Genomic DNA, 56,084 nt, shown 5'->3' on the forward strand with positions numbered 1-56,084 from the left:
TGGGGAAGTCATGGCCGGGCGAAACCAGTTGCGGATCATCGGGGGCGACTGGCGTGGACGGCGGCTGAAGGTCGTCGACCAGTCCGGTCTGCGTCCCACGCCCGACCGGGTGCGCGAGACCCTGTTCAACTGGCTGGCCCCGGTCATTGCCGGCAGTCGCTGCCTGGACCTGTTCGCCGGCAGCGGCGCCCTGGGCCTGGAAGCCGCCTCGCGCGGCGCGGCCGGGGTGACCCTGGTGGAGAAGGCCGGCGCCGCGGCCCGCCAGCTGCGCGACAACATTGCGCTGCTCCAGGCCGGGGATCGGCTGGAACTGGTGCAGACCGACGCGCTGCGGTTTCTGGGCCGGGCACCGGCCGAACCCTATGACGTGGTGTTCCTGGACCCGCCCTTCGGCCAGGGTTGGCTGCAGCGCTGCCTGCCCGGGCTGGCCCAGCCGGGCTGGCTGGCGCCCGGGGCATACGTCTATATGGAAGCCGAGCAGGACCTGGACAGCGCTGCACTGCAGGCCCTGCTGCCGGCGGGCTGGCAACTCATACGCAGCAGGAAATCCGGGGAGGTCGGTTATCACCTGGCCCGGGCGGATGGTTTGCAGCCGGCCCCGCAGGCGTCATAATCCGCCCATGAATGTCACAGCGGTCTATCCCGGCACCTTCGATCCCATCACCCACGGCCATACCGATATTGTCGAGCGTGCCGCGCGCCTGTTCGACCGGGTGATCCTGGCCATCGCCGCCAGTCCTGCCAAGCAACCGGCCTTCGATCTGGCCCGGCGCGAGGCGCTGGCCGGCGAGGTGCTGGCGCATCTCCCCAATGTCGAGGTGTGCAGCTTCGACGGCCTGCTGGTGGAATTCGTACGCCGCCGCGGCGCTCAGGTGATTCTGCGCGGCCTGCGCGCGGTGTCGGATTTCGAGTACGAGTTCCAGCTCGCCGGCATGAACCGGCATCTGGCCGGCGAGATCGAGACCCTGTTCCTGACGCCGGCCGAGCAGTATGCCTATGTCTCCTCCAGCCTGGTGCGGGAAGTGGCCGCCCTGGGCGGCGATATCTCGCCTTTTGTCCACGAAAAAGTTGTGGCTGCACTGAAGGCGCGGCTCGGTTAATATCGCTTTCATCTGATATACCCCCGCGCGCCCGGCGCGGCAGTCCTGAATGGAGGCGGTCATGTCCCTGCTGATCACCGATGAATGCATCAACTGCGATGTCTGTGAGCCCGAGTGCCCGAACGGCGCCATCTACCAGGGCGATGAGATCTACGAAATCAACCCCGATCTGTGCACCGAGTGCGTCGGCCACTACGAGGTTTCCCAGTGCGTCGAGGTCTGCCCGGTCGACTGCATCCTGGTCGATCCGGACAACAAGGAGACTCGGGAGCAGCTGCTGGCCAAGTACGAGAAGATCACCAGCGAATCGGCCTGATCCCAGGCCGTTTCCACCCACTTACCGACGAAATCCTTAACACCGGGCCTTCTGCCCGGTGTTTTGTATGCAACCCACTATATTTTTTGAATAATTATTTCCGGCTTATCCGTTCTCCGTCGCACGAACATGTCGGAAAAGTTTGCAAGTCCGGGTAGTGCTATCTCTGACGTAACGCATAACCCACTGTGTTTCAAGATAAAACATTGCCGGGAATAAATATTGCTTGAAAGTCAATGTAAAAATTGCATCCGCAATCAACAACTCGGATGCCAGATGCGCGCAATAATGACAACAGCGCCAACGAACAAGAACAACAGCAGGCTTGCCTGGAGGAGAAAAACCCATGGAGTATCAAAATAGTAGGGATATGCTGTGGTCGTGCAGCGGCTTGTCGGACTGGGCTCGCCGTTTCCTCGGCGGACTTGCGGCGGTAGCTGCATTCGCATTCGCCGGGCCAGTATCGGCGGTCAGCCTGGACTTCATGTGCATCACCGGTAACGACTCGGGCGATTGCGCTATCGGTGAAAGCCAGCTGACCGTGGATGTCACTGATCCGGGTGGAAACCAGGTTAATTTCCGTTTCAATAATTCCGGGTCGGCTGATTCAGCTATCACCGAAGTCTATTTCGATGATGGCGAACTGCTTGGTATAGCCGACGTGAGTCACAGTGCGGGTGATTCATGGACAGCGGGTGATGCAAGTCCTCCGGATTTGCCGGGTGGTGATTCGATTACCCCGAAGTTTGAAGTGACAGGGTATTTCAAGGCTGAGTCTGATCCGCCGCCTCCCAAGAAGGGGGTCAACCCGGGTGAATGGCTGGATGTCGTGTTCGATCTCAAGACCGGCAAAACCTTCAACGACATAATTGCTGATTTGATTTCAGGCGATCTGCGTGTGGGCATGCATGTCATAGCCTTTGACAGCGGCGGCAGTGAGAGTTTTGTCAACGACCCGGATCAGGTGATTCCGCCTTCTGCTATCCCGGTGCCGGCGGCAGTATGGCTGTTCGGTTCCGGCCTGCTGGGCTTGGTCGGGATTGCGCGGCGTCGGTACTAAACGACAGTAACAGTTTATCCTGACACACAGGGCGGCCGAATGGCCGCCTTGTTTTTTTCTGTATTCGCCTTATCGTGACTAATCTCATGTTCGCGACCAGGTAAGATCCCATGTTCCAGCGACTCCGCTACTGCCTGTCTCTATTGCAGTCTCTGCCCGTGCTGGCATTGAGCTTATTGGTGGTGGGCGTCCCCGTGCAGGTGGCCTCCGCTGCCGAGCGTCCCGGCGCCACCGCGATTGCCTCCGCGCATCCGCATGCCACCGAGGCCGGTTTCGAGATCCTGGCCGCGGGCGGGAACGCCTTCGACGCCGCCGTGGCGGTCAGCGCTGCGCTGGCGGTGGTCGAGCCCTACGGTTCCGGCATCGGTGGCGGCGGTTTCTGGCTGCTGCATGTCGCGACTGAGAACCGTGATGTCATGATCGACGGCCGGGAACGGGCGCCGCTGGCCGCGCACCGGGATATGTATCTCGACGACGCAGGTAATCTGATCCCCGGTGCCTCCATGAACGGACCGCTGGCGGCCGGGATCCCGGGCGAGCCGGCGGCGCTGGTGCACCTGGCGGAGCAATACGGTCGCCTGCCGCTGGCCCGGAGTCTGGCGCCGGCGATCCGGCTGGCGCGCGCGGGCTTCGAGGTGGAGGCCCATTACCGCCGCATGGCGGCATTCCGCCGGGATGTTCTGCGGGAGTCCGCCGATGCGGCACGCATCTTTCTGCGCGAGGGCGAGGTGCCCGCCGAGGGTGTGGTGATCCGTCAGCCTGAGTTGGCAGATACGCTGCAGGCTCTGGCCGAACAGGGGCGGGGTGGTTTCTATGCCGGCGCGATCGCGGACCGGCTGGTCACGGGCGTGCGGGCGGCCGGCGGCATCTGGACGCAGCGGGATCTGGATGAATATGAAGTCATCGAGCGCGAGCCTGTGCGCGGCGAGTACCACGGTATGCGCATCACCAGCGCCGCACCGCCGTCCTCGGGCGGCATCGCCCTGGTGACCATGCTCAACATCCTCGAAGGCTACGGGCTGCAGGACCTGTGCGAGGTCGAACGCACGCATCTTATAGTCGAGGCCATGCGCCGCGCCTACCGCGATCGCGCGGTGTATCTGGGCGATACCGATTACGTCGAGGTGCCGGTGGCGATGCTCACCAGCCCGCATTATGCCGCCGGCCTGCGCAACGGCATCCGCCGCGACCAGGCCACGCCGAGTGCCTCGCTGCCGGGACCGGAGGCCTTCGGCGGCGGCAATCACACCACCCACTTCTCCATCCTGGACCGGGAGGGCAACCGGGTCGCGGCCACACTCAGCATCAACTATCCCTTCGGCGCGGGCTTCGTGGTGCCGGGCACCGGCGTGCTGCTCAACGACGAAATGGACGACTTCTCCGCCAAGCCGGGCGTGCCCAACGCCTACGGCCTGGTCGGCACCGAGGCCAATGCCATCGCCCCCGGCAAGCGCATGCTGTCCAGCATGTCGCCGACCTTCGTCGAGACCGATGACCGCGTCGCTATCCTGGGCACGCCCGGCGGGAGCCGCATCATCACCATGGTGCTGCACGGTATTCTGGGTTTTGCCGCGGACAAGCCGGTGCAGGATTGGGTCAGCGAGCCGCGCTTCCATCACCAGTATCTGCCGGATGTGATCCAGTTCGAGCCGGAGGCATTTGGTGCTGAAATGCAGCAGCAGCTGAAGGCCATGGGGCACGAATTGAAGCCGCTGGACAGCAGCTACGGCAACATGCAGGCGATTCAGTGGAATCGTGCTACCGGCGAAGTGCGGGCCGCGAGTGATCCACGGGGAATCGGGGAGGCCCTGATTGAACATGTAGGTCGGGTTAGCCCGTGAGGGCGTAACCCGACCTACCTCTGGCAATGGGGGCAGTAATAGCTGGAGCGCTGGCCGATGCGTTTCAACCGTATCGCCTCGCCGCAGACCGGGCAGGGCCGGCCTGCGCGCTCATAGACCCGCAGTGACTGGCGGAAATAACCGGGCCGGCCGTCGCTGCCGGTGAAATCCCGCAGCGTCGTGCCGCCGACCCGGATGGATTGTTCCAGCACCGCCTTGATGGCAGCTGCCAGTTGTTCATAGCGCTGGCGGCTGATGCGGCCGGCCGCGCGGGCCGGATGGATACCGGCCAGAAACAGCGCCTCGTTGGCGTAGATGTTGCCCACCCCCACCACCACATGGCTGTCCATGATGAAGCTCTTCACCGCCGCCCGGCGGCCGCGTGACAGCGCATGGAGATACTCCCCGTTGAATTCATCGGACAGGGGCTCGGGCCCGAGTTCGCGCAGCAGCTTGTGCGACTCCGGCGCCCGGGTGGTCCAGAGCAGGGCGCCGAAGCGGCGCGGGTCGGTCAGGCGCAGGCACTGGCCGTCGTCCAGTTCCAGATCCAGGTGGTCGTGTTTGTCCGGGGGTGTCGCCGTGGGCAGGATGCGCAGCGCGCCCGACATGCCCAGGTGCAGGATCAGGCTGCCGGTATCGAGTTCGATGAGCAGGTATTTGGCGCGGCGGCGCACGCCGTGGATGCGCTGGCCCGCTACGGTGGTCTCCAGGCCGCGCGGCACCGGCCAGCGCAGGCGGCGTTCGCGGACCGCCAGCCGGACGATGCGCCGGCCGGTCAGGTGCGGTTCGATCCCACGCCGTGTGGTCTCGACTTCGGGTAATTCAGGCATGGGATCGCGGGATTTCGTCAGTATCGGTCGGGAGCGTTAGAATACCAGCCTGACACGACGCGACAATATCAATGCAAGCAGTCACAAGGGCCAAGCCATGACCAGACAAGTAGATGTTGCCATCCTCGGCGCCGGCAGCGCCGGCCTGTACGCCGTCGGCCAGGTGCGCAAGGCCACCGACAACTGGGTGCTGATCGACGGCGGCGAGCTGGGCACGACCTGCGCCCGGGTCGGCTGCATGCCGTCCAAGGTCGCCATCCAGATCGGCGAGGACATGCACCGGCGCAACATCTTCGAGCGCGAGGGCATCGAGGGCGGCGAGCAGCTGATCCTGAATCAGGAGGACGCCATGGAGCATGTCCAGGACCTGCGTGACGTGTTCGTCGACAAGGTGCTCTCCACCAGCACCGACGAGATGAGCGAGGAGGAGTTCATCGAGGGCAATGCCCGTTTCATCGAACCGAATGTGCTGGAGGTCAATGGCCAGCGCATCGAAGCGAACAAGATCATTATCGCCACCGGCTCGACCCCGCTGGTGCCCGGCGCCTGGGAACCCTTCCGCGACCGCATCCTGACCACCGACGAGTTCTTCGAGCAGGAGTCCCTGCCGGCGTCGGTCGCCGTGATCGGCCTGGGCGTGATCGGCCTGGAGTTGGGCCAGGCCCTGCACCGCTTCGGGGTGGATGTCACCGGCATCGATATGGCCGAGACCATCGGCGGGCTGGAGGATCCGGTCGCCCGGGATGCCGCCATCGAGCTGATCGGCAAGGAGTTCCCCCTGTGGTTGGGGCAGGCCGCCGAGGTGAGCGAAGCCGGTGAAGGCAGGCTGAAGGTGACGGCCGGCGACAACGAGGTGGTGGTCGACAAGCTGCTGGTGTGCATGGGCCGGGTGCCGAATGTGAAGACCCTCAACCTCGAGGCGCTGGGGGTCGAACTGGACGCCAAGGGTGTGCCGGCGTTCGACCCGCATACCATGCAGGTCGGCGACCTGCCGGTGTTCATCGCCGGCGACGTGACCGGCGAGCGGCCCATCCTGCACGAGGCCGGCGACGAGGGCCGCATCGCCGGCTTCAACGCGGTGCAGGACACGCCCGTGGCCTTCGAACGCAAGACGCCGCTGTCCATCACCTTCTGCGACCCCAACATCGTCATGGTCGGCCGGGGCTGGGGCGAACTGGATGAGGACGCCATCGCCGTTGGCGAGGTGAAGATGGGGCTGCTGGGCCGGGCCATCATCATGGGCCGCAACCGCGGCGTGCTGCGTGTATACGCCGATAAGAACGATGGCCGCATCCTGGGCGCGACCTTCGTCGCCGCCCTGGCCGAGCACCTGGGGCACCTGCTGTGCTGGGCCATCAGCCAGCACCTGACCGTGTTCGATCTGCTCAGTCTGCCCTTCTATCATCCCACCATGGAGGAGGGGCTGCAGGCGGCGTTGTATGATCTCAAGGGAAAATTCGACGAGGAGCTTGATCACCCGATCGAGCTGAAACCGCTGAAATAGCTGCTCAATCTTATTGCCAGTCGTCAGGCGATCCTGTCATTGCGAGCGCAGCGCGGCAATCTCGTGCTGCAGATGCAACTGTTTCGAGATTGCCGCGGCGCTATGCGCCTCGCAATGACAGGGTATGGTGAAGCTTCCGCTGCAGAACATGTGACGGCAAGCTATGCCGGGCTTTGCCTTGTTCAGGTCGGCCTACGGTTAGGGAGCGGGGTTTGCGTCCTTGCCGGCATCTAGCTCCAGCAACCGTCCCGCCTGCTGCGTGCCCAGATGATAGGCCAGTCCCGGCTTCTCTCTCACCAGCACGAAGTCCGCCTCGCTGCGGCGGATGCCGTAACGTATCCGTTCGCCGTCGGCGAATGTGAGTTCGACTTCGCCCTGCAGCGGTCCGCCCTTGTCCTCGCCCACCCATAACGCCTGCGTGGTGCGCCAGGTGTCGACCAGTCGCTGCAGCCGGTCGGCGGAGATATCCGGGCGGTCGGGCTTGACGGCCCAGCCCCCGGTGTCGGTGCGTGCCAGGGTGAATTCCGGCAGCGCCAGCCGTTGCAGTTCGGTGCCCGCCGGCACCAGCCGGCGACTGACCAGGTCGCTGGCCCCGGCGCCGAGCAGGTTCAGCACCCGGTCCTCGATCAGGTGGACCGTGTCGCCGTACTGCACGTAGCGCAGGTCCTGCAGCGGCTCGGTTCCGCCCAGGCGCAGTTCGGCATCGTCGTAATGCAGCACCAGCCGCGGCGGATCCAGGCCGATGTCGGCGGGATCGATTTCCGCCAGCGGGTACTGGCGCTGCGAGGGCTGGTTCAGCAGATTGAGAAGGATCTTCGCCTGGAATGCATCGGCGGGCAGATCCGGCTCCCGCAGCTGCCAGCCGCCATCATGGCGCACCAGTTCGATCCGGCCGCGGTCATTGTCGATCCGGATGGACTGGACCTGCGCCGGGTCGAGCCGGGTCAGGGACGTGCTGTCCGCCGTCTGCGTGCCGGGGCGCAGGTAGACCAGCGCGGCCAGCGCCGCGACCAGCAGCAGCAATACGACATTGACGAGGGAGCGGGGGCCGGGCATCAGCGTTTGCGCCGGCGCAGCCAGACGATGAGGCCGGCGAGCACCAGCAGTGCCGGTAGCACGAACAGGAAGCCGAAGCCGATCACGGCCTGAGCGGTGCGGCCCAGTTCCAGGCTCTGATCCGGTGCCGCGCGCGGGCGGATGGCGATGAAGCTGTCATCGTGGCTGAGCCAGTCGATCAGGTTCAGGCCCAGGTCCAGGTTGGCGACATTGCCGAGAAAGCTGTTGGACAGGAAATCGCCATCGCCGATGACCGCGACCCGCTGGCCCGTTGTGCGACCCTCGCCGGCCTCGCTGTCGGCGTCCAGGCTGCGGGTGAAGGCGTGCGCCAGGTCCAGCGGGCCGGCGCGCTCGTCGCTGCCCGCATCGAAGCCGATGCGGCCTTCCAGCGTACCGAGTTCAGTCCAGGTGTTTTCCATGCTGGAGAGCAGGGGCTCGACGTCCCAGTCGCCGGTGGTGTTGAGCTGCAGTGCCTGAGCGTGCGGGAACAGGGTCATGGCGCGCAGCTCGCGGGTCACGGGATGCGGGGTGTAGGCGGTGACCAGCACCACGTCGGGGCTCTCGATGCCGAACAGCTGGGTGCTGGCATCGACGATCACGCCGGGCAGGAACTCCACGCCGAGGTATTCGGCCACGCTGGCCATGCCGCCGGTCTCGCCGGGGTCGGCCAGCCACAGCAGGTTGCCGCCGCCCTCCAGGTACTCGCGCACCAGTTTCACCTCGCCCGGCAGCAGGTCCAGCTGCGGGCTGGCGATGACCAGTACGCTGAGGTTGTCCGGCACCGCGCGCGTCTCGGCCAGGTTGAGGCTCTGCACCTTGAGCCCCTTGCGCTCAAGCTCGGCCCCGAAGTGCCCCAGGTCGTGATTGGCCTGGCCGTGCGGGTCGCGTTCGCCGTGGCCGGTGAGAAAGCCGATCCAGCGCTCGCCCTGACGCGCCACCCGCAGGATGGCATTGCTGAGGGCCTGCTCGGTGTGTTCCTGCACCCGTTCGCTGCGGCCCTGATAGGCGATGCGCAGCTCACCCTCCATGCTCACCCCCAGTTCGCGCACCCGTTCCGGGGCGCGGTCAGGATTGACGAACTCGGCCTGGATGTCCGGATTGACCCGTTGATAGCGACCGACGAGTTCGCGTACCTGGTCGCGCAGCGGTCCCTGGTCGCGGACGAAGGCGGTGATGGTGAGCGGGCCCTCGAGTTCCGCGAGCAGGCGCTCGCTGTCGGCCGACAGGCTGTTGCGCGCGCCGTAGGTCCAGTCGGTCTGGATGCGGTATTGGGTGCTGAGCCAGCCCAGCAGCCCGACCGCGGCCAGCAGCAGCAGGGTGAACAGATAGCGCTGCAGGCGCAGGTTGCGTTTGGTCTGGCGCGTCACATCCATGCCGGGGCTCCTAGTGCGGCATCCGCCGGGCATCCAGGCGCTGCACGGTCAGCACCAGGAAGGTGAGAATGAATAACAGGTAGTAGACGACGTCGCTGGAATCGAACAATCCCTTGAGCAGCGATTCATAATGGCGCACCAGCGACAGATAGCGGAACAGTTCGCTGACCCCGGCGCCGGAATTACCGGCCCAGTCGATGATCCACAGCAGCAGCAGCAGGCCGAAGCTGCTCACCGCGGCCACGGTGGGCTGATCGGTGAGGCTTGACATGAACAGCCCGGCGGCGGTGAAGGCCGCCAGCAGCAGGGCCAGGCCGAGCAGACCGCTGGCGAGCTTGCCGGTATCGAGTTCGGTGCCGGCCATGAGCGACAGCGGCATCAGGCTGATCATGGCCAGCAGGATGAGAAAGAAACCCAGCAGCCCGAGGTACTTGCCCAGCACGATCTCGGTCATGGATACCGGCGAGGACATGAGCAGGTTGAGGGTGCGGCTGCGGCTTTCCTCGCTGAGCGCCCGCATGGTGATCAGCGGCGCGATCAGCAGCAGGATGACGCCGGTATTGCCCAGCAGCGGCGTGATCACGATGTCGGTCACGCCGGGGGCATTGGGCCGGCCGGCCAGCTGCGGGGCGTAGGTCATGAACAGATCGATCTGGGACAGGAACAGGTAGGCCAGCAGCAGCTGCACCACGCCCAGGATCGACCAGGCCAGGGGCGAGAGAAACAGGGTCTTCAACTCGCGTGCCGCGATGACGCGGATCATCAGGCGGCCTCCTCGGCGGCGTCGCGGCTGGTCAGTTCGACGAAGATCTGCTCCAGGGTGCGGCGTTCGGGGATCAGTTCCTGCAGGCCCCAGCCGGCATTCACGGCCCGTTCGGTCAGGGCCTCGGCCGGGTTGTCGCCGGTGTAGCGCAGCCGGAAGCGGCCCTGACCCAGTTCGGCCACTTCCTCCACGCCCGCGAGCTGCTGCAGCGTCTCGATGGCGGGCGGTTGGCGGAAGGCGACGATGCAGGCCTGTGCCTGCAGATGCGATTCCAGTCCCTGCATGCTGTCGGCGAACACCAGCCGGCCGCGGTGGATGATCTGCACCCGGTTACAGGTGCCCTGCACCTCGGGCAGGATGTGGGTGGAGAGGATGATGCCGTGCGCCTCGCCCAGTTCGCGGATCAGGCCGCGGATTTCGCGGATCTGGATGGGGTCCAGGCCCACGGTGGGCTCGTCCAGGATCACCGCCGCCGGGTTGTGCAGGATGGCCTGGGCGATGCCGACGCGCTGCTGGTAGCCCTTGGACAGATTGGCGATCAGGCGCCGGCGCACCTCGTTCAGTCCGCAGCGGGCGCGGGCCCGGTCCACCGCAGCGGTGACCTCGCGTCCGGGCACGCCGCGCAGGCGGGCGCAGTAGCGCAGGTACTCGTCGACCGTCAGTTCCCGGTACAGCGGCGGCTGCTCCGGCAGATAGCCGAGTTCGCGCTTGGCGCGCCTGGGATGGTCCAGCAGATCCACGCCCCGGACCCGGATGGTGCCGGCACTGGGCGCAAGGGTGCCGGTCAGCATCTGCATGGTGGTGGACTTGCCGGCCCCGTTGGGGCCGAGAAAGCCCAGCACGTCGCCCTTGGCCAGTTCGAAGCTGACATCGTGCACGGCGCGGATGGGGCCGTAGTCACGCTGCAGGTGTTCGGCCTGGATGAGGATTTCGCGGTCCATTTCTTTTACTATCCCCGGCTTGTTGTCTGACCGCCCGGTGCGGGCAGATCCGCAGTGGGGGCGGGGCGGCGCTCCCTGTGTCAGGCGGATATTCGAGGCGTTAATCATACTCATGTCAATACGGGTAGGCATAGACACCGGCGGCACCTTCACCGATTTCGTCGTTCTGCAGGACGGGCGGGTGCGCGTGCACAAGGTGCTGTCCACCCCGGACGCGCCCGAGCGCGCCATCCTGCAGGGCCTGGATGAGCTGGGTCTGGCCGGCGCCTCGGGCATGAGTCTGGTGCACGGTTCGACCGTCGCCACCAACGCAGTGCTCGAAGCCAAGGGGGTGAAGACGGTCTATATCACCAACCGCGGCCTGGGCGATGTGCTGGCCATCGGCCGCCAGGCCCGGGCCGAGCTGTACAACCTGCAGCCCGAACCGGTCGAACCCCCGCTGCCGCCGGAACACTGCCTGGAGACCGGCGGCCGGCGCGATGCCCGGGGCAAAGTCATCACGCCCCTGACCGATGCGGATCTGGCCGAACTGAAGACAGCGATCGAACGCCTGCAGCCGCGTGCCGTGGCCATCAACCTGCTGTTCGCCTTCCTCGACGGCGAGGACGAGCGGCGCATTGCCGCCGCCCTGCCCGCTGACCTGTTCGTGAGTTGTTCCAGCGAGGTGCTGCCCGAGATCCGGGAATACGAACGCGGCATGGCCACCTTTCTCAATGCCCATGTCGGCCCGCTGGTGGAGGGCTACCTGCAGCGGCTGAAGGCCGGTGTGGCCCCGGCGCCGGTGGCGGTGATGCAGAGCGCCGGCGGTCTGGTGGATGCTGACCAGGCCGCCCGTCACGGCGTGCACCTGCTGCTGTCGGGGCCGGCCGGCGGTCTGAGGGGTGCCGGCTTCGTCGGCCGGCTGGCCGGCTGCGAGCGCCTGCTCAGTTTCGACATGGGCGGGACCTCCACCGACGTGGCCCTGATCGAGGGCGAGCCGCGCCTGACCACCGAGGGCCGCATCGGCCGCTACCCGGTGGCCGTGCCCATGGTGGACATGCACACCATCGGTGCCGGCGGCGGCTCCATTGCCCGGGTCGATGCCGGCGGGATGCTCCTGGTGGGGCCGGAATCGGCCGGGGCCGCCCCCGGGCCGGCCTGCTACGGCCGCGGCGGGACCGAACCCACAGTCACCGACGCCAACCTGGTGCTGGGGCGGCTGCGGCCCGAGGCCTTCCTCGACGGTGGCATGCGGCTGGATGCGCAGGCTGCCCGCATGGCCGTGCTGCGGGTGGCCGAACCGCTCGGCCTGACGCCGGAAGCGGCGGCCGCCGGCATCGTCCGGGTCGCCAATGAGCACATGGCCCGGGCGCTGCGGGTGATCTCGGTGCAGCGCGGCCTGGACCCGCGCGACTATGTGCTGACTTCCTTCGGCGGGGCCGGCGGCCTGCATGTGTGCGCCCTGGCCGAGGCGCTGGGCATGCGCCGGGCGCTGGTGCCGGTGCAGGCCGGGGTGCTGTCGGCGCTGGGCATGCTGAGCGCGGCGCCGGCGCGGCAGCTGTCGCGGGCCTGGCCGGCCCGGCTGGAGGATTGCGCAGCCGCCGAGCTCGAGGCGGCACTCAATGAACTGGCAATCCAGGGGGGCGCGGAGTTGGCGGCCGAGGGTCTGGATGCCGGGCGGCTGCAGCGGCGCGCCTCGCTGGATCTGTGTTACGAAGGCCAGTCCTTCGTGCTCACCCTGCCCTGGGAGGGGATTGCCGCCACCGCTGCGGCCTTTCATGCCGCGCACGAGGCCCGCTACGGTCACCGTCTGGCGCGGCCGGTCGCACTGGTCAATCTGCGGCTGGAGGTCGCGGGGCCGGCCCCGGATCTGGTGCTGCCTGAACGTGCGCCGGATGAGGCCGCGCCCGAAGCCCGGGTTGCGATGCCGGGGCTGGAGGCGGAGGTGCCGGTCCATGCCCGCGACGCGCTCGGCGCCGGTCAGTGTCTGGCGGGGCCGGCCCTGATCAGCGAGACCGTGGCCACCACCTGGCTGGCGCCGGGCTGGCGTTGTGAGGTGGATCGCTGGGGCAACCTGCTGCTGACTTTTTCAGCCGGCGCGTAGGATGGGTGGAGGCGCATGCGCCGTAACCCATCGCCTGGCCCGGGTGGAATGATGGGTTGCGCTGCGCTTCACCCATCCTACGTACCGGCCCTGCGCCCCGCGTGTTACGGCCACCTCAGTTCGTGGTCCCCAGCAGCAGCTCGGTGGTCTCGTCGGCCCAGCGGGCCGCTTCCACATAGGCCTCGGTGATGCCGGCCGGCGCCAGTTCACGGAACTGCGCGCTATCCCACTGGGTGCGCTCGTAGGCCAGGACGCAACTCAGAGCCTCGCCAATGGCGCCCTGATGATGCAGCAGGGCGGCCTTGAGGGTATCCGACAGCGGCAGGGCCTCGAGGATCTGGTCCAGCGGCATTCCCAGCAGTGCCTCCAGGGCCGAGAACAGGCCGGCGGTGAAATAGATCTCCGGTTCGGCTTCGCCGGTCTTTTCCGCCAGCAGCTGGCACATCCGGGCCCGCAGCATGGCGATGGTCATCAGGTCGGTGGGTCGGTCTTCCACGCCGCAGAACACCAGCAATGTGGCCCAGGTCTTGATGGTCCGGTTGCCCAGGTAGACCACCGCCTGGCGGATGGAATCCACTTTGCGGGGCAGGGCAAAGAAGGCGGAGTTGATATAGCGCAGCAGCTTGTAGCTCAGGCCCAGGTCCTGGCTGATCAGCGCCTCCAGTTCCTCGGGCGTGACCTGGGGGTCCTGCAGCTGGGCCAGCAGCCGGACCGTGGCCAGGCCGCTGGCGGGCACGGCCTGGCCGGAGATCACCTGGGGGCGCGAGAGGAAGTAGCCCTGGAAATAGTCGAAGCCCAGGTCACGGCATTGCTCGAACTGCTCCAGCGTCTCGATCTTTTCGGCCAGCAGGTGCACGGGATAGCCGCGCAACTGGTCGAGGTGGGCCACCAGTTCCCCGTCCGGGACGGCCATCAGGTCGATCTTGATGATATCGGCATGTTCGATCAGGGGGCGCAGTTTGTCGTGGTAGAGGAAATCGTCCAGGGCCAGGGTGTGTCCCGAGCGGCGCAGTTCGCGCACGGCGCCGATCACGGCCGCATCGGGTTCGATGTCTTCCAGCACTTCCAGCACGATGCGGTCCTTGGGGAAGGGCAGCTGCCATTCCCCGGTGAGGAAGGCGCGGGTCAGGTTGATGAAGGCGCGGTGGCGGCCGACCAGTTTTTCCAGGCCGAACTCCAGGAAGGCATTGTTGATGACATGAGAGGTCGCCCGGTCGCCGTCGGAGAACATGGCCGCATTTTCCAGCCCGCTGCGAAACAGCAGCTCATAGGCATAGACATTGAGGTTGCGGTCGTAGATCGGCTGGCGGCCGATGTAGATGTCCTGCATGTACGCTGTCCTGGGGCGGCACGCCGGGTGCCTCTCTCGGGATCGGTCCGCCCACGGTTGCCGGGATTTGGGGACTGCCGGCGGGTGAATTTGTTTCGGCAAAGCCCTGACAGCCGTGCTAGAGTAGGGTTTACCCTTCTGTAACGTCTGAAAGAGCCATTGACTCCATGTTTGACCCTATGCTCTCCCTGCTTGCTCAGGGGCTTGCTGATCTGCCCTGGTGGGGCCTCGTGCTGGCCGTCCTCGGCCTGACCCATATTACCATTGTCAGCGTCACTGTCTTCCTGCATCGCCATCAGGCCCATCGGGCCCTGGACCTGCATCCGGCGGTGAGCCACTTTTTCCGCTTCTGGTTGTGGCTGACCACCGGCATGGTCACCGCCGAGTGGGTTGCCATCCACCGCAAGCACCACGCCAGGTGCGAGACCGAGGACGATCCTCACAGCCCGAACACGCGCGGCATCGGCACGGTCCTGTGGCGGGGCGCCGAACTGTACCGGGCCGAGGCCGAAAATCCCGAGACCCTGGCCCGGTTCAGCCAGGGTACGCCCGATGACGCCCTGGAGCGGCACCTGTACCGGCGTTTTCCCATGCTCGGCGTCAGCCTGATGCTGCTGATCGACCTGGCGCTGTTCGGTGTCATCGGTCTGACCGTGTGGGCGGTACAGATGCTGTGGATCCCCATCTGGGCGGCGGGCGTGATCAACGGCCTCGGCCACTGGTGGGGTTATCGCAACTTCGAGAGTGCCGATCTGTCGACCAATATCGTGCCGCTGGGCCTGATCATCGGCGGCGAGGAACTGCACAACAACCATCACGCCTTCCCCGGCTCGGCCAAGCTGTCCTCGCGGCGTTGGGAATTCGACATCGGCTGGTTCTATATCCGACTGCTGGAGATCCTGGGCCTGGCCGCGGTCAACAAGACCGCCCCCATGCCCCGCCTGGATCCGGCCAAGCAGGCGCTGGACGTCGACACCGTGCGCGCCGTGGTGCGCAACCGCCTGCACGTCATGTCGGACTATGCCCGTCAGGTCATGCTGCCGGTGCTGCGCGAGGAGTGGCGCAGCGCCGACCGCTCCTGCCGCCGCCTGCTGCGGCGCGCGCGCAAGGTGCTGGTGCGCAACGAGACCCTGCTGGATGCGCGCAGCGAGAGCCTGCTGCAACGGGCGCTCAACGAGCGCCAGCGGCTGCAGGTGGTGTACGAGTTCAAGCGCCGGCTGACCGCGCTGTGGGCCCAGCGTCCGACCAGTCATGAGCAGATGCTGGTTGCGCTGCAGGACTGGTGCGCCCAGGCCGAGGCCACCGGCATCCAGGCCCTGCAGCAGTTCGCCCGGCGCCTGCGCTGCTACAGTCTGCCGCAGCCGGCCTGACCGATGACCTGAGCCGACGGACTCCGGCGGCTCAGGCAGGCGTGACCAACCCAATAAAAAACCCGGCATGGCCGGGTTTTTTATTGGGTCCGGTGATCGGAAGCCTTACTTGATCTTGGCTTCCTTGTAGGTCACGTGCTGGCGCACCACCGGATCGTACTTCTTGAACTCGAGCTTGTTCGGCGTGTTGCGCTTGTTCTTGGTGGTGGTATAGAAGTGACCGGTGCCGGCGCTGGAGACCAGCTTGATCTTTTCGCGGATTGCCTTGGCCATGCTTGCCTCCTCAGACCTGTTCGCCGCGGGCGCGGATTTCGGACAGGACGGTCTCGATGCCCTTCTTGTCGATGATGCGCATGCCCTTGCCGGAGACACGCAGTTTCACCCAGCGCTGCTCGCTCTCCACCCAGAAGCGGTGGGTGTGCAGATTCGGCAGAAAGCGCCGCTTGGTCTTGTTGTTCGCGTGGGAGACGTTGTTGCCCGTGACCGGACGCTTCCCCGTGACCTGGCATACTCTGGACATGGCTAGAACCCTTCAGAAAATCGTTCCATTCGGCTCACACGCCGAGAAGAGCCGCGCATTATGTCAGAACCCGGGCGACGGGGCAAGCATCCCCGATGCCGGTCGCCGGCGCCGGCATGCGGCGGCAACTCATTGATTCATATGAGTCCCCGCTCGGCCAGGGAAACCGTCTCGCCGGTCCCGATCACCAGGTGGTCCAGCACCCGGATCTCGACCAGGGCCAGCGCCTCCTTCAGGCGCCGGGTCAGCTGCTGATCGGCATGACTGGGCTCGGCCACCCCGGAGGGATGGTTGTGGGCCAGGATCACGGCGGCGGCGTTGTGGCCGAGCGCGGCCTTGACCACTTCGCGGGGATGGACGGCGGCGCTGTTCAGGGTGCCGCGGAACAGTTCCTCGCATTCGATCACGGCATGGCGGTTGTCCAGGAACAGGCAGGCGAAGACCTCATGGGGATAATGGCTGAGGCGGGCGTGCAGGTAGCGGCGGGTGTCGTCGGGATTGCTCAGCACGCTGCCGCGCTTGAGCCGGTCCAGATAGTGGCGCCGCGCCATTTCCAGGGCGGCCTGCAACTGGACGTATTTGGCCGGCCCCAGCCCCGGGGCGGTTTGCAGTTCGCGCGGTCCCAGGCTGAGCAGGCCGCGCAGCCCGTCATGGCTGCGGAGCAGTTCCCGGGCCAGGGCCACGGCGTCCTTGCCGGGTATTCCGGTGCGCAGAAAGATGGCCAGCAGTTCGGCATCCGACAGGGCCGCCGCCCCCTGGGACAGCAGTTTTTCGCGCGGCCGCTCCTGCGCCGGCCAGTCCCGGATCGTCATGGTCAACCTCCGTGTCGACAGTCTCAACGGGCGTATCATAGCCGGGGGCATGGGCCGGGACCAGCGGCCTGGCCCCGGCGCGTGGGTGAATGGCGCAACCTCTGATAAACTTCCCGTCATGCAATCCCTTATCGGAAAACGCATCCTGCTCGGGGTGAGCGGCGGCATCGCCGCCTACAAGAGCGCCGAACTGGTGCGCGGCCTGCGCGCGGCCGGGGCCGAGGTGCGGGTGGTGATGACCGCCGGCGCTCAACGCTTCATCACGCCGCTGACCCTGCAGGCCCTGTCGGGGCAGCCGGTGCGCAGCGAACTGTTCGACGCGCATGCCGAGGCCGGCATGGATCACATCGAGCTGGCGCGCTGGGCCGATGCCGTACTGGTGGCCCCGGCCAGCGCCGACCTGCTGGCCCGGCTGGCCCAGGGGCGGGCCGACGACCTGCTCGCCACCCTGTGCCTGGCCAGCCGGGCGCCGCTGCTGCTGGCGCCGGCCATGAACCAGGCCATGTGGGCGCATCCGGCGACCCGGGCCAATGTCAGTCTGCTCGCCGGGCGCGGTGCCCGGCTGCTGGGGCCGGAGGTCGGTGAACAGGCCTGCGGCGAGACCGGCCCGGGCCGGATGCGGGAGCCGCAGGACCTGATCGCCGACCTGGCCGCCGGTTTCGAGACCGGCCGGCTAGCCGGGCTGCGGGTGCTGGTCACGGCCGGTCCGACCCGCGAAGCCATCGACCCGGTGCGTTACGTCAGCAACCGCAGTTCCGGCCGTATGGGCTATGCCGTGGCCGCCGCGGCGCGCGAGGCGGGTGCACGGGTGACCCTGGTCAGCGGGCCGGTGGCACTGGACGGCCCGCCGGGCATCGAACGGGTGATGGTGGAGACCGCGGAGGAGATGCGCGCAGCGGTACGGGCGCAGCTGCCCGGCTGCGACATCTTCATCGGCGCCGCCGCCGTGGCCGACTACCGTCCGGCGCAGGCGGCGGCGCAGAAACTGAAAAAGCGGGATGCGAACCTGTCGCTGGATCTGGTGCGCAATCCGGATATTCTGGCGGAAGTGGCCCAGGGTGAACCGCGGCCCTTCACCGTCGGCTTTGCTGCCGAGACCGGTGATCTGGATGCCAATGCGCGCACCAAACGGATGCAGAAATCGCTGGATCTGATCGCCGCCAACCTGGTGGGCCCGGGGCTGGGCTTCGACGCCGAGGACAATGCCCTGACCCTGTACTGGGAAGGGGGCTCCGAATCACTGCCGCGCCAGTCCAAGCCGCAGCTGGCACGGGAATTGATTGCAATTGTCGCGCAACGGTTTCACGACGCTTCGTCCGATAACACAACAAAGGCAACTCATGCAGAGAAAGGTTCAGCTCAAGGTTCTGGATGAACGTCTGGGACATGAATTTCCCCTTCCCGATTACGCCACCGACGGCGCGGCCGGCATGGACCTGCGCGCCTGCGTGGACGCGGCCCTCACCGTCGCCCCGGGCGAGACCGTGCTGATCCCGACCGGGATCGCCATCCATATGGAGCAGACCGATCTGGCCGCCGTGCTGCTGCCGCGTTCCGGGCTGGGCCACAAGCACGGCATCGTGCTGGGCAACCTGGTCGGACTGATCGATTCGGACTACCAGGGGCAGGTGTTCGTGTCCTGCTGGAACCGCGGGGAGGGCGCTTTTACCATCGAGCCGGGGGATCGGATCGCGCAGATGGTGTTCGTGCCGGTGGTAAGGGCGGAATTCGAGCGGGTCAGCGAGTTCGACGCAAGCGTGCGCGGAGCCGGCGGTTTCGGGCATACGGGCCGGCAATAACGGCTGCTGTACACAGAAAGCTGATATGAGGTTGGGCCGATAATGGGATTCAAGCTGTCCAGGGCCAAGGGGTCCGACAAGCCGGCAAAGAAACGGGGTGGTGACAAGCAGGCCGGCCGGCGCCGCAGCGGCGGACGGATCGGCCTGATGCGGCTGGGACTGTTTGCCGGCCTGCTCGGTGCCGTCATCATCCTTGGCATCAGTGCTTATGTGCGTCATATGGCCGACCTGGAGATCGCGGCCAGTCGGGACCGGGAAGTGGCCATGATGGCCGACAATGTCGCCGATCGTCTGGCCGCTTTTGTCGGCGGACGCGGGGCCGAAATGGATGCGCTGACGCAGGATCCGGCCCTCAGGCATGCCCTGCAGTCCGGGGATGCGGCCGCGCTGCGGGAGCAGGCGGCGCGCATCCGCCAGCTGTTTCCCGCGGCCAGCGGCGTCAATCTGCTGCCGCCCGGCGTCGAGGCGGTTGACCTGGAGGCCAATCCCCCCATCAGCTATGCCGCGCTCGACCTGCTGCGCCAGGCCGAGACCCGCGACACGCCGCCGCCGGCCGAGGTGCATCTGTTCAACAAGCCGGGGCAGCACCTGAACCTGGTGCGACGGGTGCTGGACGACGACGGGCGCCGCATCGTCGGCCATCTCATGCTCGGCTTCCCGGTCCAGACCCTGCATCAGGCGCTGGAGGGCGCGCACCTGGGTCAGGGCTATGGCGAGGTGCAGCAGCAGGTCAACGGCGGCCAGCCCCTGGTGATCGCCGAACAGGGACGGGAGGCCTTCCGGCAGGGCGCGCCCGCAGTGGAGTTGCCGGTGGCGGGCAGCCGGCTGAAGGTCGCCTACTGGGCGCCCCCCGTGGATCCGGGCGCGAGTTGGAACAACGTACTGATGCTGGGCGGCGCAGGCGCCCTGGTGCTGATCCTGGTGTTCTATCTGCTGCTGCGGCTCTATGCCCGGGCCCTGCAACAGGATCAGGTGACCCTGCTGGGCGCACTGCGTGATGCCCGTGAGGGGCGGCTGCAGAACCATTACGATCTGCATGCCCGTGAGAGCGGTCCCCTGCTCGAGGGGCTGCGCTCGCTCGTCGAGTCAGGTGCCCTGCGCGGCAGTGCCGGCATCGAGCGCATGTCGGCAGCCATGGCCAGCAGCACCCCGACCACGGGCGGGATCGAGTTGGAGGAGGAAACACCGCCCGATCTGACCGTGCTCGATGACAGCGCGCTGGGCGCAGCGCCGCTGAAGGTCAGCCGGGTCAATGCCGACCCGAGCATCTTCCGCGCCTACGATATCCGCGGCATCGTCGGCGAAACGCTCAGTCCCGACGTGGTGCATGAACTCGGCCGCGCCATCGGCTCCCAGGCCCTGACCCAGGACGAGAGCAGCATCGTGGTCGGCCGCGACGGCCGCGACTCCAGCCCGGAACTGGCCGAGGCCCTGATCCGCGGCCTGCGTGCCACCGGCATCGACGTCAAGGATATCGGCCAGGCCATCTCGCCGCTGGTCTACTTCGCCACCCATTACCTGGACAGCAATTCCGGTGTGGTCGTCACCGGCAGTCACAATCCGTCCGAATATAACGGCCTCAAGGTGGTCATCGCCGGCCAGACCCTGTCCGGCGAGGCCATCCAGGCCCTGCGTCGGCGGGTCGAACAGCAGGACTATGCCAGCGGGCGGGGTGGCCTGGAGGCGGTCGATGTCGCCGGCGACTACCTGGAACGCATCCGTTCCGATGTGCAGCTGGCCAAGTCGCTCAAGGTGGTGGTCGACTGCGGCAACGGCGCAGCGGGGGCATTCGCGCCCTCGCTGTTCGAGTCGCTCGGCTGCCAGGTCATACCGCTGTACTGCGAAGTCGACGGCAGCTTCCCCAATCATCACCCCGATCCCAGCCGGCCCGAGAACCTCGAGGCCCTGATCCAGGCGGTGCGCGACAACCAGGCCGATCTGGGGCTGGCCTTCGACGGCGACGGCGACCGCCTGGGCGTGGTCGATTCCGCCGGCAACATCATCTGGCCCGACCGGCTGATGATGCTGCTGGGCATGGACGTGCTCAGCCGCAACCCCGGCGGCGAGATCATCTATGACGTCAAGTGCTCGCGGCACCTGGGCAAGATCATCCGTGATTTCGGCGGCGTACCCGAGATGTGGAAGACCGGCCACTCCCTGATCAAGGCGCGCATGAAGGAGACCGGGGCCCTGCTCGCCGGCGAGATGAGCGGCCACATCTTCTTCCAGGAGCGTTGGTACGGCTTCGATGACGCCCTCTACACCGGCGCCCGCCTGCTGGAGGTGCTGGCCAACGACCATCGCGAGACCAGCGGGGTGTTCGCCGTGCTGCCGCAGAGTGTCAGCACGCCCGAGTTGAACCTGTGCATGGAGGAAGGCCGTCCGGCGGCCTTCATGGAACAGCTGCAGGCCAATGCCGGCTTCCCCGACGGCGAGCTCTACACCATTGACGGCCTGCGGGTGGAATTCGCCGACGGCTGGGGGCTGGTGCGCGCCTCCAATACCACGCCCTGCCTGGTGCTGCGCTTCGAGGCCGATGATGAACTGGCGCTGTCGCGCATCCAGGAGCAGTTCCGCAATGCCATGCTGGCGGTCGAGCCGGGGCTGCAACTGCCGTTCTGATCCGCTTGATTGTTTCTGTCATTGCGAGCACAGCGTGGCAATCTCATAATGTAGCGATGTCCGGTTGGAGGTTGCCGTGGCGCCAGCGCCCAGGGAACCCTCGGGGTTCATTATGGGTACCCTACCCTTCGGGTCTGGGCATCGCGATGACGGTTTAACCGGCATTTACTCCACTTCGATTATCATAAGGTCCTGCAGTCAGTGACACTCACCGCCGACAAAGCCCGCAACGTGGCCCGCGTACTCAGCGAGGCCATGCCCTACATCCAGCGTTTCCGCGGCAAGACCGTGGTGATCAAGTATGGCGGCAACGCCATGACCGAGGAGACGCTCAAACAGGGCTTCGCCCGCGACGTGGTGATGATGAAGCTGGTGGGCATCAATCCGGTGGTGGTGCACGGCGGCGGGCCGCAGATCGGCCGGCTGCTGGAGCGCATCGGTAAGGAGTCGCGCTTCGTCCAGGGCATGCGGGTGACCGATGCCGAGACCATGGACGTGGTGGAGATGGTGCTCGGCGGCCTGGTCAACAAGGACATCGTCAATCTCATCAATCAGCACGGCGGGATGGCGGTGGGTCTGACCGGCAAGGACGGCGACCTGATCCGCGCCCGCAAACTGACCCTGGAGCGTGGCCGGGACGATGTGGACGAACCCGAGATCATCGATCTGGGCCATGTCGGCGAGGTCGCCAGCGTGGACGCCTCGGTGGTGAACATGCTGGTCTCGGGCAACTTCATCCCGGTGATCGCCCCCATCGGCGTGGGCGAGGACGGGCATTCCTACAACATCAACGCCGACCTGGTCGCCGGCAAGGTGGCCGAGGTACTCAAGGCCGAGAAGCTGATCCTGCTGACCAACACCGCCGGCCTGCTGGACAAGCAGGAGCGGCTGCTCACCGGCCTGACGGCGCACCAGGTCGACGAACTGATCGCCGACGGCACCATCCACGGCGGCATGCTGCCCAAGATCCGCTGTGCCCTGGATGCGGTCAAGGGCGGCGTGCGCGCCGCCCATATCATCGACGGGCGGGTCGAGCATGCGGTGCTGGTGGAGATCTTCACCGACGAGGGTGTGGGTACCCTGATCCGGGCGTAATACAATGCGCCACGAAATTCACTGAACCCACGAAAATTCCTGCTTGTTCATTGTCCGGCGCGTAGCGCCTTGGCAATGACAATAATGACACCTTTAGTGGGTTTCGTGGATTCAGTGGCTATATTTCACCGCCGCTTCACCGCCTCCTCGGGTGATTTGTCCTGCATGGCCCTGAGTTCGCGGAAGCGGCGGATGTCGGCCTCGAACTGGCGGCGGATAGCCTCCTGTTCGGCCTGCTTGGATTCGATGAAGTCTTCATAGCGCTGGATGCGCTCGCGGTTGCCTGCAATGCGTTCATCCAGGTCCTTCGGTACGGCCCGGCCGGCGCGCTCCAGGTTGGCCGCCCGGCGGGTGTCCTGCTCGATCTCCTGTTCGAGCTTGTCGATCCGGCCCCGGGTGATGCGGATCACGCTGTCGATGGCGGCGATCTTGCCGTCCCGGGTCATGATCATGTCGTCCTCGGTGGTGAAGGTCGACAGCAGCATGCGGTCGTGAGCGCGCTGCCTGGCGGCCTTGCGCTCCTCCTCGCGGCGGATTTCCTCCAGCCGGCGTTCCTCGGCGATCTGCTCGGGCGTCTTGGCCGCCTCCAGGGTGTCCACCTGCACGCCCTGGTCGTTGAGCACCTTGCGCTCCTGCCTGGAGTACTCCGGCGGCACCTTGTCGCCGTAGTGCACATTGCCCTGCTCATCGACCCACTTGTACAGACGCGCGGATTCGGACTGCAGCGGCAGCAGCGCGAGCATCAGGGCAAGCAGGAGCCATCCCGGGATGGAGCGGCCAGTGAGGGTCGGTGTGAATCGCTGCATGATCGTCGACTACCTTGTATGATAATTTGCGCTGGCGGCCGCACACGGCCGTTGTTCCCACTTCGGGCCGCGATTGGAGCAGACTTCATCCTAGTCGCCCGCGTCGCGGCCCGCAATCAGGTTCAAGAGCGCCCCGGTGGAGTTGGCTGACCAGATCATCCTGTTCGTGATCGCCCTGATCGCGAACCTGTTTTCCGCATTTTCCGGCGGCGGCGCCGGCCTGATCCAGCTGCCCGTGCTGATCTTTCTCGGGCTGCCGTTCGCGATCGCGCTGGCCACGCACAAGGTCGCCAGTGTTGCCCTTGGTATCGGCGCCACGATAAGGCACTTGAGAGAGGGCGGGCTGGAGCCGCGTTTCGCCCTGATCATGCTGCTGGCCGGTCTGCCCGGCGTGCTGGTGGGCGCCAACCTGATCCTGCGGGTGGAGGACCGTCTGGCCGAAATCGCTCTCGGTCTGCTCACCATCGGTCTCGGCCTGTATTCCGTGCTGCGCCCCCAACTGGGCCTGCAGCTGGAAGCACGCCACCGCAGCGGCAGCGGCCCGCTGCTGGGCGGTCTGGGCCTGTTCCTGATCGGGGTGCTCAACGGCTCGCTCACCTCGGGCACCGGACTGTTCGTCACCCTGTGGCTGGTGGGCTGGTTCGGACTGGATTACCGCCGTGCGGTGGCGCTGACCCTGGTGCTGGTCGGGGTGTTCTGGAACGGTGCCGGCGCGCTGACCCTGGGCCTGCTCAGCACCATCCACTGGGCCTGGCTGCCGGCCCTGATCCTGGGCTCGCTCATCGGCGGCTACCTGGGCGCGCATCTGTCCATCGTCAAGGGCAACCGCTGGATCAAGCGGGTCTACGAGGTGATCACCATCCTGGTCGGGCTGCAGCTGATCCTGAAAGGAGGATAAGCGGGGTCCGGGCCGCGAAAGCCGCCTCAGAGCCGAATGGCATTTAGTTAGCCGTCATTGCGAGCAAAGCGTGGCAATCTCGTACTTCAGAATCAATCGGCTGGAGATTATTCGCTGCGCTCACCCCTTCGGGGCCGCCCTGCGTACCCAAAGGGCATAAAGGCGTTCTGCGCTCGCAAGCTCGCTTGTGCCACTTCACTTCGTTCCTGGCAATGACGAGCGTTATTTGGCTTTGGCTTAAGTAAGTGCTGTTCGCCTCAGACCCCGTACTCCGCCCGGTAGGCCTCCACCGCGGGCAGGTGTTCCTGCAGCGCGGGCTGGTCGCGCAGGAAGTCGGTGAGTTGGTCCAGGGCGACGATGCTGACCACGGGGATGCCGTATTCGGCCTCGATCTCCTGGATAGCCGAGCGCTCGCCGCGGCCGCGTTCCTGACGGTCGAGCGAGATCAGAATGCCGGCCGGGGTGGCGCCGGCGGCGGCGATGATGTCGAAGGACTCGCGCACGGCGGTGCCGGCGGTGATGACGTCGTCGACGATCAGCACCCGGCCCGCGAGCGGGGCGCCGACCAGGTTGCCGCCCTCGCCGTGGTCCTTGGCCTCCTTGCGGTTGAAACACCAGGGCAGGTCCTGGCCGTGCTGATCGGCCAGGGCGATGGCGGTGGCCGCGGCCAGCGGGATGCCCTTGTAGGCCGGCCCGAACAGCACGTCGAACTCCACCCCCGCCGTGACCGCGGCCTCGGCGTAGAAACGCCCCAGCCGGGCCAGCAGGGCGCCGGTGTTGAACAGCCCGGCATTGAAGAAATAGGGGCTCCTGCGGCCGGATTTGAGGGTGAATTCGCCGAACCTGAGGACCTGGTTGTCGATGGCGAAGCGCAGAAACTCGTGCTGATAGTCGTGCATGGGGTTATCCGGGGCTGAATTCGGGGACAGGTCCGGTATCATACACGCCACCACCGGCAGCGTGCACAACAGAGGCCAGCCTTGCGAGTCATTTCCCTCAATGCCAACGGCATCCGCGCCGCCGCGCGCAAGGGGCTGTATCCCTGGCTGGCGCGCCAACGGGCCGATTTCGTCTGCCTGCAGGAGACCCGGGCCCAGGAGCACCAGCTCGGCGACCGCTGCTTCCGTCCGCGTCCCTTCCACTGCTTCTACCACGATGCCGAAAAAAAGGGCTACAGCGGCGTGGCCATCTACAGCCGGATCGAACCGGACCGGGTGCAGATCGGTCTGGACTGGCCGGAATTCGACGCCGAGGGCCGCTATCTCGAGGTGCAGGTCGGCCGCCTGAGCGTCATCTCGCTGTACCTGCCGTCCGGGACCTCATCGGAGGCGCGCCAGCAGGTCAAGTTCGAGGTGCTGGACCGGTTGCTGCCCTATCTCAGGAGTCTGCGTCGCCGCCGCCGCGAATACATCATCTGCGGCGACTGGAACATGGCCCACAAGCCGATCGATCTGAAGAACTGGCGCAGCAACCAGAAGAACTCGGGATTTCTGCCGGAGGAACGCGCCTGGCTGGACCGCCTGTTCGGCGAGGCCGGTTTCGTCGACGGCCACCGGGTCGTCGAGCCGCGGCCCGAGGTCTACACCTGGTGGTCCAACCGTGGCCGGGCCTGGGAGAAGAACGTCGGCTGGCGCATCGACTATCAGGTGATCACCCCCGGGCTGAAGGATCGGGTGCAGCGCGCCCGGGTCTACACGGCCAGGCGCTTCTCCGACCATGCCCCCCTGATCATGGACTATGACTGGGCGCTGCCGGGCGGGCAGGGATGCTGAGCGAGGTGAATTTTCTGGCGGCCTTCCTGGTCGGGCTGCTCGGCGGGGTGCACTGTGTCGGCATGTGCGGCGGCATTGTCGGGGCCCTGAGCTTCGGTCTGCCGGAATCCACCCGCCAGCGTCCGCTGGCGCAGCTGCCCTACCTGGTGGCCTACAACGGCGGCCGCATCCTCAGCTATACGGTGGCCGGTGCAGCCATGGGCGGCATCAGCGCCCTGGCCATGCATCTGCTGGATGTGCGTCAGGCGCAGCTCGTGCTGCAGCTGTTCGCCGGCGCTTTCCTGATCCTGATGGGCCTGTATCTGGCCGGCTGGTGGCTGGGGCTGGCCCGGGTCGAGGGCCTGGGCGCGCGCCTGTGGCGGCATATCGAGCCGCTGGGCCGGCGGCTGCTGCCGGTGAGCAGCGCCGGACACGCCTTCGCGCTCGGGCTGATCTGGGGCTGGCTGCCCTGTGGCCTGGTCTACAGCGTGCTGATCTGGAGCCTGTCGGCCGGCAGCGCCGCCCAGGGCGCGTGGCTGATGCTGGGCTTCGGGCTGGGCACCCTGCCCAACCTGCTGCTGATGGGGGTGGTTGCCGCCCGCATGAGCCAGTGGCTGCGCAAGCCATGGGTGCGGCGGCTGGCCGGGGCGGCGGTGATCGTCTTCGGCGTGGTAATGATCGGGCGATCGCTGTGGCAGTTCGCCTGAGGGCCACCTGCCATTGCGTGACGCTATGCGCCGCGCAATGACGGGGCGGGGACAGATGTTCAGTCGGTAAAGAACTGTTTGCGGAAACGCACGTCGAGCGCTTCCTTTTCGCCTTCGGGGGTGACGGTGATATCGAAGGTCAGGCGTTGTTCGTTGCTGACGGCGAATTCCGCGATGTAGTAGATGGCGTTGGTCTCGCGCACCTCGCGGAACTCGATTGTGTTCTGCTTGCCGGTCAGGTCGACAGCGCGGCCGCTGACCTCGGCTGCGGTCGGCTTGCCGCTGGCGCCCAGTACCTTCTTCAGCACCACCACGTTGAGCATGGCCCGGTTCTTGGAGCGGGTGATGTCGTTTTCCCGGGCCACCATGGGCGGGATCATGTCCGTGGTCAGGGCATTGTAGTGCACCACATAATCGCCGAAGTCCTGGATATTCTCTGCCCGCGCAGGTGCGGTCAGCAGCAGGGCGAGGGTGAACAGGACGGTGGTGACACGAAGCATCGGGCGCATGGACTGCCTCCTTGTTGGAATGGGTCTTTTCCCGAGTATAGCGTACATGCGCTGGAAAAAAATCCGGCGCCGGACCGATGGGTCAGGCGCCGTGACTGAAGCGCGGCGGTGCGGGCGGGCTTCAGCCGACCGCAATCCGGGCCTGGTCGGAATTGCCGTCGCCGTCAGGCAGGGGCTGGTGCAGCACCTCGCGCAGCCGTTCCAGGGTCTGCAGGTCCGTCTCCAGCCCGGTCTGCTCGGTTTCCAGTTCCTTGATCCGGGCTTCCAGCGTATCGCGTGATTCGTTGATCCGGCGCAGTGTCTCCAGGCGTTTCTCCATCAGCCGCTTGTGGTCCTTGATCTGCTGTACCAGCGGGTTCATGACTTCCTTCAGCCAGGCGTTGGCTTCCTGGTTGGCGCGGAAGAAGATGCTGCGGGCCTGGCTGACCAGCGAGACGAAGAATTTCTTGATGACGAAGCTCTGCTCGGTCATGGCCATGGACGGACTGTTGCGGAAGGCCTCGGCCTCCTTGAGCAGGTTATGGAAATCCATATTGAACTGGTCGACCGAGAACACCTTGGGCGTCATCGACGGCAGGCCGTGCTCCTCGTGGAACTTGCGGTAGGTCGAACGGATCAGGTTGCGGGTCTGCTCGGCCGAGTGCGCCACCTGGTCCATGGTGTCGCGTGCGCCCTCGAAGAAGGCCTCCATGCCGCGCTTGAGTCCGGACGTGGTCCAGGCCCCGGTCATCTCCTTGCGGGTCTTGTCGATCAGCTTGTCGAAGGATTCCAGGCTGAGCGCGTCCAGCATCTCCCTGGCCTGGCTCTGCAGCACCCGGCGGCTGGACTGGAAGCTCTCGACGTTGCGCATGTAGGCCGACTGCTCCTCGCGTGATTTCTGCATCAGGTGCTGGATGACATCGGCGTTCTTGCCGCGCAGCGAGCCGAGATTCTCCAGTTCCTTGCGGGTCTGCTCCAGACGGCTGCCGAGGATGTCGTGCATCTCGTTCTGCAGTCCGCCGATCTCGTGCAGGATGTGCTCGCGCAGGACGTTGAGTTTGTTGGGCAGCACCTCGTCGGAAAGAAAATGCTCCAGTTCAGGCAGGCGGCTGCGGGTGAGCAGTTCCTCCTCGTCGCGGATCTTGCCGGCCAGACCCTTGAGTGCCGACAGCGGGAAAACCTGCTGCTCGTCCACGTGCAGGAGTTCGGCGGCCTTGCGGCGCTGGGTGGCGATGGTCTGGTCGACGCTGGCATTGTCCTTGAGGTCGTCCCACAGGGTGTCGATCTTGTTCAGCGCCACCACCAGGTGTTTGTTGTGCTGGCTGCCCAGGTTGTGCACATGATGCTCCCACATCTCCAGGTCGGACTTGGTCACGCCGGTATCGGCCGCCAGCACGAACAGCACCGCCTGAGCCGAGGGCAGCATGCTCACGGTCAGTTCCGGTTCGTTGCCCAGGGCGTTCAGGCCCGGGGTGTCGAGGATGACCAGGCCCTGCTTGAGCAGGGGGTGCGGGAAACTGATCAGGGCGTGGCGCCACATCGGGATCTCGACCTGCTCGGGATACTCGCCGGTCTTCTTGAAGCGGCTGTCCTGGGTTTCGTCGTACAGTCCGAGTTCGCGCGCCGTATCCAGCTTGACCGTCTTGGTGCGGATCACCTCGCGGAAGGTCTCGCTCATCTGCTCGGGCGAATCCGTGTCCAGGGGCAGGGTGACCCAGTGCTCGGGCGCATTCTTGTAGTCGGCGATGGCGCGCTCCTCGCGCCGGGTCTCGATGGGCAGCAGTCGCAGATAGGCCGAGTCGGCCCGGTGATCGTAGAACAACTCGCTCGGGCACATGGTGGTGCGCCCGGCGTCGGAGGGCAGCAGCCGGCAGCCGTAGTCGGCGAAGAAGATGGCGTTGATCAGTTCGGTCTTGCCGCGCGAGAATTCGGCCACGAAGGCCAGATTGAGCCGGTCCTGGCGCAGTGCCTCCATGGTCTCGAAGATGCGCAGATCGGTTTCGCCTTCGTCCATTTCGTGTTCATCGAGCCATTTCTGGAAGGCCTGCAGGGTGTCGAGCACCTCGGACTTCCAGTTGGCATAGGCTTCCAGTCGCCCACTGAACGCGTCGTTTTGCATTGTGTGTTTTCCTCCAGACAGAATCCACCGGCCGTGCCGGCGGCGCGACTCCCTATATCCGGGCTTTCGACCGCGGCAGAGGAATCTTGAGACGCTTTACAGGAGCTTAGATGGCGCTGCCCGGCAGTCCGGCCAGGATGTGAACCCCGTCACGGGTCTGAGGCGAATGGCGGTACAGCGCAGGTCGGCTGCTGGAATCAGGGGCGGGTGACCTCCGGCGGCAATCGCGCCGGGCGGGGGATGCGCAGGCGCTTGTCCCGGCCGGTTTCGCCCCGCAACAGTTGGATATCGCGCGGGGCGACGCCGAACAGATCGGCCAGGAACCTGATCAGGCCGCGGTTGGCCTTGCCTTCGATCGGTGCAGCCTTGATCCGTACCTTGAGCCGCCCGCCATGCTCTCCGGCCAGTTCCTCCCGGCGGGCACCGGGCTGGACGTGCAGGTCGAGGATCAGATCCTCGCCGTCCCAGCGGTACCAGGCGGGGGTACTCACCTCAGGCAAACAGGAGGGCGGTGAGCAGCCCCAGCACCAGGCGCCGGGCAACCTCCAGGATGAGAATGGCGAACAGCGGGCTGAGATCGATCCCCGAAATGGGCGGGATCAGACCGCGCAGCGGCCGCAACACCGGTTCGGTGAGGGAATGCAGGATCGCGAGCGCCGGATTGTAGCCGCCCGGGTTGACCCAGCTGAGGATGGCCTGGATCAGGATGGCGAAGATGAATACTGAAAAACCCAGTGAAATCAACTCAATCAGGCTGTGCGCCAGCAGCGGGTAGGGGTGTACCGGCCGGCCGGAGACCAGCATCACCAGCGCCACGCCCAGCATCTGCACGACGAGCATCACCACCACGGTGGCGGTGTCGAGGCGCCCGAGGGGCGGCAGGAGGCGCCGCAGCGGAATCACCGGCGGGTTGGTCACCTTGACGATGAACTGGCTTAAGGGGTTGTAGAAATCCGCCCGCAGCCAGCCCAGCAGCAGGCGCAGCATCAGTACCAGCACGTACAGGCCCACCAGCACCTGGATGACGAAGCCCAGGGTGTCGCCCAGCAGATTGCCGCCGTTCATGCGTCCGCTCCCAGTTGTTCGGCCAGTTCCCGCGAGCGCGCCTGCGCGGCCTGCATGGCCCGCGCGACGAGTGCGCGGAAGCCGCCGTCCTCCAGGGCCGCCAGGGCCCGTTCGGTGGTGCCGCCGGGGGAGGTGACGCGCTCACGCAGCCGCCCCGGCGGGTCCTCGGATTCCAGCGCCATCCTGGCCGCGCCGAAGGCGGTCTGCAGTGCCAGCAGCCGGGCGGTGTCGGCCGGCAGCCCCAGGTCCGTTCCGGCCTGCTGCATGGCCTCGATCATAAGAAAGAAGTAGGCGGGACCGCTGCCGGACAGGGCGGTGACCGCATCCATCTGGGTCTCATCCTCGACCCACAGGGTCAGGCCCACGGCGCGCAGAATGGACTCGGCCAGGTTGCGCTGGGCGTCGTTGACCGCGGCGGTGGCATACAGCGCCGTGGCCCCGCTCTGCACCAGGGCCGGGGTGTTGGGCATGCAGCGCACCAGCGGGCGGTTGCCGCCCAGCCAGCGGTCCAGGTCGGAGGCGCGGATACCCGCGGCCACGGAGATCAGCAGCGGGTTGGTCGCATCCAGCTGCGGCGCCAGTTCCCGGGCCAGTGCAGCCAGCCCCTGGGGTTTGACCGCCAGGATCAGCACATGGGCACCGGCCAGCGCTTCGGCGTTATCGGCGAAGACCTGGACCCCGAAGCGTTGGGCGACCGCCTCGCGCTGCCCGGCATCCGGGTCGCTGGCGCGGATGCGGTCGGCGGGAAAGCCGTCAGCCAGCAGCCCGCCGATCAGGCTGCGAGCCATGTTGCCGGCGCCGATGAAGCAGAGCTGGGATTCGTTCATGTCAGGGCCTGTTGCTCGGATTGTTGATGCCGATTGTCGCCGTTCAGTGCCGGTGTCATCAAGGCGGCACGCCATCAGGGGGTGGACGCTGGCCGAACAGGGCCGTTCCGACCCGCACCAGGGTGCTGCCCTCGGCGATGGCCGCCTCCAGGTCGTTGCTCATGCCCATGGACAGGGTGTCCAGCGCATGGCCGGCCGCGGTCAGGTCCTCGAAGAGTTCCCGCAGCCGGGCGAAGTCCCGGCGCTGTTCGCCGAACTGGATGGTCGGCGCCGGTATGGCCATCAGGCCGCGCAGGCGCAGCCGCGGCAGTTCACTCACGGCGGCGGCCAGTTCCGCTGCGGCGGCGGGCTCCACACCGGACTTGCTGGTCTCACCGCTGATGTTGACCTGCAGGCAGATGTTGAGCGGCGGCAGATCGGCCGGGCGCTGCTCGGCCAGGCGCTGGGCGATCTTCAGCCGGTCCAGGCTCTGCACCCAGGCAAAGCGTTCGGCGATGCGCCGGGTCTTGTTCGACTGCATGGGCCCGATGAAGTGCCACTCCAGATGCAGTCCGGCGAGGGCATCGAGCTTGTCGACCGCCTCCTTGAGGTAGGACTCGCCGAAGGCGAGCTGGCCGCAGCCGGCCAGGGTCTGGATGTCACCGGCGGGGAAGTGCTTGGAGACGGCCAGCAGCCGCACACAGTCACGCGCACGTCCATACTGGTCGCACCACTCGCCGATGCGGTCGAGCAGTTCCTGCCGGCGCTGACACAGTTGCTGGTCGTGTGGGAGCGTCACATCGAGCCTTGCGGGCTGACCCGTTCGGTAAACCGGGGACTACTATACCCCGGGTGGGGGGGCGGGTGCCATGCGCGCGGCCGGATTCCCCTGTATCAAGGCTTGGGGTAAAGTGACGCTATAACAGGGACCGGAAATAATCGTTCAGGGGAAACGAATGGATATCGCAGAACTGCTCGCCTTCGGGGTCAAGAACAACGCCTCCGACCTGCATCTCTCCGCCGGGCTGCCGCCCATGATCCGCGTCGACGGCGACATCCGCCGCATCAATGTGCCGGCGTTGGAGCACAAGGAAGTCCACGCGCTGGTCTACGACATCATGAACGACAAGCAGCGCAAGGACTTCGAGGAATTCCTCGAGACCGACTTCTCGTTCGAGATCCCGAACCTGGCGCGCTTCCGTGTCAACGCCTTCAACCACAATCGCGGCGCCGGCGCGGTGTTCCGTACCATCCCCTCCAAGATACTGAGCCTGGAGGACCTCGGCTGCCCGCCGGTGTTCAAGGATATCGCCGATCAGCCGCGCGGCATCGTGCTGGTCACCGGCCCGACCGGTTCCGGCAAGTCCACCACCCTGGCGGCGATGATGAACCACGTCAACGAGACCCGCTACGAACACATCCTCACCATCGAGGACCCGATCGAGTTCGTACACGAATCCAAGAAATGCCTGGTCAACCAGCGCGAGGTGCACCGCGACACCCTGGGCTTCGCCGAGGCGCTGCGTTCCGCCCTGCGCGAGGATCCGGACATCGTGCTGGTGGGCGAGATGCGCGACCTGGAGACCATCCGCCTGGCGCTGACCGCGGCCGAGACCGGCCACCTGGTGTTCGGCACTCTGCATACCAGTTCCGCGGCCAAGACCATCGACCGCATCATCGACGTCTTCCCCGCGGCGGAGAAATCCATGGTCCGGTCCATGCTCTCCGAGTCGCTGCGCGCGGTCATTTCCCAGACGCTGCTCAAGAAGACCGGCGGCGGGCGTGTCGCCGCGCACGAGATCATGATCGGCACCCCGGCCATCCGCAACCTGATCCGCGAGGACAAGGTGGCCCAGATGTACTCGGCCATCCAGACCGGTCAGGCTGCCGGCATGCAGACCCTGGATCAGAACCTGCAGGAGATCGTGCAGAAAGGACTCGTCAGCCGGCAGGATGCCCGCGCCAAGGCGGCCAACAAGGAGTTGTTCCGTTAGGCGCTGTTGGAATGTTTTCTGGCGGTATATAAACAGCTCCCTCTCCCTCCCGCTTGCGGGGGGAGAGGGTCAGGGTGAGGGGGGGTCAGGCGTTTGCCCCCCCCCTCGCCTCTGCCCCTTTTATGCCCCCTGGGTGCTGCCTCAAGGGAGAGGGGATGATGGAACCGCTGGTGCAACGCAAAGGGAAACGACATGGCACAGGATCTCAAGACACTGCTCATGCTGGTGGTCAGGAAGAAGGCCTCCGATCTGTTCATCACCGCCGGTGTGCCGCCCAGCATCAAGGTCGACGGCAAGATCGTGGCTGCGGCCAGGGAGCCGCTGGCCCCGGCCGAGGCCCGGGACATGGTCATGGCGACGGTGCCCGAGCATCTGCGCGATGAGTTCAACCGTACCCATGAATGCAACTTCGCCCTGAGCGAGACCGGCCTCGGACGCTTCCGTGTCAGCGCCTTCTACCAGCGCAACCACGTCGGCATGGTGCTGCGTCGGATCGAGACCCGGATCCCCGACTTCGAGGGGCTGAACCTGCCGCCCGTGCTCGAGAAGCTGGCCATGACCAAGCGCGGCCTGGTGCTGTTCGTGGGCGCGACCGGCACCGGCAAGTCCACCTCGCTGGCCGCCATGCTCGGCTATCGCAACCATCACGGCAACGGCCACATCGTCACCCTGGAAGACCCCATCGAGTTCATCCACCAGCATGACGGCTGCATTGTCACCCAGCGGGAGGTCGGGCTGGACACCGATTCCTACGAGATCGGCCTGCGCAACACCCTGCGTCAGGCCCCGGATGTGATCCTGATCGGCGAGATCCGCAGCCGCGAGACCATGGACTACGCCATCGCCTTCGCCGAGACCGGCCACCTGTGTCTGTCCACGCTGCACGCCAACAACGCCAACCAGGCCCTGGACCGCATCATCAACTTCTTCCCCGAGGACCGCCGCGACCAGCTGCTGATGGACCTGTCGCTCAACCTCAAGGCCATGATCGCCCAGCAGCTGATTCCCACCGTTGACGGCAAGGGCCGTCGTGCCGCCGTCGAGGTGCTGATCAACAGTCCACTGGCCTCGGAATACATCCGCAATGGCGAGATCCATCGTCTGAAGGACCTGATGAAGCGCTCCCGCGAGCAGGGCATGCAGACCTTTGATCAGGCCCTGTTCGAACTCTACAAGGCCGGCGACATCAGCTATGACAACGCCCTGCACTACGCCGACTCGCCCAACGAGGTGCGGTTGATGATCAAGCTGGACGAAGAGGATGTGGACAAGCTCGGCGATGCCATCGCCGACCTGGAGATCGACAACTCGGATCAGTACGCCCTGTCCGGCCACAAGCGCGGGGAGAAGAAGCGGACTTGATGTTGGCGGGTGCCTTTAATCCTTTTTCTTGTCGGAATGCCCCAGCCCCTTGTCCGGCGCGACCTCGTCGCGCACCCGCTGCTTCAGTTCCGTAATCTCCGGAAAGCGGCCGGCTTCCTTGCGTGACCATACCCGCTTGCCGTTGACGCTGACCTCGAATACGCCGCCCGTGCCCGGACGCAGCGTGAGTTCGGTGATCTCGTCCGCGAACGTCGTCAGCAGTTCCTGTGCCATCCAGGCCGAGCGCAGCAGCCACCGGCATTGATTGCAGTAATGGATTTCGATGTGATTGTCCATGGGAGTCACCATTACGCTCTTTGCTGTTCTCTGCGTCCTGGCGTCTTTGCGTTGAGCTGTTCAGCTCAGGGAAACACCGCCCGCGCATCGAACACCGGCCCGTCCACGCACACGCGTTTCATCGCCGGGCCCTGCTCGGTTTCCACCTGCACGGTGCAGCCGGCGCAGCCGCCGACGGCGCAGGCCATGAATTCCTCCAGCGAGACCTGGCAGGGCAGATCGTACTCGCGTGCCAGTCTGGCGACGGCCTCCAGCATGGGGTGGGGGCCGCAGGCGAAGATCTCCACCTCATGCAGATGCTGCGTATTGAGTGCGGCCAGCCAGTCACGGGCGAGATCCGTGATATAGCCCTGGAAGCAGCCGGGGAAGTCCTGCTGACTGCACAGGCGGCTGGGTACGCCCCAGTCCTCCAGCAGCGGCATGGCGGCGATCACCCCGTCGGGAATGCCGGGCACCAGGATCTGCGACGGCCGGCGGGTGAAGGGGAACGGCACCTCGGAGCCCATCAGCACCAGCGGTTTGTACGCCGGTTGCCGGCGCAGGGCGTCGGCCAGAAACACCATGGGCGGGATGCCGACGCCGCCGCCCAGCAGCAGGGTGCGCGGGCGTTCGGGGCGCGGCCGGAACGGCTGGCCGATGGGACCCAGCACACTCAGCGATTCACCCACCTGGCGGCGACTGAGCAGTCGGGTGCCCGCGCCGACCACCTTGTACAGGAACTCCACCCAGCCGGCCTCCGGATCGGTGCGCATGATCGACAGCGGCCGGCGCATGGGCAGCAGCGGGTCGCAGGTCAGATGGGCGAAGCTGCCCGGTTCGGCGCGGCGGGCGCACTCGGGGCTGCGGACGCGCAGGATGTACTGCTCGCCCGGATGCGCCTCGTGGTCCAGGATCTCGGCGTCTTCCAGCTGGATGGTGCCGCGGTGGGGTTTGGCAGTGGTCATGGGGTCAATTATGAACCACAGGGAACACGAAGAACACTTGGAAAACGGTTATCCACCGCTTTCGGAAGCCGATGATCCGTCATTGCGATGCCCAGACCCGAAGGGTGGGGTGCCCATGATGAAACCCGGAGGGCTTCTATGGGTGCGAAGGGGTGGGCGTAGCGAATAATCCCTACAGGTTGGTGCTGCATTACGAGATTGCCGCGCTGCGCTCGCAATGACGCGTAAAAAAGTGGTCGCTAGCGCTCGAACACCCGCCGTCCGCCCAGCAGGGTGTGCATGACCCGCCCCTTCACTTCCCAGCCCATGAAGGGCGTGTTGTGGCCCTGGCTGAGCAGGCTGGCGGGCGCGATGCGCCAGGTTGCCTCGGGGTCGAACAGGGTGATGTCGGCCGCCGCCCCCGGGTTCAGGGTGCCGGTGCCCTGTTCGAACAGCCCCAGGATACGGGCCGGGCCGGCAGTCAGGCGCTCGATGACCTCGGGCAGGGTCAGCAGCTTGTCCTCGACCAGCCGCAGTGCCAGCGGCAGCAGGGTGTCGAGGCCGGAGATGCCGGGCTCGGTGGCCGGGAAGGGGTTGAGCTTGGCATCGGCCTCGTGCGGCTGGTGGTCGCTGCACAGGGCCGACAGGGTGCCGCGGGCCAGGCCGGCGCGCAGGCCCTCGCGGTCGCGCTGGGTGCGCAGCGGCGGGTAGACATGGAACTGGCTGTCGAAGTCGGCGATGTCCAGCTCGGTGAAATACAGATACGGGATGGCCGCGTCGGCCGTGACCGGCACGCCGTCGTACTGGGCACGGGCGATCATCTGCACCGAGCGGCTGTGGGTCAGGCGACAGAAGTGCGCCCGCACCCCGGTGTGTTCGATCAGGGCCAGGTCCCGGGCCACGGCGGCGGTCTCGGCCGCGGCCGGGATGCCAGGCAGACCCAGGCGGGTGGCGACGGCGCCCTCATGGGCGACGCCGCCGTTGGCCAGCCAGTACTCCTCCGGATGGATGAATACGGTCAGGTCGAAGGTGGCGGCGTATTCGAACGCCCGCCGCACCACGGCGGTATGCAGGATCGGCGACTGGGCGTTGCTCACACCGCGGCAGCCGGCCTCCTTGAGGGCGGCCATCTCGGTCAGATGCTCGCCGGCCAGCCCCTGGGTCAGCGCCCCCAGGGTGACGACGCGGGCATGGCCGGCGCGTTCGGCGCGCTGGCGGATGAGTTCCACCACGGCCGGGGTGTCGATGATGGGGTCGGTGGTCGGCGGACAGCACAGGGTGGTGATGCCGCCGGCGGCCGCCGCGCGGGTCTCCGAGGCGATAGTGGCCTTGTTCTCGTGGCCCGGCTCACGCAGGTGCGCGGCCAGTTCCACCAGACCGGGGCAGACGACCAGGCCGCGGGCGTCGATCTCCAGTTCCGGCTTGAAGTCGTCGGGTACGGCTTCGCCCACGCCGGTGATGCGGCCGGCGGCGACGGCGACGTCGACCTCGGCGTCGAGGTGGTTGGCCGGGTCGATGACGCGGCCGCCGCGGATCAGTATGCGGGGTTTCCTGGCCGCCATCAGTGCCTGTCCCCGGCCTCGGCTTCGCCGTGGGCGCGCATGGTCATGGACATGACCGCCATGCGCACGGCAATGCCGTGGGTGACCTGCTCCAGGATCACCGAACGCGGGCCGTCGGCGACCTGGGAGTCCATCTCCACCCCGCGGTTGATCGGCCCCGGATGCATCACGGTGACGTCCGGATCGGCCACCGCCAGGCGCTGCTCGGTCAGACCGAACAGCCGGAAGTATTCGTGTTCGCTCGGCAGCATCGCGCCTTGCATGCGTTCGCGCTGCAGCCGCAGCATGATGATCACATCCACGTCGCGGATGCCGGCTTCCAGGTCGTGATAGACCTGTACCCCGAGGGCTTCGGCATCCACCGGGATCAGCGTCTTGGGTGCGACGATGCGCACCTCGCCGGTGTTGAGCGTGTTCAGCGCATGGATCTGCGAGCGGGCCACGCGCGAGTGCATGACATCGCCGACGATGGCCACCCGCAGCCGGCCGAAATCCGGACCCTTCACCCGACGGATGGTGAACATGTCCAGCATCGCCTGGGTGGGGTGGGCGTGACGGCCGTCACCGGCGTTGAGCACGCTGATGTGCGGGGCCACATGGCGGGCGAAGAAGTGGGCCGCGCCGCTGTCGGCGTGGCGCACCACGAACATGTCCACGTGCATGGCCTCCAGGTTGCGCAGGGTGTCGAGCAGGGTCTCGCCCTTCACCGCGCTGGAGGCGTCGATGTTGATGTTGAGCACGTCCGCCGACAGGCGCTTGGCCGCCAGTTCGAAGGTGGTGCGGGTGCGGGTGCTGGCCTCGAAGAACAGGTTGACGATGGTCTTACCGCGCAGCAGCGGTACCTTCTTCACCTGTTGGGCGGTCACGCCGGCGAAGGATTCGGCGGTGTCCAGTATCTCGGTGAGAATGGAATGCGAAAGCCCCTCGATGGTGAGGAAGTGGCGCAGCCGGCCCTGATCGTCGACTTGCAGGTTGGTGCCGCTCATGCCGCCTCGTGAATCTCCAGTATCAGGGGCTCGGGCCCGGTGAGCTTGACGTGTTCGCCCAGGTTGAGCTTGAGCCGGGTGCCGACCACGTCGGCCTCGATCGGCAACTCGCGCCCGCCGCGCTCGACCAGCACCGCCAGGATCACCGAGGCCGGGCGGCCGTAGTCGAAGATCTCGTTCATGGCCGCGCGGATGGTGCGCCCCGTGTGCAGCACATCATCGACCAGGATGATGTGGCGGTCGTCGACCTGGAACGGGATGTCCGACGGCTTGACCTGGGGGTGCAGGCCGATGCGGGTGAAATCGTCGCGGTAGAAGGTGATGTCCAGGCTGCCCAGCGGCTGTTCCAGCCCCAGCGCACGATGCAGCTCGCTTGCCACCCAGACCCCGCCGGTATGGATGCCGACCATGGCCGGATCCTCCACGCCGCGGCGCTGGAGCAGGGCGCTGAGATCCCCGGCCATCTGGGCCAGCAGGGGTTCGACAGGGGTCTGGGTCATCAGTGTTCCTTATGTTCGTCCAGCCAGTCCTGCAGGATGATGCGTGCCGACTGGGCATCGATGTCTGCGTCATTGCCGGTCTCGAGCCGACGCGCCGCCTGCGAACTCAGGCGCTCGTCCATCAGGTGCACCGGCAGCCCGAAGCGCCCGTGCAGCCGGCGGGCGAAACGCTCGGCCGCGGCCGTGGTCGCGCTGGTATCGCCGGTGAGATACAGCGGCCGGCCCACCACCAGGGCCTGGGGCCGCCACTCGTCCAGCAGGGCGGCGACCCGGCCCCAGTCCGGCTGACCGTCGCGGGCGGGGAGCGATTGTAACGCACGCGCCGTCCCTGTCACCGTCTGGCCGACGGCGACACCGATTTTTTTCCTGCCGTGATCGAAGCCGAGCAGGGTGGCCGCTGCGGCCTCAGGCATGCCCGGCGTCGCCCGAGAGCAGCTTGACGTCCACCCCGATCAGGGCCGCCGCCGCCTCCCAGCGTTTCTCCACCGGGGTATCGAAGATCACCCGCGGGTCGGCCGGGCCGCTGAGCCAGGCGTTTTCCGCCATCTCGTGCTCGAGCTGGCCGGCGCCCCAGCCGGCGTAGCCCAGGGCGACCAGCGCCCGGCTCGGCCCCCGGCCTTCGGCCATGGCGGCCAGGATGTCCTGGGAGGCGGTCACGCCGGTGTCCTCGGTCACCTGCATGGTCGCCTCCCACTGGCCCAGCGGCTGGTGCAGGATGAAGCCGCGCTCGGGCTGGACCGGCCCGCCCTGGTAGACCGGCAGGTCGGCGATGAAGGGGTCGCTGGCTTCCAGCTGCATGTGCTCGAACACGTCGTCCAGGCGCATGTCCAGCGGCCGGTTGATCACCAGGCCCATGGCGCCGTCGGCGTCGTGCTCGCAGATGAAGGTGACGGTGTGAAAGAAATTCGGATCCGCCAGGCCGGGCATGGCGATGAGGAAATGGTTGGTCAGATAGGAGGATTCCGCCATGCGCCTAGGGCCTGTTGACGCTAACCCAATCGCCTCTGCTGGGGCTGATTTTTTGCCCAGCAAGGCAGAATGAGCGAAGTGTAGTTACTCTACATGAGCGAATGATAACGCCGCTGGGCAAAAAATCAGCCCCAGCCCGGAGGGTTGCGCCTGAGACAGCGCCACTCGTCGTTGCTTGTCGCTTATTTGGAATTACCAAACTGCGCTCCTCGCGCCTCGATCGGCGCTGTCTCAGGCACAACAGTGACGATTGGGTTAGCGTCAACAGGCCCTAGTATCGGCGAGCCTGCCAGGAGGTGCAAGGGATCGCGCGATATGAACGCAGAGTACGCGGAGACGCAGAGGCGCAGAGGCATAAGACCATAAAAATCTCTGCGTCTCCGAGCCTTTGCGTCCTCTGCGTTATCGCCGCCGCGGCTGCTACCTCCCCTGCGTCTGCAGGCCGCTGCTGAGGAATTCCCAGGTGCGGGTGATGTAGAGCAGATCGGTGTCCTTTCTGATGTCGTCCGGCAGCGGCGGGAAGGGCGCGGCCAGTTCCACGATGCGGATGGCGGCGTCATCGAGCACCTGGTGGCCGGAGGACTTGAGCAGAGTGATGCCGTGGATGCTGCCGTCGGGCTTGAGTGCGACCTGCAGCAGCAGCTTGCCCGACACGCCCTGGCGCCGGGCGGCGTCGGGGTAGTTGAGGTTGCCCACCCGCTCGACCTTGCGCACCCAGTCGCTCATGTAGCTGGCGTACTTGTACTCGCGGGTGCTGGCCGAGACGAAGGTCTTGCGCGGGCGCTCCGAATAGGCCTGCAGCGACTGCCTGATCTGCTGGTCCAGGTTGGCCAGTTCCATGCTGTGCTCGATCAGTTCGCTGGCGCTGGGCCGGGGCGCCTCGGGCCTGGGCTCGGCCTCGCTGGGGGCGACCCGGGTCGGGGATTCGGCCTGGGTCATGACCTGCGGCTGCTCGGGGGCCGGCTCCGGCGGCGGGGCGCTGGCCTGCTGCGCCGGCTGCGGCGGCGTGGGTTCGACCCGCTCATCCACGTTGCCGGTGCCGGTCTGGCTGTGTTCGGCCAGGTAGTCGGCCTCTTCGGGCGTTTCGGTGTTCTGACGCGGCAGCAGGGCGATATCCAGCGGCGGCGGGGCCTCGCGGACGGCGTCGGGCTCGAAGGTGAAGGACACGCCCAGCAGCAGCAGGGCGTGCAGCGCGCCGGCCAGCAGCAGGGCGACGATCAGTGGATCGCCCTGGTACTGCGGCCGGTTGCCGAGGATGTTCTGGCTCATGTCCTTGATGCGGTTTCCTGCTGGGGCGCGTGAGCCCGGTCCATACCCTGTAGTGCCAGGCTGGCGATTATACCGTTGAGGATGCCGAAGATCAGGGCGGCTGTCAGCAGGGGCGGATACAGGTGCCACAGGCCCGGGTGCGGAATGAACAGGGCATAGGCCAGGGCGAACTGGCCGCTGATGTGTCCGAGGGAGGCGAGCAGGCTCAGGCCGAGCGGGCCCAGCCAGCGCCGGGCCAGACCCCGGCCCAGACCGAGCGCGAGCAGACTGGCCAGCGCCCCGGCCAGGCTGAGCATGAAGGTGGGGGTGAGGAAGGTCCCCAGCAGCAGGCTGCCGACCAGCACCCGCAGCAGGCTGACCCAGACCGCCGCGCCCCAGCCGAAGACCAGCAGCGCCAGCAGAGTGACCAGGTTGGCCAGCCCCGGCTTGAGCCCCGGTACCGGACTGGGGATGGCCGCCTCGAGGACATGGATGGCGATGGCCAGCGCGGCCAGCCAGGCGATGCGATGATCCTCGGGGCGGGTGGTGACGGTCTCGACGGGCATGGGTCAGAGATTGATCGCGTCATAGCGCCGGTCGCGGCCCTGCAGGTGCAGGCTGATCCGGTTGGGCAGGCAGGCGGCGACCATGCCGCCCTGGTCGATCCAGCCGGTATGCACGCAGCGTTTGCTCTCGCAGGGCGAGTCCAGGAAGCGGGCGCGGCCGGGGGCCAGCGCGATCCGGCTGGTCCCGATACTGCCCTCGATCTCCAGGGTCCGCGCCTCGATCAGCGGCAGGCTGGCCTGGTGGCGGCCGTCGACCCAGATCTCCAGGCTGGCGGCCTGTTCGGTCTGCCAGAAATGGATATAGCTCCAGCCGACCAGGCCGACGGCCAGCACCAGCACCAGCAGATCGGCGGGGCGGACTGCGCGCATCAGGGCAGCTCCCGCAGGATCACATCCGGCTCGGCTTCGGTTTCAAAGCGGATGCGCCCGGCCATGGCGTGCGTCAGTTCCACCGTCCCGTCCGGGCGCACCCGCATCACCCGGTCGATGCCCATGTCGGCGGCGACCTGCGGCCAGGCGTCGCCGGCGACGAACAGGGCGGTGGCGGCGGCATCGGCGGTGGCGGCCTCGGTGTGGATGACTGTGAGCGAGGCGGTGCCGTACGCGGGATAGCCGCTGCGCGGGTCGATAATATGATGATAGCGCCTGCCCTCGACCTCGAAATAGCGCTCATAGTCGCCGGAGGTGAAGATGCTTTCATCGTCCCGGGTCGCGATCGAGGCCAGCACGCCCGGCGCGCGCGGGTGACGGATGCCGATGCGCCAGGGGCGCTCGCGCGCGCCGATGGCGCGCAGGTCGCCGCCGGCATTGACGATGGCGTTGTCGATACCGGCCGCGCGCAGCCGGCCGATGGCGCGGTCCACCGCCACGCCCTTGGCGAAGGCGCCGAGATCGAGCTGCAGTCGCGGGTTGTCGCTGCTGGCCCGGCCGTTTTGCAGTTTCAACTCGGCCATGTGCGGCCGTCCGGCCAGCCAGGCCTCGATTGCCGCGGCGTCGGGCACCCTGTCGGGCAGGTCGTTGCTGTGAAAGCCCCACAGGGCCATGAGGCCGCCGATGGCGGGTTCGAACAGACCGTCGCTGCTGCGGTTCAGCGCGCGGGCCTGTTCCAGTACTGTCATCAGGTCGGGGGGGACAGGTGTCTGCTCGCCTCGCTGCAGGGCGGTGTTGAGCGCGGTCAGCCGGCTGTCCTCCCAGGCGTGCCAGTCGTGGTGCAGGCGATGAAAGTCGCGCTCGATCGCCGCCAGCACCGGATCGGCCTGTTCAGCTTCCGCGCCGTAAAGGGTGATGTCGATGATGGTGCCCAGGGCGATGAAGCGGCGCTCGAGCAGGGGCGATTCGGCCGGCTGGCAGGCCGCCAGCAGCATCGCCGCCAGCAGGACGAACAGCTGCAGATGCTTCGCCGGCTCAGTGCGCATTCAGCTTCGCGGCCAGGCAGTCCATCAGGTCGCCGGCAATATCCAGGCCGTATTCCCGGTCCAGTTCGCGGATGCAGGTGGGGCTGGTGACATTGACCTCGGTGAGGTAGTCGCCGATCACGTCCAGGCCGACGAAATACAGGCCCTTCGCGCGCAGCGCCGGGGCGACCTGGGTGCAGATCCAGCGGTCGCGCTCGGTCAGTTCCACCCCGACGCCGCGCCCGCCCACGGCCAGGTTGCCGCGGGTCTCGCCCGCGGCCGGGATACGGGCCAGGGCGTAGGGCACCGGCTCGCCGTCGATGAGCAGGATGCGCTTGTCGCCGGCGCTGATCTCGGGGATGAAGCGCTGCGCCATGACCGACGTGCGGCCCAGATCGGTCAGGGACTCGAGAATGACGCTGGTGTTGGGGTCGTCCTGGCGCACCCGGAAGATGGAACTGCCGCCCATCGAGTACAGGGGTTTGAGAATGGTGTCCTGCTGCTCGGCGATGAACTCGCGCAGCCGGCCCGGGTCGCGGCTGACCAGCGTCGACACGCAGCACTGCGGAAACCAGGCGGTGTAGAGCTTTTCATTGACATCGCGCAGGCTGGCCGGGCGGTTGACCACCAGCACGCCGGCCGCCTCGGCGCGTTCCAGGATATAGGTGGTGGCGAAGTACTCCAGATCGACCGGCGGGTCCTTGCGCATCAGCAGGATGTCGAGTTCCTCCAGCGGCCGGGTCTGCGGCGGCGCCAGGTCGAACCAGTCGTCGGGGTCGTCCCGGACCTCGAGCCCGCGCATCCGGGCCCAGGGGCGGCCGTCGCGCAGGAACAGGTCGGCCTGTTCGAAATAGAGGATCTCCCAGTGCCGCGCCCGGGCGGCGAGCAGCATGGCGAAGGTGCTGTCCTTTTTGATGTTGATGGAGCCGATGGGATCCATCAGCACGCCCAGGCGGGTCATGCCTGGGCCTCGGCCGCGCCCTCGGCCAGTTCCTCGCGGTGGTCGGCCAGCTCGCGGGCGGCGGCCAGCAGGGCCAGCCGGGCGATCACGCCGTAGGCATAGAAGCGGTTGGGTTCGGCGTCCGGGGCCTGGTTGGTGTCAGGATTGATGCAGGACTCGACGAAGGCCAGCGGCTCGAACTGCATCCCCGGCGCATTGAGGTTCTCGTGTACCCCGCGGCCCTTGTGCACCCGGTAGAAACCGCCGACCACGAAGTGATCGATCATGTAGACCACCGGTTCGGCCACGGCCTCCTCCGCGCCCCAGGTCTCGAAGGTGTAGACGCCTTCCTGGAGCAGGAACTTGCTCACGCTCGCGCCGCCTTTCATCGATCCCATCTTGTTGCGCTGCTTGCGGTTGAGACTGCGCAGTTCATCGACGCTGGTGACCGACATGATGGCCATGCCGTAGGTGCCGGCATCGGCCTTGATCACCACGAAGGGCTCGCGGTCGATGTTGTATTCGTCGTATTTCCTCTGGATATCCTCCAGCAGCCTGCCGGCGTTGATGAGCAGGCATTCCTCGCCCTCGCGCTTCTGGAAGTTCAGCTCGCCGCAGTTGCGGAACATGGGATTGATCAGCCAGGGGTCGATGTCGAGCATCCTGGCGAATTCGGTGGCCACCTCGTGGTAGTGGGTGAAATGGCCGGATTTCAGGCGTACGGTCCAGCCCAGGTCCGGCGGCGGGATCACCATCTGCTCCAGGTCGCGCAGCTTCTCCGGGTGGCCGCCGATCAGGTCGTTGTTCAGCAGCACCATGCAGGGGTCGAAGCCCTCCAGGTACACCCGGTTGCCGCGGCGCTGGATCGGCTCCAGGGTCAGCTGGCCGCCGGAGGGCAGGTCCAGGGTCAGCGGCGCGTCCAGATCCTCGCGGGTGGAGCCGATGCGCACCTGGTAGCCGGCCTTGAGGATGATGTCGCGCAGGGTGGCCACGCTTTCCAGGTAGAAGAGGTTGCGGGTGTGCTCCTCCGGCACCAGCAGGATGTTGCTGGCGGTCTCGCAGATGTGCTCCATCTTGGTCTGAAAAGCCTGGATGCATAGCGGCAGGAAGGCGGTGTTGAGGTTGTTGAACCCGGCCGGGAACAGGTTGGTGTCCACCGGGGCCAGCTTGAAGCCGGCGTTGCGCAGATCCACCGAGGCGTACAGGGGCGCGGGGGTCTCGCGCCACTGGGCCCGCAGCCACGCCTCGATGCGTGACTGCTGCTCCAGCAGATGGCTCTCGATCTGCTGCAGGGGGCCGGTCAGGGCCGTGGTCAGGTGCGGCACATGGGGATGGTCTGAGGTCATAAAGTTTGCTGCCGGGTGGACGCTACAGGAGACAGGTAACGGCGTAATAGTAATGGAATTCAGCGTTCCGACGCCAATACCGGCGTCGGAGGGATGACCCGATATGCCGTTGGACTGCACTGTCCGGTGCGGGTTCAGTCCCCCGCTGCAGGGGTGGGGCGAACACGCAACTAATGGAAAGTCGTAGATTTTTGTGCTAACTGTATGGGGCGCGGCCGGTTCGCGCCCATAACACTACAAGGAACCAGTCAGTGGGGGGATACGCTGTGGAGAGTGCAGCCCAACAGATCGATACGCTCGAAGGCCTGCGGGTGATGGTGATTGACGACAGCAAGACCATCCGCCGCACCGCCGAGACCCTTCTCAAGAAAGCCGGTTGCGAGGTCATCACGGCCACCGACGGCTTCGAGGCCCTTTCCAAGATCGCCGATCACAAGCCCGATATCATTTTCGTCGACATCATGATGCCGCGCCTTGACGGCTATCAGACCTGTGCCCTGATCAAGCACAACCAGGCCTTCAAGGGCACGCCCGTGATCATGCTTTCCAGCAAGGACGGCCTGTTCGACCGGGCACGGGGCCGGATCGTGGGATCGGAGCAGTATGTCACCAAGCCCTTTTCCAAGGAGGAACTGCTGGGTGCGATCCGGGACCACGTCGTCCGCGATTGATCCTGCCTCCCCCGCGGTCTGCCGGGGGAGCGCCGTTCCCCAACCATCCGCCACGGGTCGCCGAGGGTCTGACCTAAACCTTCCGTGTCCGCGGGCGATAACAGGTACCAGGACGTGCCGGAAATAAAACAGCGCGCCAACCAGTTGATGAAAGGAGACGTTACATGGCTCGTATTCTGATTGTGGATGATTCTCCCACGGAAATGCATGTGCTCAAGAGCATGGTGGAGAAGAATGGCCACGAGACCCTGACCGCCGGTTCCGGCGAGGAAGGCATCGAGGTCGCCAAGGCGGAGAAGCCCGATCTGGTGCTGATGGATGTGGTGATGCCCGGACTGAACGGTTTCCAGGCCACCCGTCAGCTGACCAAGGGCGCGGAGACGGCGGATATCCCGGTGATCATCTGCACTACCAAGGATCAGGAAACCGACCGCGTCTGGGGCATGCGCCAGGGCGCGAAGGACTACATCACCAAGCCGGTGACCGAGGCCGATCTGGTCAGCAAGATCAATACCGTGCTCGGCGCCTGACAGGGACGCACGGACAGGGAGGTGTCATGAGCCAGACCCCTGATAACAAGGACCCGGTCCACATTCTCTTCGATCTGGAACGGCGGCTGCGCCGCGCGGCCCGGCCGCTGCCCAGTGAAGTCGAACTGCGCGAGGATTGGGTCGGCATCGGTTTCCGCCTCGGCGGACATCGTTTCGTCTCGCCGCTGGGCGAGGTGACCGAGATACTCACCCCCACCGATTATTCCAAGGTGCCTGGCGCCAAGAACTGGGTGCAGGGCATCGCCAATGTGCGCGGTAATCTGCTGCCGATCATGGATCTGCAGGGATTTCTGCACGGCCACAGAGCCGCCGCCACCCGCCGCAGCCGCGTGCTGGTGATCAACCATGCCGGCGTACACTCCGGGCTGGTGGTCGACGAGGTGCTGGGGCTGAAGCATTTCATGCCGGAAGACCAGACTCCCGAGCCGCCGACCGACGATGCCGCCATCCGGCCCTACCTGGACGGCGGTTTCCGTATCGGCGATGAACACTGGGGCGTATTCAGCATGCGGCGGCTGGCGGAAACTCCGCAGTTCCTGCAGGCGGCACTGTGAACAAAGGGATTTAACAACAACGCGGCTTTGCGCAACCAAAGACCAACCATCAACCAGGATACTGGTTTATCGAGGGCAGGAGAGGAACCATGAGTACTCAAACTTCAACGGACCGGCAGGGGCAGGGAAAGATGGTACGCAATCTTATCCTGCTGCTGCTCGCCTCGGTGCTGGCCATGGCGGCGATCTTCGTCTACACCGCCCGTCAGGCAGCATTCGACAAGGAACGTATCGGTTATACCAGTGAACAGCAGGTGCTGTCGCAGCAGATCGCCAAGTACGCCCTGGAGGCGGCTTCGGGCGGCGAAGAGGCCTTCGATCAGGTGGTGATGAACCGGGATCGCTTCGATCAGACCCTGAAGGTGCTGCGCAACGGCAACGTCAATTCCGGGCTGCCGCCGACCGCTGAGGAATCCGTCGCCCACGAGGAACTGGTGGCGGTGGAGCGCAAGTGGAACGAGTTCCGCGGCACCGTCAATACGGTGCTCGAGGGCGAGGAACTGGTGCTGGCGGTCAAGGAGACGGCGGCGGTGATCAACGAGTTCATGCCGCAGCTGCTGGCCCACTACGAGGACGTGGTGCGGGTGCTGGTCGATCGCAACGCCGGCCAGGAGGCCGTGCGCGTGGCCAGCCGCCAGCTGATGCTGTCCCAGCGCATCGTCAACAATCTGAACAAGGTGCTGGCCGGTGAGGATGCCGAGGCCGCCACCGAACAGTTCGCCCAGGATACCGAGGAATTCGGCATGGTGCTGGAAGACCAGATCCGCGGCGGCGAGAACGCTCCGCAGATCCAGGACCCCGAGGCCCAGGCCAAGCTGCGTGAGATCGCCATGCTGTTCAGCTCGGTCAGCGACTATGTCGGCGAGATGCTGGACAACGCCGACGCCCTGATGGGGGTGCAGGCCGCGGCCAGCGCCGCTTCGGATCAGTCCGATCAGCTGTTCGCCGCCTCCGCCAATCTGCAGTCGGCCTACTCGCTGGCACCGACCCAGCGGCCGATCAAGGTGCATCATGCCTACATGTTCGGCGGTCTGGCCCTGATCTTCCTGATCTGGCTGGGCTGGTCGCTCAAGCGTGACGCCGACCGCCGCAGTCAGGCTGCCGAGGAGACCAACAAGAAGAACCAGGAGGCCATCCTGCGGCTGCTCGACGAAATGGGCAATCTGGCCGACGGCGATCTGAGCAGCTACGCCACGGTGACCGAGGACTTCACCGGGGCCATCGCCGACTCCATCAACTTCACCATCGATGCCCTGCGCGAGGTGGTCACCACCATCAACAGTGCATCGGGTCAGGTGACCTCGGCGGCCGAGCAGACCAAGACCACCGCCATGAACCTGTCCGAGGCCAGTGAGCACCAGGCCCAGGAGATCACCTCGGCGGTAACCGCCATCAACGAGATGGCCGTGTCCATCGACGAGGTGTCCAGGAACGCCAAGGAATCGTCCGAGGTGTCGCAGAAATCGGTGGAGATTGCCAACAAGGGCGGCAAGGCCGTGCGCCGTACCATCGAGGGTATGGACCAGATCCGCGAGCACATCCAGGAGACCTCCAAGCGCATCAAGCGCCTGGGCGAGTCCTCCCAGGAGATCGGCGACATCGTGGAACTGATCAACGACATCGCCGAACAGACCAACATCCTCGCGCTCAATGCCGCCATCCAGGCCGCCATGGCCGGCGAGGCCGGCCGTGGCTTCGCGGTGGTGGCCGACGAGGTGCAGCGTCTGGCCGAGCGTTCCTCCAACGCCACCAAGCAGATCGAGGCGCTGGTGAAGACCATCCAGACCGACACCAACGAGGCCGTGATCTCCATGGAGCAGAGCACCTCGGGTGTGGTCACAGGTGCCCACCTGGCCGAGGACGCCGGCGACGCACTGGAGGAGATCGTCAGCGTCTCCGAGAACCTGGCCGGTCTGATCGAGAACATCTCGAACTCCGCGGCCCAGCAGTCCAAGGCGGCCAGCAACATCACCGAGACGATGAACGTCATCCAGGAGATCACCACCCAGACCAACACCGGCACCAACGAGACGGCGGCCTCCATCGGCAACCTGACCGAACTGGCGTCGGATCTGCAGCGGTCGGTGTCCGGCTTCAAGCTGCCGGAATAAGTCCGGCCCGATGCCGACGGATGGGGGACGATGACGGTGCAGATGCCGAGCCAGAAACTGCCGCTCCAGGGACGGCGCGGGCGGCTGCCGGATCTCAGCGATGCCGAGTTCGGCCGGTGGCGTGAGCTGCTGGAGGCGCGGGCCGGCATCCGCCTGAGTCCGCAGCGCAAGCCGCTGTTCCTGTCCGGGCTGCGCGCCCGGATGCGCGAGGTCGGCTGCGAGGACTACCAGACCTACTACGAGCAGCTGAGCCAGCGCGACAGCGTGCCGGAGTGGGCCATCCTCATCGACCGGCTGACGGTGCACGAGACGCGGTTTTTCCGTGATCCCGATGCGCTGCGCCTGATCGAGACGCGGCTGCTGCCCGGGTTCGTGGCGGACAGCCGGCGCAGCCTGCAGGCCTGGAGTCTGGGCTGCGCCAGCGGCGAGGAGGCCTATTCCCTGGCCATGCTGCTGGATCATGCGCTGCCCGCCGGATCCGCGCCCCGCTTCGGCATCACCGCCACCGACATCAGCCGCCCGGCGCTGGCCGCGGCCCGGCAGGGCGAGTATGCCCGGCGTCGCCTGGACGGCATCCCGGAGACCTACCGTCGGCATTACTGTGAGACCGTCTCGGAACAGCGTTTCCGCATTGCGCCGCGGCTGCGCCGACGGATCTGTTTCTCTCCGCTCGGCATCGCCGACCTGGAGCGCTTCCCGCTGGACGGCTTCGATCTTGTCTATTGCCAGAATGTGCTGATCTATTTCGACCGCAGCGAGCGTCACGGCATCCTCGACCGCCTGGCCGACCGGCTGGCACCGGGCGGCATGCTGGTGCTCGCGCCCGGGGATGTACTGCACTGGTCGCATCCGCAGCTGGAACGCGTTCGCTGTGAAGGCACGCTGGCCTATCAACGCCGGGTTGACCCGGAGGTAAGGGATTAAATGAGTGGAGCCATGGATTTCAGTACGCTCAAATGGGTGAAATCGGAACTGGACGAAACCCTCAGGCAGGCCCGGCAGGCGCTGGAGGCCTTCGTCGAGGATCCGGAGGACGATTCCCAGCTGCGCTTCTGTTCGGCCCACCTGCATCAGGTCTCCGGTACCCTGCAGATGGTCGAACTCTACGGTGCCAGCATGCTGGCCGAGGAAATGGAGCAGCTGCTGCTGGCCCTGCAGAAAGGCGACATCGCGCAGAAGGACGAGGCCCTGGAACTGCTGATGCGCGGCATCCTGCAACTGCCCGACTATCTCGACCGGCTGATCGCCGGCTATCAGGACATCCCGCTGGTACTGCTGCCCCTGCTCAACGACCTGCGTGCCGTGCAGGGCGAGAGCCTGGTGTCCGAGAATGCCCTGTTTTCCCCCGACATCGACGCCGCGCTGCCGCAATCGGCCCTGGCCGAGACCGAGGACGCGGTCCTCGATGAACTGGCCCGCGGCCAGCGGCATGCCTACCAGGTTGCCCTGCTGGGCTGGTTCCGCGGCCGTGACGTGGCCGCCAGCCTGGAACAGATGGAAACCGTGCTGGCCCGCCTGCAGGCGGCCAGCACCAGCCCGCAGGCCCGCCGCCTGTGGTGGATCGCCCGCGGCCTGGTTCAGTCCCTGCGCGCGGACCGGCTCGAGACCAGCATGGCCACCAAGCTGCTGCTGGGTCAGGTCGATCGCCAGATCAAGCGGGTGATCGACGGCGGCGAGGCCGTTCTGCAGCAGGAACCGCCGGTGGAACTGCTGAAGAATCTGCTGTTCTACGTTGCCCGCGCCGAGGAGGCCGCCGGCATGGCAGCCGAGATCCAGACGACCTACCGCCTGGCAGATCTGCTGCCGGACGAGGAGCAGATGGAGCAGGCGCGTCAGAGCCTGAGCGGTCATAACATGGAGTTGATGGCCACGGTCACCGCCGCCATCAAGGAGGATCTGGCGCGGATCAAGGACGCACTGGATGTCTGCCTGCGCAGCAGCGCGCGCGACCCGGCCGCACTGGTTCCGGCTGCCGAGACCCTCGACAGGGTCGGCGACACCCTGGGTATGCTGGGCATGGGCGCGCTGCGCAAGCAGATCGTCGAGCAGGCCGGCATGATGCATGCCATGGCCGACGGCAGCCGCGAGATCGAGGACGACCTGCTGATGCAGGCCGCCAGCGCTGTGCTGTACGTGGAGTCATCGCTCGACGGACTGCTGCACGGGGATGTGCGTCAGGCGGATTTCGCCGACGAGTCCCGGCAGATCGAGGCCATGGTGCCGGAGAGCGAGTTCAACCAGGTGCGCGGGGTGGTGGCCGAGGAGGCCATTCGCGATGTGGCGCGGGCCAAGGACAGCATCCTGCAGTACATCGAGACCCCGGACAATTTCACCCTGCTCGAACCCGTGCCGGCGCTGTTCAACCAGATCAAGGGCAGCCTGCTGCTGCTCAATGAAAGCCATGCGGCCGAGTTGCTGGCGCAGGTGGCGGATTTCGTGGATGAACAGATGCTGGCACAGCAGCGCCGGCTGTCCGAGACCGAACTGGACCAGCTGGCCGACGCCATCTCCAGCATCGAGTATTTCCTCGAGAACCTGCAGGAACGCAAGGTCTTCAGCGCCTCTATCCTGGACGTGGCCCGCGACAGCCTGAGGCAGCTGACCGGCGCCGGGCCGGCTGCAGACAGCCCGGTCCCGAGCGCCGATGCCGGAGCCGAACCTGAGTCGATGGCCGCCCCCGGGTTCTCCGGGGATGAAGCCACGCTTCAGAGCGAAGACGAAGAAGTGATCGAGATCGCCGCGCCGGAAGCGCAGGACGAGTTGCCGGCAGCGTCTGCGGACGATTTCGAGGTGATCGAACTGGAATCCTCGGAAACCAGCGAGGTCGAGGCCTTCGATGCCGACCTGGTCGATAGCGAGACACTCGAGACCATCGAGATCGAACTGCCCGCGGAGACGGCCGAGGCCGAGCCCGTCACGCTTGCTGGCGATGATGACGCGCAGACCACTGCCGGGCCGGCAGCGCAAGCAGCCCCCGCGCCGCAGGCGCAGGAGTTGCCCTATCCCGTGCTCGAGGGCGGCGAGATCGACGACGAGATCCTCGAGATCTTCATCGAGGAGGCGACCGAGGAGGTCGCCGCTATCGGCGAGCGGCTGCCGCGCTGGCTGGACAACCCCGAGGAGCAGGAGGCCCTGACCGAGATCCGCCGCTCCTTCCATACCATCAAGGGCAGCGGCCGGCTGGTCGGCGCCATGCTGATCGGCGAGTTCGCCTGGGCCTTCGAGAACATGCTCAACCGTCTGATCGACGGCACCATCGAGCGCAGCGACGCGATGTGCCGGCTGCTCGCCGCCGCCGGCCGGACCCTGTCCGAACTGGTGGCCCAGATCCAGGGCGAGGGCGGCCCGAGTCTCGACATCAATGCCATGATGCAGGCCGCCGAGGCTCTGTCCCGGGGCGAAACCCCGGCGCCGGAGGACTTTGAAGCACCGGCGGCGGCACCGGCCGTCGAGGCAGCAGAGCCGGATGTCGCCGTCGAGCCCGAATCCGGGATCGAGGTGACGATCGAGGCCGAACCGGCAGCGCCCGCCATCGATCCGGTGCTGTTCGAGATCTTCGACAACGAGGCCCGGGATCATCTCGCCAGCATTCGCGCCTTTCTCGAGTCGGCCGCGGCGAGCGGCGACAGCAGTGTCACCGACGAATTGATCCGTGCCGTGCACACCCTGCACGGCAGTGCCCACATGGCCGGCGCGACCCGCGTCGCCGCCATTGCCGCCGAGATGGAGCGCTACACCAAGGCGCTGATGCAGGCGGGGATGCAGATTCCCGAACCCGGCCGCGCCTCCCTGGCCCATGCGGTGGATACGGTCGAGAGCCTGATTCCGCTGCTGCAGCAGGCCGGGGCCGCGCTGCCCGAGACGGACGAACTGATCGAGACCCTGCGTGCCCTGCCGCGCGAGGCGGAGCAGCTGCAGGCGCAGGGTGTGCCGGCGGCCACCCCGGGCAGCAGTCATCCCTGGACGCCCGAGGAGGAAACCGCCGTTCCGGCCGCGGAGACGGAGGCGGACACGGTCATCGAGATCGAGGCCGGCGCCCCCGCGCCCGAAGTGGAACTCGAACCCGCACCCGTGCCCGAAGCCGCCGAGGCCGAACCCGCAGCGGAAATCGCCGGCGAATCCGAGACCGAAGCAGACCAGGAACTGATCGATATCTTCCTCGAGGAGGGTGACGAGATCCTGGACAACGCCGAGCAGGTGCTGCAGCAGTGGATCCGTCAGCCCGAGGATGCCGAACTGATGGCCGCCATGCAGCGCGATCTGCATACCCTCAAGGGCGGTGCCCGGATGGCGAACCTCGCGCCCATCGGTGACCTGACCCATCATCTGGAATCCCTGATGATCGCGGCCGGCGATGGCCAGGTTGCGCCCTCGCAGGATCTGTTCGATCTGATGCAGCTGTCACAGGACCGGCTGGTGCAGATGTTGGAAGCGGTCAAGGCCGGCAACCCCGCGCCGGCCGGCGAGGACCTGATCGCCCGCATCGAGCGTATCCGCAAGGGCGAAGCCGACCCCGTGATCGAGACGGCGGCACCGTCCGAACCGACATCCGCGCCGGCGGACGTTCCGGCGCCCGCCGCCGAGGCCGAGGGCGTGGAAGTCGTGCCGATCCCGCCGGTCGAGGAACTGCCCCGGGCCCAGCCCGAGCGCCAGGAGCGCACCCAGCAGGAACTGGTGCGCATCCGTGCCGACCTGCTCGATGACATGGTCAACCATGCCGGCGAGATCAGCATCTACCGCTCGCGCCTGGAGCAGCAGGTCGGCGCCTTCCGTTTCAACCTGTTCGAGTTGAGCCAGACGGTCGACCGCATGCGCGAACAGCTGCGCAAGATGGAGATCGAGACCGAGGCCCAGGTGCTGTCGCGTTACGAGCGCGAGTACGCCGAGAGTGAGGAGTACGACGCGGACTTCGATCCGCTGGAGATGGACCGCTACTCCACCCTGCAGACCCTGTCGCGTTCGATGATGGAATCCATCAGTGACATGGTCAGCCTGCAGAGCCTGCTGGACAACATCACCCGCGAATCCGAGACCCTGCTGCTGCAGCAGTCGCGCGTGAACACCGATCTGTCCGAGGGGCTGATGCGCACCCGCATGGTGCCCTTCTCCGGCCTGGCCCCGCGTCTGCGGCGCATTGTGCGCCAGGTCTGCCAGGAGGTGGGCAAGCGCGCCGAATTGGAGATCGAGGGGGCGGAGAGCGAGATGGACCGCACCGTCATCGACCGCATCGTCGCGCCGCTCGAGCACATGCTGCGCAACGCCATCGCCCACGGCATCGAGGCGCCGGAGCAGCGGCGCGAGCAGGGCAAGCCCGAGGCCGGCAGCATCCGCCTGACGCTGCGCCGCGAAGGCTCCGAGGTGGTCATCCGCCTGTCCGACGACGGCGCCGGCATGAACATCGAGGCCATCCGCGCCAAGGCGCTGGAGCGCGGCTTCATCACGCCCGATACCGATTTCACCGACAACGAGATCATGCAGTTCGTGCTGGAGACCGGCTTTTCCACCGCCAGCGAGGTCACTCAGGTGGCCGGGCGCGGCGTGGGGATGGACGTGGTCAACAGCGAGGTCAAGCAGCTGGGCGGCTCGCTGCACATCGATTCGGCCGCCGGCCAGGGCACCAGTTTCACTGTCAGGCTGCCCTTCACCCTGGCCATGAGTCAGGCGCTGCTGGTGCAGGTGCACGAGGAGACCTATGCCATCCCGCTGACCGGCATCGAGGGCATCGTGCGCATGCCGCAGGAGCAGCTGGAAGCGCATTATGCCGATCCGGAGAAGAAGTTCAGCTATGCCGGCTACGACTATGATGTGCGCTACCTGGGCAGCATGCTGGGGACCGGCGAGCCGACGCTCGGCGTCGCGGGCCAGCCCAGGCGCCTGCCGGTGCTGCTGGTGCGCACGGGCGATCACCACATGGCGTTGCAGGTCGACGCCCTGCTGGGCAGCCGCGAGACGGTGGTCAAGTCGGTCGGCCCCCAGATCAGTACCGTGCGCGGCATCTCCGGCGCGACCATTCTCGGCGACGGCCGGGTGGTGTTGATCCTGGATCTGGGCGGGCTGCTGCGCGCCGGCGAGATCACCACCCATCTGGGCGGCGAGACGGCGGCACCGGCGCCGGCGGCAGAGGTCGATCGCGCCCTGCATGTGATGGTGGTCGATGACTCCATCACCGTGCGCAAGGTCACCACCCGCCTGTTGGAGCGCAACGAGATGGAGGTGAGCACGGCCAAGGACGGGGTCGATGCCGTCGCCAGGCTGCAGGAACACATCCCGGACGTCATGCTGCTGGATATCGAGATGCCGCGCATGGACGGTTTCGAACTGGCCACCCACATCCGCAACGAGCCGCGGCTGCAGCACATCCCGATCATCATGATCACCTCGCGCACCGGCGAGAAGCACCGCCAGCGCGCCATGGACATCGGGGTCGACTTCTACCTGGGCAAGCCCTATCAGGAGCAGCAACTGCTCGATACCATCCGCCAGGTGATACAGGACCGGCAGGCGCATGCCTGACCAGGGGGAGACCGAACTGCGGGTCGGGCTGATCACCGGGCAGGAGAGGCAGGAGCGCTACCTGCGCGAACTGCTCGAGGCCAACGGCCTCAATGTGGTGACGGGCTTTCAGACCGGCGCGATCGATATCGAAGCGGTCCGCGCCAGTCCGGCCGATGCCCTGGTTATCCTGATCAACGGCGAGGCCGAACAGGCCATTGACGAACTCGAACTGCTGATCGAGGAAGTCGAGGTGCCGTTGCTGTTTCACGAGGGGGCGGTGCCGCGCGACCCGGGCTGGGGCGGCAAGCTGCGCGCCAAGCTGGAACGACTGGTGCGGCGCGAACCGCGTCAGGTGTCTGCCGAACCCGTGCTCAAACCGGTTGCCGGTGATGCCGGGACCATGGCCGCTGCCACGCCGGCACCCCTGCAGATCGTCGCCTCGCAGGAACAGCGGCGTCCCCGGGCCGTTGCGGTCTGGGTGCTGGGCGCCTCGCTGGGCGGCCCCCAGGCGGTGCGGGCCTTCCTCGCCGCCCTGGACGGCAAACCGCCGTCGGTGGGAC

Annotated in this window: 54 protein-coding genes (1 of these 54 cut by a window edge); 24 read left to right on the forward strand and 30 right to left on the reverse strand. The window is 66.4% G+C overall.

Annotated elements, in window-relative coordinates:
• The first annotated feature begins 10 nt into the window (after positions 1-10).
• From rsmD to ggt, 5 genes are all read left to right on the forward strand, one after another.
• Positions 11-613: a 16S rRNA (guanine(966)-N(2))-methyltransferase RsmD gene (gene rsmD, locus COW1_RS13810; protein ID WP_096367395.1), complete on the forward strand. Its 603-nt coding sequence runs from the start codon at positions 11-13 to the stop codon at positions 611-613.
• A gap of 7 nt (positions 614-620) precedes the next feature.
• Complete coding sequence (gene coaD / locus COW1_RS13815; protein WP_096367394.1) at positions 621-1,100, forward strand: pantetheine-phosphate adenylyltransferase; 480 nt, start codon at positions 621-623, stop codon at positions 1,098-1,100.
• A gap of 61 nt (positions 1,101-1,161) precedes the next feature.
• Positions 1,162-1,416 (forward strand): YfhL family 4Fe-4S dicluster ferredoxin, encoded by a 255-nt coding sequence (locus tag COW1_RS13820; protein ID WP_096367647.1) that lies wholly within the window; start codon positions 1,162-1,164, stop codon positions 1,414-1,416.
• Positions 1,417-1,762: 346 nt separating this feature from the next.
• Positions 1,763-2,476 carry a VPLPA-CTERM sorting domain-containing protein gene (locus tag COW1_RS13825; RefSeq protein WP_096367393.1) on the forward strand — a complete coding sequence of 238 codons (714 nt, stop codon included), beginning with the start codon at positions 1,763-1,765 and terminating at the stop codon, positions 2,474-2,476.
• A gap of 110 nt (positions 2,477-2,586) precedes the next feature.
• A complete protein-coding gene (gene ggt, locus COW1_RS13830) occupies positions 2,587-4,317 on the forward strand; it encodes a gamma-glutamyltransferase (protein ID WP_201344518.1) in 1,731 nt (576 codons plus the stop codon).
• A gap of 14 nt (positions 4,318-4,331) precedes the next feature.
• On the opposite strand, the gene mutM is transcribed toward ggt, so the two are convergent.
• Positions 4,332-5,147: a bifunctional DNA-formamidopyrimidine glycosylase/DNA-(apurinic or apyrimidinic site) lyase gene (mutM, locus tag COW1_RS13835; protein WP_096367391.1), complete on the reverse strand. Its 816-nt coding sequence runs from the start codon at positions 5,145-5,147 to the stop codon at positions 4,332-4,334.
• Positions 5,148-5,244: 97 nt separating this feature from the next.
• Here mutM and COW1_RS13840 point away from each other — a divergent pair, with 97 nt between their 5' ends.
• Positions 5,245-6,651, forward strand: coding sequence for a dihydrolipoyl dehydrogenase (locus COW1_RS13840; protein ID WP_201344519.1), 1,407 nt, complete (start codon positions 5,245-5,247; stop codon positions 6,649-6,651).
• 198 nt (positions 6,652-6,849) lie between these two features.
• On the opposite strand, the gene COW1_RS13845 is transcribed toward COW1_RS13840, so the two are convergent.
• From COW1_RS13845 to COW1_RS13860, 4 genes are read right to left on the reverse strand one after another with little or no spacing between them, the layout of a single operon-like run.
• Positions 6,850-7,707, reverse strand: coding sequence for a DUF4340 domain-containing protein (locus tag COW1_RS13845; protein WP_201344520.1), 858 nt, complete (start codon positions 7,705-7,707; stop codon positions 6,850-6,852).
• Complete coding sequence (locus COW1_RS13850; protein ID WP_201344521.1) at positions 7,707-9,080, reverse strand: GldG family protein; 1,374 nt, start codon at positions 9,078-9,080, stop codon at positions 7,707-7,709. The genes COW1_RS13845 and COW1_RS13850 overlap by 1 nt, the downstream gene beginning before the upstream one ends.
• A 10-nt stretch (positions 9,081-9,090) precedes the next feature.
• Positions 9,091-9,843, reverse strand: coding sequence for an ABC transporter permease subunit (locus COW1_RS13855; RefSeq protein WP_172844312.1), 753 nt, complete (start codon positions 9,841-9,843; stop codon positions 9,091-9,093).
• Positions 9,843-10,784 (reverse strand): ABC transporter ATP-binding protein, encoded by a 942-nt coding sequence (locus COW1_RS13860; RefSeq protein WP_096367386.1) that lies wholly within the window; start codon positions 10,782-10,784, stop codon positions 9,843-9,845. The genes COW1_RS13855 and COW1_RS13860 overlap by 1 nt, the downstream gene beginning before the upstream one ends.
• A gap of 112 nt (positions 10,785-10,896) precedes the next feature.
• Here COW1_RS13860 and COW1_RS13865 point away from each other — a divergent pair, with 112 nt between their 5' ends.
• Positions 10,897-12,867 (forward strand): hydantoinase/oxoprolinase family protein, encoded by a 1,971-nt coding sequence (locus tag COW1_RS13865; RefSeq protein WP_201344522.1) that lies wholly within the window; start codon positions 10,897-10,899, stop codon positions 12,865-12,867.
• A 115-nt stretch (positions 12,868-12,982) separates the two neighbouring features.
• Here the strand turns inward: COW1_RS13865 and COW1_RS13870 are convergent, their stop codons facing one another.
• Complete coding sequence (locus COW1_RS13870; protein ID WP_201344523.1) at positions 12,983-14,197, reverse strand: EAL and HDOD domain-containing protein; 1,215 nt, start codon at positions 14,195-14,197, stop codon at positions 12,983-12,985.
• A gap of 179 nt (positions 14,198-14,376) precedes the next feature.
• Between COW1_RS13870 and COW1_RS13875 the strand changes: the two genes are divergently transcribed.
• Positions 14,377-15,567, forward strand: coding sequence for a fatty acid desaturase (locus tag COW1_RS13875; RefSeq protein WP_172844337.1), 1,191 nt, complete (start codon positions 14,377-14,379; stop codon positions 15,565-15,567).
• A gap of 105 nt (positions 15,568-15,672) precedes the next feature.
• Here the strand turns inward: COW1_RS13875 and rpmG are convergent, their stop codons facing one another.
• The 3 genes from rpmG to radC form a co-directional block, all read right to left on the reverse strand.
• Positions 15,673-15,840 carry a 50S ribosomal protein L33 gene (rpmG, locus tag COW1_RS13880; protein ID WP_096367382.1) on the reverse strand — a complete coding sequence of 56 codons (168 nt, stop codon included), beginning with the start codon at positions 15,838-15,840 and terminating at the stop codon, positions 15,673-15,675.
• Between the two features lie 10 nt (positions 15,841-15,850).
• Positions 15,851-16,087 (reverse strand): 50S ribosomal protein L28, encoded by a 237-nt coding sequence (gene rpmB, locus COW1_RS13885; RefSeq protein WP_096367381.1) that lies wholly within the window; start codon positions 16,085-16,087, stop codon positions 15,851-15,853.
• A gap of 137 nt (positions 16,088-16,224) precedes the next feature.
• Positions 16,225-16,899, reverse strand: a complete 675-nt coding sequence (gene radC / locus COW1_RS13890) for a DNA repair protein RadC (protein WP_201344524.1) — start codon at positions 16,897-16,899, stop codon at positions 16,225-16,227.
• A gap of 118 nt (positions 16,900-17,017) precedes the next feature.
• On the opposite strand from radC, the gene coaBC reads away from it, so the two are divergent.
• The 4 genes from coaBC (at position 17,018) to argB (ending at position 22,415) form a co-directional block, all read left to right on the forward strand.
• A complete protein-coding gene (gene coaBC, locus COW1_RS13895) occupies positions 17,018-18,274 on the forward strand; it encodes a bifunctional phosphopantothenoylcysteine decarboxylase/phosphopantothenate--cysteine ligase CoaBC (RefSeq protein ID WP_096367379.1) in 1,257 nt (418 codons plus the stop codon).
• A complete protein-coding gene (gene dut, locus COW1_RS13900) occupies positions 18,240-18,698 on the forward strand; it encodes a dUTP diphosphatase (protein WP_096367378.1) in 459 nt (152 codons plus the stop codon). The genes coaBC and dut overlap by 35 nt, the downstream gene beginning before the upstream one ends.
• A gap of 42 nt (positions 18,699-18,740) precedes the next feature.
• Positions 18,741-21,320, forward strand: coding sequence for a phosphomannomutase/phosphoglucomutase (locus tag COW1_RS17200; RefSeq protein WP_304941083.1), 2,580 nt, complete (start codon positions 18,741-18,743; stop codon positions 21,318-21,320).
• Between the two features lie 255 nt (positions 21,321-21,575).
• The gene (argB, locus tag COW1_RS13910) at positions 21,576-22,415 is read left to right on the forward strand and encodes an acetylglutamate kinase (protein ID WP_096367645.1); all 840 of its coding nucleotides are present in this window, start codon (positions 21,576-21,578) and stop codon (positions 22,413-22,415) included.
• A 125-nt stretch (positions 22,416-22,540) separates the two neighbouring features.
• Here the strand turns inward: argB and COW1_RS13915 are convergent, their stop codons facing one another.
• The gene (locus COW1_RS13915; protein ID WP_096367377.1) at positions 22,541-23,221 is read right to left on the reverse strand and encodes a DUF4124 domain-containing protein; all 681 of its coding nucleotides are present in this window, start codon (positions 23,219-23,221) and stop codon (positions 22,541-22,543) included.
• A gap of 142 nt (positions 23,222-23,363) precedes the next feature.
• On the opposite strand from COW1_RS13915, the gene COW1_RS13920 reads away from it, so the two are divergent.
• Positions 23,364-24,119, forward strand: coding sequence for a sulfite exporter TauE/SafE family protein (locus COW1_RS13920; protein ID WP_369801273.1), 756 nt, complete (start codon positions 23,364-23,366; stop codon positions 24,117-24,119).
• A gap of 257 nt (positions 24,120-24,376) precedes the next feature.
• Here COW1_RS13920 and pyrE read toward each other — a convergent pair whose 3' ends face one another.
• Positions 24,377-25,018: an orotate phosphoribosyltransferase gene (gene pyrE / locus COW1_RS13925; protein WP_096367375.1), complete on the reverse strand. Its 642-nt coding sequence runs from the start codon at positions 25,016-25,018 to the stop codon at positions 24,377-24,379.
• Positions 25,019-25,099: 81 nt separating this feature from the next.
• Between pyrE and COW1_RS13930 the strand changes: the two genes are divergently transcribed.
• Together COW1_RS13930 and COW1_RS13935 are read left to right on the forward strand one after the other, a co-directional pair.
• On the forward strand, positions 25,100-25,891 hold the full coding sequence (locus tag COW1_RS13930) for an exodeoxyribonuclease III (RefSeq protein WP_096367374.1): 792 nt from the start codon (positions 25,100-25,102) through the stop codon (positions 25,889-25,891).
• Positions 25,885-26,577: a sulfite exporter TauE/SafE family protein gene (locus COW1_RS13935; RefSeq protein WP_096367373.1), complete on the forward strand. Its 693-nt coding sequence runs from the start codon at positions 25,885-25,887 to the stop codon at positions 26,575-26,577. Before COW1_RS13930 ends, COW1_RS13935 begins: the two co-directional genes overlap by 7 nt.
• A 59-nt stretch (positions 26,578-26,636) precedes the next feature.
• On the opposite strand, the gene COW1_RS13940 is transcribed toward COW1_RS13935, so the two are convergent.
• The 6 genes from COW1_RS13940 to COW1_RS13965 form a co-directional block, all read right to left on the reverse strand.
• On the reverse strand, positions 26,637-27,086 hold the full coding sequence (locus COW1_RS13940) for a DUF4426 domain-containing protein (RefSeq protein ID WP_157745716.1): 450 nt from the start codon (positions 27,084-27,086) through the stop codon (positions 26,637-26,639).
• A gap of 121 nt (positions 27,087-27,207) precedes the next feature.
• A complete protein-coding gene (locus COW1_RS13945; protein WP_096367371.1) occupies positions 27,208-29,184 on the reverse strand; it encodes a dynamin family protein in 1,977 nt (658 codons plus the stop codon).
• Between the two features lie 197 nt (positions 29,185-29,381).
• Entirely contained in the window at positions 29,382-29,675 is a 294-nt protein-coding gene (locus COW1_RS13950; RefSeq protein WP_096367370.1) for a DUF167 family protein, read from the reverse strand.
• 1 nt (position 29,676) lies between these two features.
• Positions 29,677-30,249, reverse strand: a complete 573-nt coding sequence (locus COW1_RS13955; protein WP_096367369.1) for a YggT family protein — start codon at positions 30,247-30,249, stop codon at positions 29,677-29,679.
• The gene (proC, locus tag COW1_RS13960; RefSeq protein ID WP_201344525.1) at positions 30,246-31,076 is read right to left on the reverse strand and encodes a pyrroline-5-carboxylate reductase; all 831 of its coding nucleotides are present in this window, start codon (positions 31,074-31,076) and stop codon (positions 30,246-30,248) included. Before proC ends, COW1_RS13955 begins: the two co-directional genes overlap by 4 nt.
• A gap of 58 nt (positions 31,077-31,134) precedes the next feature.
• Positions 31,135-31,854: a YggS family pyridoxal phosphate-dependent enzyme gene (locus COW1_RS13965; RefSeq protein WP_370590868.1), complete on the reverse strand. Its 720-nt coding sequence runs from the start codon at positions 31,852-31,854 to the stop codon at positions 31,135-31,137.
• Between the two features lie 157 nt (positions 31,855-32,011).
• Here COW1_RS13965 and COW1_RS13970 point away from each other — a divergent pair, with 157 nt between their 5' ends.
• Entirely contained in the window at positions 32,012-33,049 is a 1,038-nt protein-coding gene (locus COW1_RS13970) for a type IV pilus twitching motility protein PilT (protein WP_096367367.1), read from the forward strand.
• A 192-nt stretch (positions 33,050-33,241) separates the two neighbouring features.
• Positions 33,242-34,411: a PilT/PilU family type 4a pilus ATPase gene (locus COW1_RS13975; protein ID WP_096367366.1), complete on the forward strand. Its 1,170-nt coding sequence runs from the start codon at positions 33,242-33,244 to the stop codon at positions 34,409-34,411.
• Positions 34,412-34,426: 15 nt separating this feature from the next.
• On the opposite strand, the gene COW1_RS13980 is transcribed toward COW1_RS13975, so the two are convergent.
• The 13 genes from COW1_RS13980 to gshA form a co-directional block, all read right to left on the reverse strand.
• Positions 34,427-34,708: a SelT/SelW/SelH family protein gene (locus COW1_RS13980; protein WP_201344526.1), complete on the reverse strand. Its 282-nt coding sequence runs from the start codon at positions 34,706-34,708 to the stop codon at positions 34,427-34,429.
• A gap of 65 nt (positions 34,709-34,773) precedes the next feature.
• Complete coding sequence (locus COW1_RS13985) at positions 34,774-35,652, reverse strand: dihydroorotate dehydrogenase electron transfer subunit (RefSeq protein ID WP_201344527.1); 879 nt, start codon at positions 35,650-35,652, stop codon at positions 34,774-34,776.
• A gap of 239 nt (positions 35,653-35,891) precedes the next feature.
• A complete protein-coding gene (locus COW1_RS13990; protein ID WP_096367363.1) occupies positions 35,892-37,193 on the reverse strand; it encodes a dihydroorotase in 1,302 nt (433 codons plus the stop codon).
• On the reverse strand, positions 37,193-38,179 hold the full coding sequence (locus tag COW1_RS13995; protein ID WP_096367362.1) for an aspartate carbamoyltransferase catalytic subunit: 987 nt from the start codon (positions 38,177-38,179) through the stop codon (positions 37,193-37,195). The genes COW1_RS13990 and COW1_RS13995 overlap by 1 nt, the downstream gene beginning before the upstream one ends.
• Positions 38,176-38,679 carry a bifunctional pyr operon transcriptional regulator/uracil phosphoribosyltransferase PyrR gene (pyrR, locus tag COW1_RS14000; protein WP_096367361.1) on the reverse strand — a complete coding sequence of 168 codons (504 nt, stop codon included), beginning with the start codon at positions 38,677-38,679 and terminating at the stop codon, positions 38,176-38,178. The genes COW1_RS13995 and pyrR overlap by 4 nt, the downstream gene beginning before the upstream one ends.
• Positions 38,679-39,092 carry a Holliday junction resolvase RuvX gene (ruvX, locus tag COW1_RS14005; RefSeq protein WP_096367360.1) on the reverse strand — a complete coding sequence of 138 codons (414 nt, stop codon included), beginning with the start codon at positions 39,090-39,092 and terminating at the stop codon, positions 38,679-38,681. The genes pyrR and ruvX overlap by 1 nt, the downstream gene beginning before the upstream one ends.
• The gene (locus COW1_RS14010) at positions 39,085-39,648 is read right to left on the reverse strand and encodes a YqgE/AlgH family protein (RefSeq protein ID WP_201344528.1); all 564 of its coding nucleotides are present in this window, start codon (positions 39,646-39,648) and stop codon (positions 39,085-39,087) included. Before COW1_RS14010 ends, ruvX begins: the two co-directional genes overlap by 8 nt.
• Before the next feature lie 420 nt (positions 39,649-40,068).
• Positions 40,069-40,917 carry an energy transducer TonB gene (locus COW1_RS14015; protein ID WP_096367358.1) on the reverse strand — a complete coding sequence of 283 codons (849 nt, stop codon included), beginning with the start codon at positions 40,915-40,917 and terminating at the stop codon, positions 40,069-40,071.
• Positions 40,914-41,462, reverse strand: coding sequence for a Gx transporter family protein (locus COW1_RS14020; protein ID WP_201344529.1), 549 nt, complete (start codon positions 41,460-41,462; stop codon positions 40,914-40,916). Before COW1_RS14020 ends, COW1_RS14015 begins: the two co-directional genes overlap by 4 nt.
• A 3-nt stretch (positions 41,463-41,465) precedes the next feature.
• On the reverse strand, positions 41,466-41,831 hold the full coding sequence (locus COW1_RS14025) for a NusG domain II-containing protein (protein WP_201344530.1): 366 nt from the start codon (positions 41,829-41,831) through the stop codon (positions 41,466-41,468).
• Complete coding sequence (locus COW1_RS14030; protein WP_201344531.1) at positions 41,831-42,877, reverse strand: FAD:protein FMN transferase; 1,047 nt, start codon at positions 42,875-42,877, stop codon at positions 41,831-41,833. Before COW1_RS14030 ends, COW1_RS14025 begins: the two co-directional genes overlap by 1 nt.
• Positions 42,867-43,817, reverse strand: a complete 951-nt coding sequence (gene gshB / locus COW1_RS14035) for a glutathione synthase (protein WP_201344532.1) — start codon at positions 43,815-43,817, stop codon at positions 42,867-42,869. Before gshB ends, COW1_RS14030 begins: the two co-directional genes overlap by 11 nt.
• Positions 43,814-45,142 (reverse strand): glutamate--cysteine ligase, encoded by a 1,329-nt coding sequence (gene gshA / locus COW1_RS14040; protein WP_201344533.1) that lies wholly within the window; start codon positions 45,140-45,142, stop codon positions 43,814-43,816. The genes gshB and gshA overlap by 4 nt, the downstream gene beginning before the upstream one ends.
• 314 nt (positions 45,143-45,456) lie before the next feature.
• On the opposite strand from gshA, the gene COW1_RS14045 reads away from it, so the two are divergent.
• The 7 genes from COW1_RS14045 to COW1_RS14075 form a co-directional block, all read left to right on the forward strand.
• Positions 45,457-45,813 carry a PleD family two-component system response regulator gene (locus tag COW1_RS14045; RefSeq protein ID WP_096367643.1) on the forward strand — a complete coding sequence of 119 codons (357 nt, stop codon included), beginning with the start codon at positions 45,457-45,459 and terminating at the stop codon, positions 45,811-45,813.
• Positions 45,814-45,977: 164 nt separating this feature from the next.
• Positions 45,978-46,343, forward strand: a complete 366-nt coding sequence (pilH, locus tag COW1_RS14050) for a twitching motility response regulator PilH (RefSeq protein WP_096367352.1) — start codon at positions 45,978-45,980, stop codon at positions 46,341-46,343.
• A gap of 26 nt (positions 46,344-46,369) precedes the next feature.
• Complete coding sequence (locus tag COW1_RS14055) at positions 46,370-46,918, forward strand: chemotaxis protein CheW (RefSeq protein WP_201344534.1); 549 nt, start codon at positions 46,370-46,372, stop codon at positions 46,916-46,918.
• A gap of 89 nt (positions 46,919-47,007) precedes the next feature.
• Positions 47,008-49,029, forward strand: coding sequence for a methyl-accepting chemotaxis protein (locus COW1_RS14060; protein ID WP_201344535.1), 2,022 nt, complete (start codon positions 47,008-47,010; stop codon positions 49,027-49,029).
• A gap of 42 nt (positions 49,030-49,071) precedes the next feature.
• Positions 49,072-49,953, forward strand: coding sequence for a protein-glutamate O-methyltransferase CheR (locus COW1_RS14065; protein ID WP_201344536.1), 882 nt, complete (start codon positions 49,072-49,074; stop codon positions 49,951-49,953).
• 12 nt (positions 49,954-49,965) lie between these two features.
• A complete protein-coding gene (locus COW1_RS14070; RefSeq protein ID WP_201344537.1) occupies positions 49,966-55,542 on the forward strand; it encodes an Hpt domain-containing protein in 5,577 nt (1,858 codons plus the stop codon).
• Positions 55,535-56,084, forward strand: partial view of a chemotaxis protein CheB gene (locus COW1_RS14075; protein WP_201344538.1) — the 5' portion only. The gene runs 488 nt beyond the window's last position; 550 of the gene's 1,038 nt are visible here — the first part of the coding sequence; it begins with the start codon at positions 55,535-55,537; the stop codon falls past the right edge of the window. The genes COW1_RS14070 and COW1_RS14075 overlap by 8 nt, the downstream gene beginning before the upstream one ends.

This window comes from Thiohalobacter sp. COW1 (assembly GCF_016629505.1).
In the GTDB taxonomy this organism is placed as follows: domain Bacteria; phylum Pseudomonadota; class Gammaproteobacteria; order Thiohalobacterales; family Thiohalobacteraceae; genus Thiohalobacter; species Thiohalobacter thiocyanaticus_A.

Bases quoted from the DNA above. Each gene is read 5' to 3' on its own strand.
- COW1_RS13935 (WP_096367373.1), top strand. From the start codon at position 25,885: ATGCTGAGCGAGGTGAATTTTCTGGCGGCCTTCCTGGTCGGGCTGCTC.
- COW1_RS13875 (WP_172844337.1), top strand. From the start codon at position 14,377: ATGCTCTCCCTGCTTGCTCAGGGGCTTGCTGATCTGCCCTGGTGGGGC.
- COW1_RS13865 (WP_201344522.1), top strand. From the start codon at position 10,897: ATGTCAATACGGGTAGGCATAGACACCGGCGGCACCTTCACCGATTTC.
- COW1_RS13945 (WP_096367371.1), bottom strand. From the start codon at position 29,184: ATGCAAAACGACGCGTTCAGTGGGCGACTGGAAGCCTATGCCAACTGG.
- COW1_RS13980 (WP_201344526.1), bottom strand. From the start codon at position 34,708: ATGGACAATCACATCGAAATCCATTACTGCAATCAATGCCGGTGGCTG.
- pyrE (WP_096367375.1), bottom strand. From the start codon at position 25,018: ATGCACGACTATCAGCACGAGTTTCTGCGCTTCGCCATCGACAACCAG.
- COW1_RS17200 (WP_304941083.1), top strand. From the start codon at position 18,741: ATGGGATTCAAGCTGTCCAGGGCCAAGGGGTCCGACAAGCCGGCAAAG.
- COW1_RS13985 (WP_201344527.1), bottom strand. From the start codon at position 35,652: ATGACCACTGCCAAACCCCACCGCGGCACCATCCAGCTGGAAGACGCC.
- COW1_RS13850 (WP_201344521.1), bottom strand. From the start codon at position 9,080: ATGGATGTGACGCGCCAGACCAAACGCAACCTGCGCCTGCAGCGCTAT.
- COW1_RS13915 (WP_096367377.1), bottom strand. From the start codon at position 23,221: ATGCAGCGATTCACACCGACCCTCACTGGCCGCTCCATCCCGGGATGG.
- COW1_RS14025 (WP_201344530.1), bottom strand. From the start codon at position 41,831: ATGCGCGCAGTCCGCCCCGCCGATCTGCTGGTGCTGGTGCTGGCCGTC.
- COW1_RS14020 (WP_201344529.1), bottom strand. From the start codon at position 41,462: ATGCCCGTCGAGACCGTCACCACCCGCCCCGAGGATCATCGCATCGCC.
- ruvX (WP_096367360.1), bottom strand. From the start codon at position 39,092: ATGCCTGAGGCCGCAGCGGCCACCCTGCTCGGCTTCGATCACGGCAGG.
- rsmD (WP_096367395.1), top strand. From the start codon at position 11: ATGGCCGGGCGAAACCAGTTGCGGATCATCGGGGGCGACTGGCGTGGA.
- pilH (WP_096367352.1), top strand. From the start codon at position 45,978: ATGGCTCGTATTCTGATTGTGGATGATTCTCCCACGGAAATGCATGTG.
- COW1_RS13845 (WP_201344520.1), bottom strand. From the start codon at position 7,707: ATGCCCGGCCCCCGCTCCCTCGTCAATGTCGTATTGCTGCTGCTGGTC.
- COW1_RS14015 (WP_096367358.1), bottom strand. From the start codon at position 40,917: ATGAGCCAGAACATCCTCGGCAACCGGCCGCAGTACCAGGGCGATCCA.
- COW1_RS14030 (WP_201344531.1), bottom strand. From the start codon at position 42,877: ATGCGCACTGAGCCGGCGAAGCATCTGCAGCTGTTCGTCCTGCTGGCG.
- mutM (WP_096367391.1), bottom strand. From the start codon at position 5,147: ATGCCTGAATTACCCGAAGTCGAGACCACACGGCGTGGGATCGAACCG.
- pyrR (WP_096367361.1), bottom strand. From the start codon at position 38,679: ATGACCCAGACCCCTGTCGAACCCCTGCTGGCCCAGATGGCCGGGGAT.
- COW1_RS13860 (WP_096367386.1), bottom strand. From the start codon at position 10,784: ATGGACCGCGAAATCCTCATCCAGGCCGAACACCTGCAGCGTGACTAC.
- COW1_RS14060 (WP_201344535.1), top strand. From the start codon at position 47,008: ATGAGTACTCAAACTTCAACGGACCGGCAGGGGCAGGGAAAGATGGTA.
- COW1_RS13955 (WP_096367369.1), bottom strand. From the start codon at position 30,249: ATGAACGGCGGCAATCTGCTGGGCGACACCCTGGGCTTCGTCATCCAG.
- argB (WP_096367645.1), top strand. From the start codon at position 21,576: ATGCCCTACATCCAGCGTTTCCGCGGCAAGACCGTGGTGATCAAGTAT.
- proC (WP_201344525.1), bottom strand. From the start codon at position 31,076: ATGAACGAATCCCAGCTCTGCTTCATCGGCGCCGGCAACATGGCTCGC.
- coaD (WP_096367394.1), top strand. From the start codon at position 621: ATGAATGTCACAGCGGTCTATCCCGGCACCTTCGATCCCATCACCCAC.
- ggt (WP_201344518.1), top strand. From the start codon at position 2,587: ATGTTCCAGCGACTCCGCTACTGCCTGTCTCTATTGCAGTCTCTGCCC.
- COW1_RS13820 (WP_096367647.1), top strand. From the start codon at position 1,162: ATGTCCCTGCTGATCACCGATGAATGCATCAACTGCGATGTCTGTGAG.
- COW1_RS13970 (WP_096367367.1), top strand. From the start codon at position 32,012: ATGGATATCGCAGAACTGCTCGCCTTCGGGGTCAAGAACAACGCCTCC.
- radC (WP_201344524.1), bottom strand. From the start codon at position 16,899: ATGACGATCCGGGACTGGCCGGCGCAGGAGCGGCCGCGCGAAAAACTG.
- COW1_RS13840 (WP_201344519.1), top strand. From the start codon at position 5,245: ATGACCAGACAAGTAGATGTTGCCATCCTCGGCGCCGGCAGCGCCGGC.
- COW1_RS14010 (WP_201344528.1), bottom strand. From the start codon at position 39,648: ATGGCGGAATCCTCCTATCTGACCAACCATTTCCTCATCGCCATGCCC.
- COW1_RS13995 (WP_096367362.1), bottom strand. From the start codon at position 38,179: ATGAGCGGCACCAACCTGCAAGTCGACGATCAGGGCCGGCTGCGCCAC.
- COW1_RS14070 (WP_201344537.1), top strand. From the start codon at position 49,966: ATGGATTTCAGTACGCTCAAATGGGTGAAATCGGAACTGGACGAAACC.
- COW1_RS14055 (WP_201344534.1), top strand. From the start codon at position 46,370: ATGAGCCAGACCCCTGATAACAAGGACCCGGTCCACATTCTCTTCGAT.
- rpmB (WP_096367381.1), bottom strand. From the start codon at position 16,087: ATGTCCAGAGTATGCCAGGTCACGGGGAAGCGTCCGGTCACGGGCAAC.
- gshB (WP_201344532.1), bottom strand. From the start codon at position 43,817: ATGACCCGCCTGGGCGTGCTGATGGATCCCATCGGCTCCATCAACATC.
- COW1_RS13855 (WP_172844312.1), bottom strand. From the start codon at position 9,843: ATGATCCGCGTCATCGCGGCACGCGAGTTGAAGACCCTGTTTCTCTCG.
- COW1_RS14045 (WP_096367643.1), top strand. From the start codon at position 45,457: ATGGTGATTGACGACAGCAAGACCATCCGCCGCACCGCCGAGACCCTT.
- COW1_RS14065 (WP_201344536.1), top strand. From the start codon at position 49,072: ATGCCGAGCCAGAAACTGCCGCTCCAGGGACGGCGCGGGCGGCTGCCG.
- COW1_RS13975 (WP_096367366.1), top strand. From the start codon at position 33,242: ATGGCACAGGATCTCAAGACACTGCTCATGCTGGTGGTCAGGAAGAAG.
- COW1_RS13940 (WP_157745716.1), bottom strand. From the start codon at position 27,086: ATGCGCCCGATGCTTCGTGTCACCACCGTCCTGTTCACCCTCGCCCTG.
- rpmG (WP_096367382.1), bottom strand. From the start codon at position 15,840: ATGGCCAAGGCAATCCGCGAAAAGATCAAGCTGGTCTCCAGCGCCGGC.
- gshA (WP_201344533.1), bottom strand. From the start codon at position 45,142: ATGACCTCAGACCATCCCCATGTGCCGCACCTGACCACGGCCCTGACC.
- dut (WP_096367378.1), top strand. From the start codon at position 18,240: ATGCAGAGAAAGGTTCAGCTCAAGGTTCTGGATGAACGTCTGGGACAT.
- coaBC (WP_096367379.1), top strand. From the start codon at position 17,018: ATGCAATCCCTTATCGGAAAACGCATCCTGCTCGGGGTGAGCGGCGGC.
- COW1_RS13825 (WP_096367393.1), top strand. From the start codon at position 1,763: ATGGAGTATCAAAATAGTAGGGATATGCTGTGGTCGTGCAGCGGCTTG.
- COW1_RS13990 (WP_096367363.1), bottom strand. From the start codon at position 37,193: ATGGCGGCCAGGAAACCCCGCATACTGATCCGCGGCGGCCGCGTCATC.
- COW1_RS13870 (WP_201344523.1), bottom strand. From the start codon at position 14,197: ATGCAGGACATCTACATCGGCCGCCAGCCGATCTACGACCGCAACCTC.